This is a genomic window from Stappia sp. MMSF_3263, assembly GCF_030733745.1.
Classification (GTDB): domain Bacteria; phylum Pseudomonadota; class Alphaproteobacteria; order Rhizobiales; family Stappiaceae; genus Stappia.
In genome coordinates this window covers 1-57,065 of record NZ_JASHIK010000001.1, presented here as the reverse complement: position 1 = coordinate 57,065, position 57,065 = coordinate 1, and the positions used below count along the sequence as shown (strand labels likewise).

The window sequence follows — 57,065 nt, the reverse complement described above, 5'->3', positions numbered from 1 at the left end:
AGCCCTCGCCGGAAAGGGCCTCCGTGTCGATGGAACACGCCACATCTGGAACACGGCGCAAAGCGACGCTGTCGGCCGCAACCCGCTTTGCCAGCGGATCCGCGAACCGCAAGGCATCCACAACGCCGCGATAGCGGGTTGCGGCAAGGTCCGGGCGCACCGGGTGGAGGCGTCTGTCGAGAGAGGAAAAATCGGTACCGGCCATGTGTGACTGCCTGCAGATCCTTTTGCGTGTCAGCGTGGCATCTCGGCCGCCTTGGCGACGATCGTATCGGCAATGTGTTCCAGGTAGAGCGCCCCTGCAACCGTACGGGTGACGACGACATTGCGCCGATCCGCCTCATCGCGCCGCCGCGACAACAGTTTCATCGCACCGAGCGTGTCGAGCGCACGGGTGATCACCGGCTTGGTGACATCGAGGCGCGAGGCAAGCCCGCGAACCGTGTGTGGCGGCGGCTCGAGGTAGACGGTCATCAGGATGGCCATCTGCCTTGAGGTGAGATCCTTGTCGCCGTCGGTCACCAGCGACATCGTCACGTCGTGCCAGAGCCGCAAAGCCTGCGACGGCCGTATGTCGACACCCATCCCCTCACCTTCACCTGAACGCGCGGCCCGCTGGCCGCTTCCCCGTGCATCATGACCGGCAATTCATTTCGGTTCCGTTAGAAAAACGGCGAAACAATCCGGCAACGCAACGACATTCAGGGACCCGGGTAGCGTTTGGCGAGAAGATCGAACAAGGCGCGGGCACCCTGCGCCTCGCCGCCCTGGGGACGCGCCGGGCGATCGGCCGGGTTCCATCCATAGATGTCGAAATGCACCCATGTGGCCGCCTTCTCGACAAAGCGGGAGAGGAACAGCGCGGCGGTGATCGAGCCGGCGAAGCCCGCGCCGCTGGTGTTGATGTGGTTGATATCGGCAATCCGGCTGTCGAGATAGCTCTCGTAAGGCCGCCACAAGGGCATCCGCCAGAGAGGGTCGCGGGTCGCCGTCGCATGATGCGCAAGGTCCGCGGCAAAATCCTCGTCATCGGTGTAGTAGGGCGGCAGGTCCGGCCCCAGCGCGACGCGGGCAGCCCCCGTCAGCGTTGCCATGTCAACGATGAGGTCGGGAGCCTCCTCGTCGGCAAGCGCCAGCGCGTCGGCAAGGATGAGTCGCCCTTCTGCATCGGTGTTGCCGATCTCCACGCTGATACCCTTGCGGCTTGCCAGGATGTCGCCCGGCCGGAAGGCGGAACCGGAAATGGCGTTCTCCACTGCCGGGATGATCACCCTGAGGCGCACCGGCAGCCCGGCCGCCATGATCATGGAGGCAAGCGCCAAGACACTTGCCGCCCCGCCCATGTCCTTTTTCATCAAGGCCATTCCGCTCGACGGCTTGATGTCGAGCCCTCCGGTGTCGAAGACGACACCCTTGCCGACCAACGTCACCTTCGGATGACTCTCCTCACCCCAGAGCGCATCGACAAGCCGGGGAGCGCGATCGCTTGCCCGCCCGACGGCATGCACCATCGGAAAGCCCTCGTCGAGAAGCGCATCGCCCTCGATGACGCGCACCCGGCCGCCGTGACCGGCAAAGAGCTTCAGTGCCGCATCGGCCAGTTCCGCCGGACCGAGATCGCTCGCTGGCGTGTTGACGAGGTCGCGCGCAAGGCCAACGCCGTCGAGAACATGCCCGAGCCTTTCCAGATCGACGCCCTCGCCCACCATCAGGCGCGGGCGCGGCTTGTCGGAAGGCTTGCGGTAGCGCTCGAAACGGTAGGAGGAAAGCGCGAAGCCGAGTGCCGCATCGTGCTGCTCCTCGGGCGCGCAGACCAGCCGGTAGTCGCCGCCAGGCAGCTTGCGGGCGAGATCGCCGAGGGCGAGAGGCGAGGCATCCTTCGCCACGCCGAAAAGCGCCACGGCCGGCGCCCCTCCCGCATCCGGTACGAGCAGCAGTTGACCGGAAGTTCCCTCGAAGCCGCTCGCCTCGGCATAGACGCGCGCCGCCTCGCCGAACGAGGGCAGCAGGGCGGCCGCGCCCTCCTTGTCAACGGGATGGACGGGAACGGCCGTGGAAGCGGGATCGAAGGCAATCAGCGAGGAACGCATGGGCGGGCATCCTGACAAGGCGGGAAGGAACAAGGTGTTCCGTTTAAGCATGAAGGCGAGAGCGCGGCAATCGGCCGCCCACCCCGCGCGAGCGCTGTCATCCGTGCCCGCTTAACGAAGCATTAGGGTTAACGACGTATTGATGGGACAGCGCAATTTGCAAGTCCCGTTTCGCGTTGAGGAGCCCGGCACCATGCCCGCCACGCGCCAAAGTTCGCCACGTACCGTCGCTACCCGCCTGATGCTCGCGGTCTCTGTCGCCGCGCTTGTCGCCCTTACCGGCTGCGCCTCCTCGAAGCGCAATGTCGGCACACACTCAAGCGCCACCCAGGGATACGCCGCACCCGGCTCCAGCACCGCGACCCAGGCTGTCGGCTACTGGGGCCAGGCATATGAGCGGGCGCCGAAGGATCGCGAGAACATTCTCAACTACGCGGCCGCCTTACGCCGCAACGGCCAGGTCGACCAGGCCGAGGCGGTGCTGCGCAAGGCGGTGATCGCCCATCAGAACGACCGCGACATCGCTGCTGCATACGGCAAGGTGCTGGCCATGAATGGTCGCCTTCCCGAGGCGCTGCAGGTCATCAACGGCGCGCAGACCCCGACCCGGCCCGACTGGCGGCTGATGTCGGCGGCGGCTGCAATCCATGACCAGATGGGCGAGACCAAGACGGCGCGCGAGTTGTACAATCAGGCCCTGAAAATCGCTCCCGGCGAACCGAGCCTGCTCAACAACCTCGCCATGTCGCACCTGCTCGCGGGTGAGGTGAAGGAAGCGGAGAAGATCCTGAAGGCCGCCTCCACCAGCCCCAAGGCGGACAGCCGGATCCGGCAGAACCTCGCCCTCGCGATCGGCCTGCAGGGCCGCTTCCAGGAAGCGGAAGACGTGGCCCGTTCCGAGATCGACCCGCAGCAGGCCAACCAGAACATCGCCTATCTGAAGTCGATGCTGGCGCAGCGCAACTCATGGGCGGAAATCTCCGCCGCCGACAAGAAGAAGAAGCGCGGAGGCTGATCGGGCCGAAGCAAAGGGCCTGCCCGGCGGCGCGTCGAGGCAGGAAAGACGACACGAACGCAAGAGGCCGCCGGGAAAACCCGGCGGCCTCTTGCGTTCGGAACTTCATGCCAGGGCCTTGCTCACGGCCTGCCGGACATTCGCCCTGCCCCGCCGGTTTCAGAAGGTGGCAATCGCCTGGATGATCGCCGGACCGATGATGACGGCGAGCAGCACCGGCAGGAAGAAGACGATCATCGGCACTGTGAGCTTCGGCGGCAGTGCGGCGGCCTTCTTCTCGGCCGCCTGCATGCGCTGCATGCGGTTTTCATCGGCCATGACGCGCAGTGCGGTCGAGACAGGCGTGCCGTAGCGCTCGGCCTGGATCAGCGCAAGACTGACGTTCTTCACCCCTTCCAGGCCCGTACGGTTGGCGATATTCTCGAACGCCATGCGGCGGTCGCCAAGATAGGAGAGCTCGGCGTTGGTCAGCGTCAGTTCTTCAGCCAGCGGTATCGACTGGATGCCGATCTCCTCGGACACCTTGCGGAAGGCGACCTCGACCGACATGCCCGATTCCACGCAGATCAGCATCAGGTCGAGCGCATCCGGCCAGGCACGGTTGATCGACACCTGACGTTTCTGGATCTTGTTCTTCAAGAAGAGATCGGGCGCATAGAAACCGATGAAGGCCACCGCACAGGCAATGAAGATCTTGACCATCGCCGGCTGCTCGAGCTGCAGCACGGCGAACACGTAGAACAGCGAGAAAAAGAACATGATGACGGGCATCACCATGCGGGCGAAGAGGTAGGTGTAGAGCGGCTTCGTACCACGATAGCCGGCCATGACCAGGCGCTTCTTGGTGCCTTCGTCGGACAGGAGGTTCTTCAGGTTGAGCCGGTCGACGATGCTCTGCATCTGCTTCTTCGGCTTGTTGCGCAGGGACATGCGTGCATTGTTCTTGTCGTCGACCATGCGGGCGCGCTCGCGAGCGCGCATCTGGTCGCGCTCCAGCGCCACGGACTTCATCCGTCCCTTCAGCTTGTCGCCTTCAAACAGCGGCACGACGATCGAGTAGAGCGTGCCGGCGATCGCCACCGTGGTCAGGACGGCAATGATCATCTGCTGGGAGAGAAGATTGGAGAAGTCGAAACCCATGGTCGTGGTCCGTTCGGTTGACTGCCGCCCGCGCGATCAGAAATCGAAGTTGATCATCTTCTTCATGATGAACAGGCCGAGCATCATCCAGATCACGCTCGCGCCGACGATGATCTTGCCGGCCGGGTCGGTGAATAGAACCATCATGTAGGACGGGCTCAATACCGACAGTGCTCCGATCACGAGGAAGGGCAAGGACCCGATGATGGCGGCGGAGGACTTGGCCTCCTGGCTCATCGCCACGATCTTTCCCTTCATCGCCTTGCGCTCGCGCAGCACTTTCGACAGGTTGCCCAGCGCCTCGGACAGCGAGCCGCCCGATTGCGACTGGATCATGATGACGATGGCGAAGAAATTCGCCTCGGCAACCGGCATGCGGGCCGGCAGCTTGGACACCGCCTCAGCCAGCGTGATGCCCATGGTCTGCGCCTCGACGATGCGCTTGAACTCCGTGCGGATCGGCTCGCGCGCCTCGGCCGAGACAATCTGGATGCACTCGCCCAGCGGCAGACCCGCCTTGGTGCCACGCACGACGACGTCGACGGCGTTCGGCAACTCGTTGAGAAAGGCGTTGACGCGCTTCTTGCGGCGGCGCGAGAGATAGAAGCGCGGCACGCCGAGCGCCCCGACGAAACCGAGCCCGGCCGTCAGGTACAGGGACCCGGTGGCGAACACGCCGACCAGCATCAGGACAACCGCACAGATACCGGAAAACACGAAAAACGTCGTCCTTGACCAGCTCAGGCCGGCCTGGTCGATGCGTTCCTCGAGACTGAGGCGCGCTGCTTTCTGCGCCTTCTTCTTCTCGCGGCTCTCGAATTCCTTGAGCTGGTCCTGCACCGACTTACGCCGGCGGTCGCCATCCTTGGCGCGGCGGGCCGCATCAATGGTGGCGCTGCGCGAGGAGACGGACTGCATCCGCTTTTCGCGCGCCTTGCGACCGCTCAGGGTCGGTTCGAAGATCGCGTAGATGATGCCGCCGATGGAAAAGGCGGCCAGCAGCGCCACGGCGATGGTGGTGACCTGGGGGGTGAGGAAGGCCTGGAGGTCAGCCACGATGGTCGTTCTCCACGACTTCGGCCGCGTCGAGGGCTGCGGCCAGGCGCTGCTCCTCGCCGAAATAGCGGGCCTTTTCCCAGAATTTCGGCCGGCCGATGCCGGTCGAACGATGGCGGCCGATCAGCTTGCCGTTGGCATCCTCGCCGAGAATGTCATAGAGGAACACGTCCTGCGTGATGATGACGTCGCCTTCCATGCCCATCACCTCGGACACGTGGGTGATGCGGCGGGAACCGTCGCGCAGGCGCTGCGCCTGGACGATGACGTCGATCGAGGAGACGATCATCTCGCGCAAGGTCTTGGAAGGCAGCGTGAAGCCACCCATTGTGATCATCGATTCCAGACGCGAGAGCGCCTCGCGCGGGCTGTTGGCGTGCAGTGTGCCCATCGAACCGTCGTGGCCGGTGTTCATCGCCTGCAGCAGATCGAAGGCCTCGGGTCCGCGGACCTCGCCGACGATGATGCGTTCAGGACGCATACGAAGGCAGTTCTTGACCAGATCGCGCATGGTCACCTCGCCCTCGCCCTCAAGGTTGGGCGGGCGGGTTTCCAGGCGCACCACATGCGGCTGCTGCAGCTGCAGTTCGGCCGCGTCCTCACAGGTGATGATGCGCTCGGTGGAGTCGATATAGGCCGTCAGGCAATTGAGCAACGTCGTCTTGCCCGAACCGGTGCCGCCCGAGATCAGCACGTTGCATCGACTGCGGCCGATGATCTCCAGAACGGTCGCCCCTTCGGGAGAAATCGAACTGTACTGGACAAGCTGCTTGAGCGTGAGCTTGTCCTTCTTGAATTTACGAATGGTGAGGGTCGGGCCATCGATCGCCAGCGGCGGGGCGATGACGTTGACACGCGAACCGTCGGCGAGGCGGGCATCGCAAATCGGGCTCGATTCGTCGACGCGGCGGCCGACCTGGCTGACGATCCGCTGGCAGATGTTCATCAGCTGCTTGTTGTCGCGGAACCGGACACCGGTCTGCTGCATCTTGCCCTGGGTCTCGATATAGACCGTGCTGGCGCCGTTCACCATGATGTCGGCGATGTCGTCGCGGGCCAGAAGCGGCTCCAGCGGACCATAGCCGAGCACGTCGTTGCAGATATCTTCCAGCAGGTCTTCCTGCTCGGAGATCGACATCACCACGTTCTTCAGCGCAATGATGTCGTTGACGACGTCGCGGATTTCCTCGCGTGCGTCCTCCGCCGACAGCCTCGTCAGCATCGACAAGTCGATCGCCTCGACCAGCGCGTTGAAGATCGAGGCTTTGGTCGCGTAGTAGCCTTCCGAGCGGTTCGGTGCCTTGGGCTCGGGCGGCGGCGGGGGCGGCGGCGCGGCCTTTTTCACCGCCACCGCGGGTGCTGCAGGAGCCGGTTCGTCGCGCATCACAGGCGGCGCCGACGAGACGGCGGGTGCCGGCTCGGACACGGGGGGCGGAGGCGCGGGCGAAAGCGGCGCGGTCCCCGGCGCCGGCGCCCTGGGCTGGGAAATCGGTGTTCCTGTTGTTGCGCCACGTCGACCGAACATAATCACCTGCTCTCAACTGCGTCTCGAAGACCGGATAGGGGGCGGATCTAGCCGCCCGCATTGCCCTTCTTCAGGAAACGGTTCATCAGCTTGCCAAGCGCAAGCCCCTTGGGCTTGGTCACCTCGCCCTTGCCGGTCACGACCTGCGAAATCTGGCCGAAGACGTCGGACGTGGGATGTTTCTCGTCCTGCTCGCCAATCATCTGGCCGTTGTTCGCGGCTGTTCCGAACAGAAGCGGGTCGAACGGAATCGCGGCAACCGCGACCAGCTCCAGCGCATCGGCGAACTCCGTCGCCTTGATCTCCGGGCGCTTGGGAACATTCACCCGGTTGAGCACGAGGCGCGGCGCGGCGTCGTTCGGACGCAGCTGGCGCAGGGTGTCGATCATGTTCTTGGCGTTGCGCAGGTTGGCCAGATCCGGCTCGGCGACAATCACCACCTCGTCGACCGAGGAAAGCACGCGCCGAACCCAGCCCGACCATACATGCGGCAGGTCGAGGATCACCGCCGGCGCGCCCTGGCGCATCACGTCCAGCAACCCGTCGAAACTGGTTTCCCCATGATCGTATGTGCGCTCCAGAGACGCCGGCGCCGCCAGCAGGCTGAGCCGTTCGGCGCATTTCGAGAGCAACCGGTCGAGCATGGTCTCGTCCAGACGCTCCGGTGAGGACACCGCCTCGAAGACGCCTTGCAGCGGGTCCTGGTTGAAGTCGAGACCGGCCGTACCGAAGGCAAGGTCGAGGTCCGCGAGAACGACGTCGCTCTCATAAACCCGCGCGATCGACCAGGCGACATTGTGGGCGATCGTCGACGAGCCGACGCCGCCCTTGGCACCGACAAATGCGATGGTGCGGCCAAGCGGCTCGGCGTCCGGGTTCACGTAGAGCTCGCCGATGGTGCTGATCACCTGGAACAGGTTGATCGGTGCGACGAGATAGTCGCTGATGCCGCGATGTATCAGGTCACGATAGAGCTTCACGTCGTTGACGTGACCGATGATCATAACCTTGGTGCCGGCATCGCAGACCTCGGCGAGGCGGTCGAGCCCCTCTACCAGCCGCGACTGCTCCATCCGGCTTTCCAGGATGATCAGGTTCGGCGTCGGCGCCGAACCGTAGAAGTCGACCGCGGCGCCAAGGCCACCCTTATGAACTTTGACATGAGCCTTCGCCATGCGCCGGTCCTGGGCGGCGGCCTCGATGGCGCGCGCCACATCATCGCTTTCGCAGAATGCCTGGATCGCGATGCGCGGTACCGACTTCAGATCGAGCGTGTCGACCGGCACATCCGTGGGGAAGCTGCCTGCCTCCACGTGATCCGATGCCTCGACATCGTCGAGCGGGCTGTCATAGGCGAGCGTGTTCATCCGTCCAGCTCCTATCGGGTATCAGTTGCCGGCTGCGTCGGAGACCCGCGCACCGTCGCCTTCTTTGATGTTGGCCGAGGTCTGCTCGCCGGCGCGATACTTTTCGTAGACCGTTCCGCGGCGCATCTGGTCGGCCGGCGCGGAGGCGCGCGGATACAGAAGGTCGGACGGGTTTTCGACGATCGCTGCGAGGTTCGCCTGGCTGGCGCAACCGAAGTTGTGATACTGCGTGTTGTTCAGCTGCGGATTGTGCCGCATGCCGTTTCCACCGCCGGTGATGTTGTCCGGCCACTGCCCGCAGGGACCGACCTTGGCCTGGATCCCGGAATAGGCAAGGCGCACGGGCGCTGCCGCCGAAGGGTCCTGGACAGGATATCCACGCGTTGCAATGCGCTTGGGGGAAACACCGCCGGAAACCAGCGCCTTGCGGATCTGCGGCAGCACCGCATGCACCGCAGCCTCGTTGCGGGAGCCAGACGGGACGATGACCTCCATCGCACCGCCGCCGCGCGAGCGCGCCTCGGCCGCAAAGCTGGAAACCACCGCGGAAAGCTGCGGCGACAGGCGACGCATGTCACTGCCGACCGGCAGATCGAGCGTCTTCACACCCTCTCCGACAATGATCGGGTGACGCAGGCGATAATCGTTGGTCGCCAGGACGTCGGAGGTGGGCTGCTGCGTCTGGCAGCCGGCGGCGACCAGGGCGGCGAGAATGGCAAGAGCGGGCACAACGGTCCTGCCCTTCATGGCGGAAGCGACGCGACGCTTGTCGGGTGCACGATGCATGGGACCGGTCCTCATTCGTAGATATAGCCGACCTGGCCGTGATAGGCGCCTTCGGCGGGATCGCCGGAGACCCTGTAGACCCGGTTCAGGCGGTTCAGGAAAATGGTGCCGCCGTCAGTTGCCGGCGCGAAATTCTTGGTCGGCTCCACCAGCTCCGAGCGGGCCACCGGACGCACAGTGTAGGGCGTGACGAAGACGGCGAGCTCGGTCTCCTGGCGCAGGAAGTCGCGGCTCTTGAACAACGCGCCGAGGATCGGCACCTGCATCAGGCCGGGGACGCCGTTCAGGTCCTGCTTGTAGGATTCCTTCAACAGGCCCGCCATCACCAGCGTTCCGCCCGAGGGAAGCTCGATGGTCGATTCGGCCCGGCGCACCTTCAGCGCCGGGATGGTCAGCGAGCCGATGGTGACCGCGCCTTCCTGGGTGATCTCGCTGACCTCGGTCTTGATGCGCAGCGAGATGCGGCCACCGCTCAGCACGACCGGCGTGAAATCGAGACCGACACCGAACTTCTTGAACTGCACGGTGAGCTTGCTGTTGTCTTCCGCGATCGGGATCGGGAACTCGCCGCCGGCCAGGAAACTTGCATTCTCGCCGGAGATCGCCGTCAGCGTCGGCTCGGCCAGCGTCCGGATCACGCCGTCGCGCTGCAAGGCCTGCAGGTCCGCGTTGATGTTGGTGCTGCCGGCGAGCAGGCCGGCCGTGCCCGAACCGCGTCCCACAATGTTGGAGTTGACCGAGTAGGCCGGGCTGTTGTTGAAGCCGAAATTGTAGTTGCCGATGCCGATCGTGCCGGACAGGTTGAGCCCGAGCTGCTTGATGATCGAGCGCTCGACCTCCGCCACGGTGACCTTCAGGTGAACCTGATCCTTGCCGGTGACGGAAATCATGTTGAGCACCGGCAGCGCCTCCCCCTCGACCTTGGCGAAGCGGGCCGCAAGGTCGGCGGCGCGCTGCGCATCCGCGGTGCTGGAGGCCGTGCCGCTCACGACGATGTTGCCGTTGACGGATTCGGCGGTGATATCGGCGTTGGGAATTGAGCGGCGGATCATCGTGTTGAGATCCGTCGTGTCATTCTCCACCGCGAGGTCGAAACTGGCGATCTGGTTGCCGGCCCGGCCGAAGAGGAAGAGGCTTGCCTGCCCCGCCTTGTTGCCGAGAATGAACACACGGCGCGACGAGCGCACGACCGCGTCCGCCACCTCGGGATTTGAGACGATCACATCGCTCACTTCCTCGCCGAGGTTGATCACCACCGAGCGTCCAAGGCCAACCTTGAGCAGCCGTCCGGCGACGCGCTCGCCGGCGCTGATCGTCAGCGACTTGGGATAGCCGTCCGCACGCGCCGCATCCGTTTCGGCAAGCCCGCAAAGGACAAGGCCGACCGCCATGCCGATCCGGAAGAAACGTTGAGCCAACATCCGAGTTCTCCTTGCCGTCATTGCCGCGCCGCTTCCACGCTCAACGCTGCGTCTGTATCTGGCTGGCAACGCCGAATTTCACGAAGTTCACGCCACCGCCGATGATGGCGGGTTCGGCATCGTCGGCCGAATCCTGGGCGGAACGCAGGACCAGTGCGATGGTGCCGAGCTGCGAGGCCTGGGCCACGACCTCGGCCTGGGTCGGCTCGAGTTCCAGCGTCGCCGTCTGGCCGGGGGGAAGCGCCTTCTCGTCCTGCTCGCCGGCGGTCGTGGTGTCGATCGCCAGGACGCGGACATTCTGAAGGATGGTCTCGCTGGTGAAGGTATTGCCGGACCGCGCCGCGGTCTGCCGGGTCAGGATCACGTCGACCTTGTCGCCCGGCAGGATGAAGCCGCCGGCCGCCGTCAACGCCTCGACGGAGACCGCGATCGCGCGCTTGCCCTTGGGCAGGATGGTGGACATGAACCCGCGGTCGCTGTTGATCAGGCGTTCTTCGCGCAGCGGCTCGCCCTGGTAGAGAGGAGCCTTGGCGATGCGGCCGGCCATCTCGGCCATTGCATCAGGGCGCTGCGAACGCAGGATCGCGGTCGCGGGGGCGAGGTCACGCGGCCAGCTTGTCCAGGAAAGATCGTCCGGATTGACAACCTGGCCGAGGCCGATGTCCTGCGACGCGGTCAGGACCTCGTCCTTTTCCACCGTCTCCGTCACCATCACCGGTTCTGCGACCGGCTCGGGAGCGGGGCTCATCACCATCCGCGCCACCAGGAGGCCGGCACCGAGGGAAACGCCCAGAATTGCGAAACGCGCGATCTTCATAACTGTTACCCGCATCGATCGGACTGGACCGGACGCGGATGCGCCAGCGGTCATCGTGCGATTACTGTTGCGGGTAAATGGTCAAGACATGGTTAATCAGGTGTGAGCAATGTTGATGAACAGGCCTTAAACTTTTCGCAAATTCAAATCGAAGCTTCGACTTCGTTTATCGTTCGTTAATTTCTTGATCCCTGACGGCAACGAGTCGGGATGCCACACGCGCCGAGAGCCCGTCTATCGCCTTACAGCAGGGCGCGGAACCAGATCGAATGGGGATAGACGTGAAGGGCGGCCACGGCGATGGCAATGCCATAGGGGATGCCGTTCCGCCCGTCATGCAGTCGGGCAATCCATTCGGCCCTGTAGACGAAGGCCGGAAGCAGGACGATGGACCGGAAGTAAAGAACGGCAAGGGTCAGCACGGCGCCGTAGACACTGGCAATCAGCAGGAAATCGCCGAGCGCCGGCGTCAGGCCGAACCAGAGGGCGATTGCCGTCATCATCTTGGCGTCACCGCCGCCCATCCAGCCGAGAGCGAAGAATGTGATGCCCACGGCAAGGGCGATGCCGGCCGCGGCGACATGAAACCCGACTGCCGCGGGAGCAAGGCCGACGGCAGGCGCCAGTACGGCGAAGCCGGCAACAAGAAGAAGCGATACCCGGTTGGGAATGGTCATGGTGAACAGGTCGGACGCGCCGGCAAAGGCCACCAGGCACGGAAACACAACCAGAAGCGCGGCCTCGATCATGTATCACCCTTCCCATTTTCGCCATTGCCGATCGTCAGGCTGGAGGATCGGCCATCTCTGCCCTTGTAGGCCCAACCCCTTAAGGGCCGGTTGACGCCCGCGCCCCCGGAACGGCACCCAAACGGAAACGGGCGGCTCCCGCCGCCCGCATCAGGCGCTTTCACGCGTCCCGGCATTGCTGCCGGGACACCCGGTGAAAGCGGTACAGCCGACCTTACTGGGAGGCGGCGGTGTTCAGCTCGGTAGCAACGCGGGTGAACATCGCGGTGATCGAACCACCAGCAGCCGTGATCGCGGCAATGATGGCGACGCCGATCAGACCTGCAATCAGGCCATACTCGATGGCGGTCGCACCAGATTCGTCGTTCGCGAAACGAGCAAAGAGATTCTTCATGGGTTGGCTCCTAACTTTCACTTGTTTTGTCTGCACCATCTCGCCGACCTGTTTTTATTCGGTCGTTCGAAGATGAAGTCACTATAGGCAGCACACCTTGCCACAAAGTTAAATTCCATGACCCACGCCAACAACCTCCCATCGAGAAGAAGTATAGTTAATACATAGGAAATACATTTCCAAAGATCTTAACCATGATCCCCGCCGAGGGTTCCACTGGCCGACCCGATCTCTCTCGCCAATCCGGTGAGCGGTTGTCGCACCTCTGCAACCGGGCCGGCGCCAAACCGGCCAGGGACCTGCGCCGGTCATGTTAACGATGCTCGCAAAACGCCCCCGGCAGCAGAGCGTGTTAGGTCTTCCTTCACCAATATCCTTCACGCTCGGGTAGGAATTTCTCCGAGGAGCACAGATCGATGCCGCATATTCGCGATCTTCTTCGCGCCCCGATGCTGGCGGTTCTCATGACCGCCCTGGCCGGCGCCGCCATTGCCGAGGAAACCGGCGTTCACGTCATGACCGACCGCGCCAAGGTGTTCCGCATCGATGCGCCTGCCGACACCGTCATCGTCGGCAATCCGGCAATCGCCGACGTCACCATGTATGACCGCCAGACGGTGGTGGTGACGGGCAAGCTCTATGGCACGACAAACCTCGTCATCCTCGACAAGGACGGCGAGCCGATCATCGACGAGGTGATCACCGTCGGCGCCGTGACCGGCGATGTCATCACCGTGCAGCGCAAGTTGGCGCGTTCGACCTATTCCTGCTCACCTTCCTGCGAGCCCGTACTCCGGGTCGGCGACAGCGAGGCCGGCTACGAATTGCTGACCAAGCAGTCGACCCAGCGTAACGACATGTCGGAAAAGGCCGCCGGCGCGACGAACTGATGCCGGCGCGGTCGCCGCGCCCGCAACCCTCCGAACCGCTTTGTTGAACCCCGCATGCCCTGTCACAAGCGAGTGCCCAACTGATGCTGAAGCAGCAAAAAACCCGTCGTTTCGCGCGGTTGCGCCCGATCCGCGCGGTTCTGCGCAACAAGGAAGGAACGACGGCGATCGAATTCGGGTTCGTCGCCATTCCCTTCCTCATGCTTCTGTTCGGGACGATCGAGATCGGTCTTGCCTTCTTCGCGGACCAGGTTCTCAGCAACGCGGTGCTCGACGCCGCCCGCACGATCCGCACGGGCCAGGCGCACGCACAAGGATTTGATGCAGGCAAGTTCAAGGAATCGATGCTTGAGCGCCTTTCGGGCTTTCCGATCACTTCGGATCGCCTGACCATCGATGTCGAACGCATCAACAATTTCTCGGGTTACTCGTCCAAGCCGCTGATCAAGGATGGCGATGTCACCTCCGATATCGGCTACAACCACGGCGAAGCGGGCGAGATCATCATCGTGCGGGCCCTGTATCGCTGGCCGATGTTCACCTCGATGATGAAGACCAATTACGGCGATCTGTCCTCGGGCGACCGCCTCCTGGTCGCGACAACGGTGTTCCGCAACGAGCCCTTCCCCTGGTCCACGCAGCAGGCGAGCAACTGACGATGTATCAGGCCAATCCGAAAGACACGCGCGGCGTGCCGAGCCGTATCCTGCGGCGCGCGGCAACCCGCCTGACACTGGCGCTGGCGCGTGACCGAAAGGGCGTTGCCGCGGTGGAGTTCGCCCTCGTTCTGCCCTTCATGCTGGTGCTCTTCCTCGGCATGAACGAGTTGAATTCCGCCCTCACGCTCGATCGCAAGGTCAGCCAGGCTGCAAGTTCGGTCGCCGACCTTGTCGCGCAGGCTGACAAACTGAAAACCTCCGAGGTCAACGACCTGATGAAACTGTCCAGGGCAGTGCTCGATCCGTATCCGGAGGGCGAGTTGAAGCTGGTGGTGGCCAGTGTCTGGATCAAGGAGAAGGACCAGCCGCGCGTGGTCTGGAGCCGGGCGATGAACACCAGCCAGTGGGGCTCCAACACCGCTCCCCCGATCGAAATACCGGCGGAACTGGCGAAGCAGAAGGACAGCTATCTGATCGTCACCCATGCAGAGTACAATCACAGGCCGGCCTTCGCAAATGTTCTCAAGGATGTCTTCAACACCACGACGATCGGGCTGAGCGATACCTATTTCATGCGGCCGCGCGTGAGCACCAGCGTCGAGTGCTGCAACTAGGGTCGGTCCTACATCCGCGCTGAAACAGGCCTTCACGCGCTACCTGGGCGGGGAGAGCGGGCGCAGCCTCCCGGCCGGAGCACCGTCCTGCCCGTCGAATGTCGCCAGCACCGGCGCATAATCCTGCGCCTCGACTGGCACAAAGCCGAAGGGCGAAATGGCGCGCGCCGCCTCGAAGCCCCCCTCCCCCTCCGCCGTTTCCGACAAGAGCTCCACGATCGCCGCACGGATCGGCTCCGGCAGCGTATCGCGCGCCGCATGCGCGGCGTTGGGAATGGGCGGCGACGCCCACAGGATCCGCAGCGATGCGGCCGCGCCGTCACGCTCGAAAATATCCCGGAGCGTGCCGCGCGAGTATCCCTCTGCCACATCGCCCCGCAGGGATGACCAGCCAAAGGAAACGTCGGCATCGCCGCGCCGCACGGCGTCGGCCGCCGCCAGCGGATCGGCATGGGCCACGAGTGCGGCAAGATCGCGTTCGGCGTCCAGCCCTTCCGCCGCAAGCGCTGCCAGCGGAACCCGCCGCGCACCGGTCGATTGCAGCGGCCCTGTCGCGACACGGGCCCCAGCCAGATCGGCAAGCCGCTGCAGCGGGCTGTCCCGGGCAACCAGCGCCACCGCATGCCACCCGGCCGACCCGTCCCCGGCGCGCGGCGAGAGCAGCGGCACCAGACAGCCGCACATGCGCTGCGCCTGGGCATAGGCGGATGCCGACAGCGGCGCGTAGTCGACCTCGCCGGCAACGAGTGCGCGCTGCAGCCGCGACAGGTCGCGATAGGCGACCAGCAGTACGGGCAGCCGCAACCCGCGCTCCAGCGCCTCGCGGAACGGCGCCGCGCGGTCGAAGTCGCCAGCCGCAGGATCGAGCACCAGCCCGACGCGCAATTGCGGCAAGAGCGCAAGACGAGCCGGATCGAAAGGCGTACCGGCGAGCGACGACGTTCCCTCATCCGGTGTTGCAACTTCGCCGGTCCAGGGAACGTGCGCGGCCGGCTCATCTCCTCCACCAAAGTCTCCAGCCTCGGCGTCCGGTGCCTGGGCACGCGCACCGCCTGCAACTCCCGCTGCCAGCATGAACAGCACAATCAGCGCCAGCGACAGCGCCAACAACCGGACACCCGCCGTCACAATCACGCCATGAGCTGGCGGGAAAACGGATTGAAAGTCTCGCCACATCGCACTTGCCGCTTGCCCGGCGCGGTTTCCTCGCGCCAGTTTCTCCATCATGCCCTCGTTACGGGGCCCTCGTCTTCGGGTCGGTTCGACTCATCCCTTCAGGAGCCATCATGCCACGCAGCCCCGACACGGTCGTCTTCGATATCGGAAACGTGCTGATCCAATGGGATCCGCGCCTTCTTTATCGCGAGTTCTTCGGCAACGAGGAGCATGCAGACCGGTTTCTGGCAGAGGTCCTGCCGCCTGAATGGAACCTGGAGCAGGACCGGGGTCGCAGTTTCTCCGAGGCCATTGCCGAGGCGATCGCGCGCCACCCCGACCAGGAAGAGCCGATCCGTGCCTGGGATACCCGCTGGCATGAAATGGTGCCCGGCGAAGTTCCGGGCAGTGTCGCCATTCTCAAGGCACTGAAGGCAGCAGGCGTGCCGCTCTATGCAATCACCAACTTCTCACGCGAGAAATTCGCCGAATGTCGCGAGCGGTTTCCCTTCCTCGCCGAGGACTTCATCGACGTGGTGGTCTCCGCCCATGAGGGCCTGATCAAGCCGGACCGGCGCATCTACGAGGTGCTGTTCGCGCGCAACGACCTCGACCCAGGGCAGACCGTGTTCATCGACGACAGCCCGGCCAATGTCGAGGCGGCACGCGACATCGGGATGCATGCAATCCACTTCACCGGCGCCGAACCTCTCGAGCGCGCGCTGCGCGACCTCGGTTTCGTCTTCTGAGGCTTCAGCTGCCCGCCTCGAAACCGGCCAGCACATTGACGCAATTGACGCCAAGCGCCTCGACGGCATAGCCCCCTTCCATGACGAAGACGGTGGGCAGGCCGGCGGCCGCGAGACGTGCACCCATGCGGGTGAAGTCGTCACTTGTGAGGCGGAAGCGCGAGATCGGATCCTGCTCATAGGGATCCAGGCCGAGCGAGACGACCAGCGTGTCCGGGTTGTACTGCGCAACGCGCGCAAGGCTTGCCTCGAGCGCCCGGGACCATGCGTCCCAGTCGGCCCCCAGTTCCAGCGGATAGTTGGCGGTGAAACCGGCTCCCTCGCCCGTGCCGGTTTCGGCGGCATGGCCGAGGAAGTAGGGATATTCCTCGCGCGGGTCGGCGTGGACGGACAGGAACAGGACGTCCGAACGCTCGTAGAAGATCGCCTGCGTGCCATTTCCGTGGTGGTAGTCGACGTCAAGCAGCGCGACGCGCTCGGCGCCGGCATCGCGCAACCATTGTGCCGCGATCGCCGCATTGTTGAGGAAGCAGTAGCCGCCGTAATAATCGGCCGCGGCGTGGTGTCCGGGCGGACGGCAAAGCGCAAAGGCGGCGCGCTCGCCGCCGGCAACCAGGCGCGCTGCGGTCAGTGCGGAATTGGCACTCGCGCGCGCGGCCGCGAATGTGTGTTCCCCCATCGGGGTCCCGGCATCGAAGGAATAGCGCCCGAGCAACCCGTCGATGTGATCGGGAACGGGATCGATGTTCAGCCCGCGCACGGGCCAGACGAAGGGAAACGCCTCGCCGGAGCGGCCGGCATTGGTCCAACGGGTCCAGAAGCTCTCCAGGAAAGCGAGATAATCGGCATCATGGACGCGCGCCAACGGCTCCATGCCGAAATCCTCCGGTTCGAGGATTTCGCCAAGGCCGCGCGCCAGCACCGCGTCGCGGACCATTTCGGCGCGGGCCGGAATCTCCACGGCCGGTTTCAGGGTGCCATCGGAAATCTCGTGCCTGGGATCGTGGGCAAGTTGGCCGGCGGAAAAAACAGTCTTCATGACGGGCGGATCTCTTGTCCTGGCAGGGTGGAGAAGCGGTATTCGGTGATCTGGCGATAGCGCTCGCCGGGCCGCAAGACGGCATCGGCGAAACCGGCATGGTTCGGGCTGTCCGGCCATCGCTGCGGCTCCAGGCAAAGCCCGGCGCGCGCGCCATAGTGACGGCCCGACAGGCCGGGGCATGGTACCGCAAGCTTGTAGCCATCGTAGAATTGCAGTCCTGGCTCGGTGGTCAAGAGCTCCATGACAAGGCCCGACAAAGGCCCGGTCAGCCGGGCAACCGGGCGAGGATCTTCCACCGCTGCCCGTGCCAGGCAGAAATTGTGGTCATAGGCCGTGGTGACCTCGTCGCCGGCAGCGCCGATGGCGCGTGGCACTCGGAAATCGAAAGGCGTTCCCGCAACGGGGCGGATCTCGCCGGTCGGGATCGCATCGTCGGTGACGGGGAGATAGGCCTCGGCTTCCATCGCCAGGTGGTGGCCGAGAATGTCCGGGGTGCCGTCGAGATTGAAATAGCTGTGCGCGGCCAGGTTCACAAGCGTCGCCTTGTCCGTCTCGGCGCTCAAGGTGATGCGAAAGCAGGCATCCGTGTCGATCTCGTAGCGGCAACGCACCTCGACCCGGCCCGGATAGCCGGCATCGCCGTCCGGCGACACCAGCATCAGCTCTACATGGGTGGCGCCATGGTCGGCTAGCGACCAGAGGCGTTTGCCGAACCCCGCCATCCCGCCATGCAGGTGATGACGACCGGCTTCGTTGAGGTCGAGTACATGCTCCTTGCCCTCGAGATGGAAGCGCCCGCCGCCAATCCGGTTGGCGTTGCGGCCGGCAACGGCGCCGAAATAGGGGGAATGTGCGAGATAGTCGTCAAAACTGTCGAAACCGAGCACGACGCCGCGCCCGGCGAACCGGAGATCGCGGATTGCCGCGCCATAGGTGAGGATTTCCGCCGAGAGATCACCGCGGGCAATCCCGATACAGCGGACCGGCGCGCCGTCAGAAAGCGCGCCGAAGAGCCTTTCGCCCATGAAATGACGTGTCCCGTAGCAACGCAGGCGATGAACACCGCCTCGTCCGGAACCTTACAACGGGACCTCGCCCGAAATCACCTGTCGTGATTACTGTATCAACCGCATCGTGCCGGAACGAATGTCCACCTTGGCAAGGCGCCCGAGCACCGACATGCCGATCAGCGGGATTTCCAGCGCGCCGTCGGGCATCACCAGCGCCTCGACATTGGCAAGCCGGATGCTGCCGAGACGCAGCTCACGCAGTTGCACCTGCGCTGCCATGACGACGCCATTGGCGGTACTGACGCGAACCTTGTAGGCGGAGGCCGGCGGCGCCAGACCCGACAGTCGCGCCACCTCGGCGGGAATGGCAAGCGCCGATGCGCCGGTATCGATGAGAGAGTTCACGGGTCGGCCGTTGATATGGGCGCTGACTTCGTAATGCCCGCCGCGTCCGGCCTTGAGCACCAGCGTGCGCGGGCCGGATGACCTTTCCGGTTTCTCGGGCGTTTCGCGCGCCGCGGCCACGACCGTGCTGGTGGCGAGATATTGCCGCGCGAGATCGGGTACGAAGGCCGCAGCGACGATGGCGGCAACGGCAATGATGATGTAGCGCGCCATGGTTCCTGTTCCCGGCTGCCTGTTGCGACCGGGCAAGCATGCCTCAGCAGGCCCTAGCAAGGGGTGAACTGTCCGGGAAAGCTTCAAAAAGGGTTTCCGGAAGGTTGCCAGGCAGGCAAAAAAGCGGCCCACCGCCCTCGGCCGGCGCCATGTTTCGCTTCAACCCGCGATACTCTCGCATTCGAGCGTGTCGGCAAGAGTCGCAATTGCCCGGTCATCGGGTGAAGAGGATTGCGCTCCGCTCGCCTTGCAAGCAAGCGCACCGGCCGCGGTGCCCTCGCACAGCGCCCGCTCGATATCCGCTCCGCGGTCAAGGGCGGCGGCCAGCGCTCCGACAAAGGCATCGCCCGCGCCGGTCGTATCCACCACCTCGACAGAGGGCGCGGCAACCCGCCAGCGCTGCTCGCCTTGCTGCGCAACGAGACCACGTGCGCCCAGCGTGATGACGGCAAGACGGCGCCCCCCGGCAAGTGCCGCGCAATGGGCTTCGGGCACAACGGATTCCGAGCCCTCAAGCGCCGCCGCGAGTTCGGCCGCCTCACCCGCGTTGGCGACGAGAACATCGACATCGCCCACCAGACCGGCAAGCTCTCCCGCCCCGGACGGTGCCGCGTTGAGCAGGATCCGCGCTCCGCACAGGCGCGCGCGGCCGATGGCTTCCGCGATCGGACCGGCGCTCAGCTCCCGTTGCAGGACAAGCAGGTCTCCGCGCGCCAGCCGCCCGTCGAGCCACTCGGCGACCACGCGTGCGTTGACGCCGCTCGCGCACATGATCAGGTTTTCGCCCCTGCCATCGACGCCGATCATGGCGATGCCGGTTGTGCCATCGAGATGGCGCACACCGGAAAGGTCGACACCGGCGCGCTCGAGATTGACGAGCGCGGCTTCGGCGTGGGCGTCCTGCCCGACTGCGCCGATCATCCGCACGCTGGCCCCGGCCCGCGCCGCGGCGAGCGCCTGATTGGCGCCCTTGCCGCCCGGAAACGACTGGTGATCCGGCCCGACAACGGTCTCGCCGGGCGCCGGCAGGCGCGGCAGGGAAACGACAAGGTCGAGATTGATGGAACCGAAAACGGTGATCACGAAAGGCCTCCGGTCGTGCGGGCTTTCAGTCTTTCACAGGAACACCGGAAAAGCACTCGCGGGTCCTGCCACTCAGACCCAGCCACCATCCACGATATAGGTCTGGTTGGTGCAGGCCGACGCCTCTGCGGATGCAAAAAACAGGACCACACGGGCGACGTCGGCCGGCACCAGTTTCCGTTTCAGGCACTGGCGCTGCATGATCTCGCGCTCGCCCTCCTCGTCGAGCCAGAGCTCGATTTGGCGATCGGTCATTATCCAGCCCGGCGCGATGCAGTTGGCGCGAATGTTGTCCGGCCCGAGATCACGGGCGAGCGAGCGGGTCAGCCCGACAATCGCCGACTTGGCCGCCGTGTAGCCGGCCATGCCGCCCTGCCCGATCATCCAGGAGATCGAGCCCATGTTGATGATGGTGCCGCCGCCAAGCGCGCGCATGTCCCCCGCCACGGCCTGGGCGCAGAAGAACTGATGCTTCAGATTGACAGCCATGCGGCTGTCCCAGTACTCCGGCGTCACCTCCTCCAGACGATGGCGTTCGTCATGAGCGGCGTTGTTGACGAGGATCGAGATCGGGCCCAGCGCCTCGCGGATCGCGCCAATGGCAGCGCGTGTCGCCTCGATGTCGGAGAGATCAGCCGTTGCGAAGCGGACGCTGGCACCCTCGGCGGAAAGCTCGGCAACAAGACGTTCCGAGTTCTGTGTGTCGATGTCGAGAAACCCGACCCGCGAGCCCTGGCGCGCGAAGTGGCGGACGATCTCGGCGCCGATCCCTCCCCCACCGCCGGTGACCAGCACGGTCCGCTCGCGCAGGTCCGGATAGGTCGCTCCACTCCCGAGCCCCAGTTCTCCGCCTGAGCCCATGTTTCAACCTCCCGCGATGGCGTTTCCCGGCTGGTTGCCAGAGAAGTCAGTCTTTTTAATTCGGATACCAAAAAAATAAAAGGCCACCGCGCCTTCCCTTCCGCATCCGCCGACCCGTCATCTGCTCACTTGGTGCCATACATCCGGTCGCCAGCGTCTCCAAGGCCCGGAATGATATAGCCCTTCTCGTTCAGCCGCTCATCAACCGCAGCGGTGAAAATCGGCACGTCGGGATGGGCGCTGTTGAACTTGGCGATGCCTTCAGGCGCGGCGAGAAGGCACAGAAAGCGGAGCTCGTTGGCGCCGCGCTCCTTCAGCCTTTGGACGGCGGCAATGGCGGAATTGGCCGTGGCCAGCATCGGGTCGACGACGACGACGAGACGCTCGGCAAGGTCCTCCGGCGCCTTGAAATAATACTCGACCGGCTCCAGCGTCTTGGGATCCCGGTACAGCCCGATATGGGCGACGCGGGCCGCCGGCACGAGTTCAAGCATGCCTTCCAGCAGACCGTTGCCGGCGCGCAGAACGGAGGCGAAGACCAGCTTCTTGCCCTCGATGACCGGGGCCGCCATCGGCTGCAGCGGCGTCTCGATCTGCATCGTGGTGATCGGCAGGTCGCGCGTCACCTCGTAGGTGAGCAGCACGGAGATCTCGCGCAGCAGGCGGCGAAACCCTTGCGTCGACGTTTCCTTCATCCGCATGTGGGTGAGCTTGTGCTGCACCAGCGGGTGATCGATCACGGTTGCTCCGCTCATTGTCTCGCGCCTTTCATCCTTGCCGTCGCCGAACCTTTCCGCCCGACCTTTTCAGTCTCATAGATCAAGCCGGGCCAAAGCGGAACCGCCGGGAGGCCGGAAGCCATGCCTGGTCCACCGTCACGCCACGCTCAACTTTCGTTCCTGGCCGCAACATGCGCCTCGAGCCGCCCGGCAAGGCGCCCGCGCGTCTCCCCGTCGCAAAAGGCGGCAGCGATGGCATCTCGGGTCATGGCAAGTTGCACGTCCTCGCTCCAGCCGAAGGTTGCCGCGCAGCTTCGGTATTCGTGGCCGAGCGTCGTGCCGAAAAAAGGAGGATCATCTGAGTTGAGCGTGATCCGGCAACCAGCCCGGCGCAACAGATTGACCGGATGGAAGCGCAGCGTCGAATAAAGGCCAAGCGCCAGGTTCGAACCGGGACAGACCTCGAGCACGATGCCATCCTCCGCGATGCGCTCCACCACTGCCCTGTCCTCGATGGCGCGCACGCCGTGGCCGATACGCGTGACGCGCAGGAAGTCGAGGGCAGCGGTGACGCTCTCGGGACCGGCGAACTCTCCGGCATGGGCTGTCAGACCAAGCCCTGCCTCGCCCGCCATGCGGAAGGCGCGTGCGAAATTCGCCGGATGGCCCTCGCGCTCGTCACCCGCCAGACCAAAACCCGTGACCAGCGGATGCGGATGCGCGATCACCTGCGCCGCGACCTGCTCGACCGCACGCGCGCCGAAATGGCGAACCCCGACAGCGATCATGCGCGCCTCGATACCGCTTTCCACTTGCGCGCGCCCGATACCTTCCGCAAGCCCCGCAACGTAATCGGGATAGGAAAGCCCGGCGGCGGCGGCATGATCGGGCGAGATGGTCAGTTCCGCGTAGATCGTCCCTTCGGCGGCCAGAGAACGCAGATAGGTTTCCGACAGGAGTGCAAAGTCCTGTGGCGTGCGGAAGACGCTGCTGGCCCGGTCATAGGCGGATAGAAATCCGGCGAAATCGTCCCACTCGTAGGACCCGTCCTCGCCGAACAGGTCCTCAAGGTCGATGCGGTGCCGCTTGGCGAGCCGGCGGACGAGGTCGCCGGACGCCGCGCCTTCCACATGGACATGCAGTTCCGCCTTGGGAACAACGGACCTTGCGGGTGAGGTGTTCGCCATAGGTCCTCAAAAACCCCGCATCGGATTTTCAGGGGCCCGCAGGAGCCAATTGTCGGGCGACCAGCGCGCGGCCCCATCGACCAGGTGCAGGGCATAGGCATGGCGGGAGCGCGGCGAACGGTTGGGGGCGGATCGGTGCGGCACCAGCCCGTGCAGGACCACGAGCGTCCCTTTCGGCGCCACCAGCGGCACGTCTCCGGCAAGGGGCGTCTCGTCGAGGCGGTCCATCACCAGCGCCTCGCCGTCATAATGAAAACGCTGGCGCAGTGGCCCCTTGTGACCGCCTGGCCCGCCGAGCAGGCCGCCATTGGTCTCGTCGGCATCCTCCAGCGCGAACCAAAAGCCGGTACAGGACAGCGGCTCCGTGTGCAGGAAGGTCGAATCCTGGTGGCAATTGACCTCGCCGCCGATTTCCGGCGGCTTGAAGATATACATGGACTGGGCCAAGCGCGGCTCGGCGATGCCCAGATCGCGGGCAGTGCGCGACAGCCTTGGATCGCGGGAAAACCGCTCGAAGACGGGATCGAGATCGTGCAGCGCATGGCCGACCTTGTTCAGCGCCGCGTGTTTCGGCCGGGTCAGCCGTCCGTTGCCGTCGAAGGCCTCCTCCTCGAAGAAGAAACGGATCTTGTCGCCGCTTTCGCGAAAATACCTGTCGCGGGCGTGACTTTGCGCGCCGGTCTCGAAAACGGATGCGTTCTGGCTAGGGTCGAAGGCCCCGATCAACTCGTCCATCCGGGCGCGCAAAGCATCGCATTCGGCGGCGCGTTTGTAGCCGGTGAGGACGAGGAACCCATCCTCCTCATAGGCACGCGTCATCTCGGCGGTGAGGGCGCCATCGGCGGGGGCGGGAAAGGACCGTGCGGTCATGCGCGTCTCCAGTTCGGGACATCTGCCGAGCGAGTCGTTGGCGATCACTCTAGCGGGATGACGGAGCGCGCTCCAGTTCGACGCTACCCTCCGCACCCCAAGGATCAGAGGAAGGACGTGCCATGTCGTCCAGGGGCAAGACCGAGATGGGCGGCCACGCTCTCGCCGATGTCCGCGAAACTGGTGCGTACGCCAATGTCGAGCGGCGAGCCACCCTTGAGGAGACCGATCACCGGCACCCGCTCACGGGTGTGGTCCGTTCCCTTCCAGGTCGGGTCGCAACCGTGGTCGGCGGTGAGCACCAGCAGATCCCCATCGCGCAGGTGCGCAAGCAGTTCCGGCAGGCGCCGGTCGAGCGCCTCGAGCGCCGCCGCATAACCGGCAACGTCGCGGCGATGGCCGTAAAGACTGTCGAAGTCGATGTAATTGGCGAAGACGAGATCGCCGTCGCCCGCATCTTCCATCGCCTCCAGCGTGCGGTCGAAAAGCGCATTGTTTCCGGCTGCCTTCAGCACCTTCGAAATGCCCTGGTGAGCGAAAATGTCCGAGATTTTGCCGACCGTCAGGGTCTTGCCCCCGTTCGCCACGACACGGTCGAGCAGCGTCGGTTCCGGCGGCAGCACAGAGTAGTCGCGCCGGTTGGGAGTGCGTTCGAAGCTTGCCGCATCCTTCCCGGCAAAGGGACGGGCGATGACACGGCCGATATTGTAGGGATCGACCAGGTCGCGCACGATCTCGCAGAGGCTATAAAGCCGCTCCAGTCCGAAATGCTCCTCATGCGCGGCAATCTGGAACACGGAATCGCCGCTTGTGTAGCAGATCGGCTTGCCGGTGCGCAGATGCTCCTCGCCGAGTTCGGCGATGATCACCGTGCCCGAGGCGTGACAGTCGCCCAGAATACCCGGCACTCCCCCTTCACGCATGATCGCCTGGGTCAGTTCGCTCGGAAAGCTGGGCACCGTGTCCGGAAAATACCCCCACTCGAAGGAAACCGGCACACCGGCGATTTCCCAGTGGCCTGACGGCGTGTCCTTGCCGCGCGAGGTTTCGCTTGCGGCGCCGTGAATGCCGATCGGCTCGATGGACGCATCCATGCCGGCCGGCACTGCGCCGGCGGCGAGTTTGGCCGCGCGAGCAAGGCCGAGCGCGGTCATGTTGGGCAGGGTAAGCGGACCGGCGCGCAGGCCCTCCCGGTCGCCTTGCCCGCGCATGCAGGCGCTCGCGATGTGGCCGAGCGTGTTCGAGCCTTCGTCGCCGAAGCGCGCGGCATCCGGCGCCCCGCCGATACCGAAACTGTCCAAGACGCACAGGATCGCGCGTGCCATGAGGTTTCCCCGTTTGTCGTTGCCGGGCGGTTGTCTCCCGCCCCGTTGCAGTCCCGAAAACCCGGTTCCCGATCCGGGCCGCCGTCAGGCAGACGGCGCGATACGCTCCACGACGACGGGCCGATCCTCTACGTCGCGCGGCGAGCCGAGCCGATAGGCGGCGCGCACCGCTTCGCTTGCCCTTCGCGCCGACGCCTCGTCCGCGGCGTGGACGATGGCAAGCGGAGCGTCGCTGTCGACGGAGTGGCCTATGCCGGCAAGATGCACCAGCCCTACCGCCGGATCGATCACGTCGCTGGCCCGGCGGCGCCCGCCGCCAAGCTCGACGACGGCAACACCGATGGCGCGCGCGTCGACGCCGACGACAGTGCCGGGCTCCTGCGGATAGACCGGCAGTTCCACCGGCGCGGCAGCGAGATAGCCTTCCGCCTTTTCAACGAAGTCCGCCGGACCGCCGAGGGCCGAAACCATCTTGGCGAACCGCTCGGCCGCCGCGCCGCTGGAGAAGGCCTCGCGCATTTTCTCCGCCCCCTCCTCGGCATGAGCGCAAATCCCGCCAAGAACGAGTGCTTCGGCGCCGAGCGCCACCGTGACATCGAACAGACGGTTGTCGATCGCACGTCCGGTCAGGAAGTCGACGGCATTGCGCATCTCGACCGCATTGCCGGCGGCGGAGGCGAGCGGCTCGTTCATGTCGGTGAGCAACGCGCTCGTGCGGCAGCCGGCGCCATTGGCGACCGTCACCAGGCTTTCTGCCAGTGCCCTTGCCTGTTCCAGCGTCGCCATGAACGCGCCCGTACCCCACTTCACATCGAGAACGAGACCCTGCAGGCCCGCGGCGAGCTTCTTCGACAGGATCGAGGCGGTGATAAGGTCGAGACTTTCGACGGTGCCCGTCACATCGCGAATGCCGTAGAAACGCTTGTCGGCCGGCGCGAGATCAGGTGTCTGGCCGATCACGGCGCAGCCAACCTCGCGCACCACCTTGCGGAACAGCGCATTGTCGGGCTGCGTCCTGTAACCGGGGATTGCGTCGAACTTGTCGAGCGTGCCGCCGGTATGGCCAAGGCCGCGGCCGGAAATCATCGGCACGGCCGCACCACAGGCGGCCAGCGCCGGCGCCAGCATCAGGGAGACATTGTCGCCGACACCGCCGGTCGAGTGCTTGTCGAGGACCGGCGCGTCGATGTCGGACCAGTCGAGCACGGCGCCGCTATCGCGCATTGCCAGCGTCAGCGCGACACGCTCATCCAGCGACAGCCCGCGGAAGAACACGGCCATGGCAAGCGCCGCCACCTGCCCTTCGGAGACGCTGTCGTCGGTCAGCCCCTTGACGAAGAAGGCGATCTCTTCGGCGCTCAGCGTGCCGCCGTCGCGCTTCCTGCGAATGAGTTCCTGTGCAAGCATCACATCAGTATCCTTTGGCGGTCGTCTGCTCGCGCCCGTCGAGCGCGGCAAGCAGGGCATCGAGCAAGCCGCTCGCGCCAAAGCGGAAATGCGCCGCCGAGACCCAGTTGGCGCCCAACAGCCGGTCGGCGAGCATCAGATAGGCCGCCGCGTCGTCGAGCGTGCGGATGCCACCGGCAGGCTTGAAACCCACCTCGCGCCCTCCTTCCCGGCGCAGTTCCTCGATGATCGTCAGCATGATCTCGGCCGCCTCCAGCGTGGCGTTGACCTTGACCTTGCCGGTCGAGGTCTTGATGAAATCGGCACCGGCGGCGATCGCGACGTTCGAGGCGGCGTGGATCAGAAGCGGGTCGCCGATCTCCCCCGTTTCCAGGATCACCTTGAGCAGCGCCTCGCCGCACACGGCCCTGACCCGGCGGATCTGCTCCTCGGCAAATCCCCTGCGCCCGGCAACGAAGGCGCGGTAGGGCATGACCAGATCGATCTCGTCGGCACCGTCGGCGATTGCCACCTTCGTCTCGGCGACGACGGCGAGCGTGTCATCGCCGCCTTGCGGAAAATTGACGACGGTTGCGACGTTCACGCCGGTTCCGGCCAGCAGGCTCGCCGCCTGCACCACGTGCCGCGGCCAGATGCAAACGGCGGCAACGCTTCCATGCGGCGTCACCGCCCGGGCGCACAGCGCGTCGATGTCGGCCGTGGTGCAGGCATCGTCGAGATTGGTGAGATCGACCAGCGGCAGGGCGCGCCGGGCGACCTCTGCAGGTGCCATGTCAGTCATTTGCAAGGTCCTTGACGAAGCGGCGGATCAACCGCTTCAGCGCGTCGACCGCCTTCAGCGCGGTCGACTTGGTTTCATCGTGGGACAGGCCGTGTGCCTGCATGCCGGCACCGTAGTTGGTGATGGTCGAGATCGCGGCAACCCGCAAACCCAGGTAGCGGGCGAGGATCACCTCCGGCACCGTCGACATGCCGACCGCGTCTGCGCCGAGCGCCTTGGCCATGCGGATTTCGGCCGGCGTCTCGAAAGAGGGACCGGAAAACCACATGTAGACACCCTCGCCAAGCGGGATCTTCTCCTCCTCGGCCAGGGCGCGCAACCGCGCTCTCAGGTCCGGGTCGTAGGCCGCGCTCATGTCGAGAAAACGCTTGTCGCTTTCCTCTCCGATCAGCGGATTGAGTCCCGACCAGTTGATGTGGTCGCAGATCAGCATCGGCGTTCCGGGCGCGAAGTCCTCACGCAAGGACCCGGCCGCGTTGGTCAGGAGAACCGTGTCGCAGCCCAGCGCCTTCAGCGTCTCGACCGGCGTGCGCATCACGTCCGCACCGCCGCCCTCATAGTAGTGAGCCCGTCCCGACAGCACGACAACCGGAACCCCGGCAAGCGTGCCGGCGACCAGTTCGCTGCCATGGGACGAGACGGATGAAACGGGAAAGCCGGACAGCTTGGAGTAGGGTACCCACACCGCATCCTCGATCTCGTCGGCCAACTGGCCGAGCCCGGAGCCGAGCACCATGCCGAGACGATAGTTCCCCGGGCGCGCCGCACGCACCAGTTCCGCACATTCAGGTCCGTAGCCGCTCATCGGTTTCTATCCTCGTCCTTCAAAACAAACCGTGCCGGCAGAAGTTCCGCCAATGTCAGGGTTTGACGCAGTCCCTTGGTGTCGCAGACATGAACAGGCGTCTCATCGCTTGCGAATTCGGCGAGCCGCTGGCGGCATCCCCCGCAGGGCGTGCAAAGCACCGCATCCGCGGTCACCACCACCTCGACGACATCGCCCGGCCGCCCTCCGGCAGAGACCATCGCGCCAAGTGCGCTTGTCTCTGCGCACCAACCTTCCGGGAAGCTTGCGTTCTCTACGTTGCAGCCGGCAAAGATGTTGCCGTCTCGGGTCAGGATGGCCGCCCCGACGGCAAAACCGGAATAGCAGGCATGGGCATTGGCCCGGGCCGCGCCGGCGGCGGCGAAGAGGTCATCGAAGCGGGACATGGGATCCTCGGTTTGCAGCGAGCGGGCGGCCGGTGGGTCCGGTCAGCCGCGTTCCTTCACATAGGCGACACCGCCGGCCCTGGGCGGCACCGCCTTGCCGATGAAGCCAGCAAGCAGGATGACGGTGAGAATATAGGGCAACGCCTGGATCGCCTGGACCGGCACTTCCCCGATGCCCGGCACTTGCTGGCCCTGCAGGCGGATGGCGACGGCGTCAAGAAAGCCGAACAGCAGGCAGGCGAACATCACCGGCACCGGTTTCCACTTGGCGAAGATCAGCGCGGCAAGGGCGATGAAACCCTTTCCGGCGGTCATGTTGGAGATGAAACCGGCCGACTGGGCGATGGCGAGATAGGAGCCGGCCAGACCGCACAGGATACCGGTGCAGATCACCGCGCGGTAACGCAGCCAGGCAACGGAGATACCGGCGGTGTCGACGGCGGCAGGGTTCTCGCCAACGGCGCGCAGGCGCAGCCCGAAACGCGTGCGGAACAGCACCCACCAGGAAAACGGCACGGCCAGGAAGGCCGCGTAGACCAGAATGTTGTGCCCCGACAGGAGCTCGGAATAAAGGCCGCCCAGCACGGGCACATCCCGCAGGCTTTCGGCAAAGGGCCAGACGAGATTGGCGAAGCGAGCGTCGCCCGAGACCGGCGGGGTGCGGCCGCCCTGGCTGAACCAGGCCTGCCCGAGCAGGGCGGTCAGCCCCATGGCGAGGAAGTTGATGGCAACGCCGGAGACGATCTGGTTGCCGCGATGGGTGATGCAGGCAAACCCGTGCACCAGGGCAAGCGCGACGGACAGGAGAATGCCGGCGGCAAGGCCGAGCCAGGCGGATCCGGTCACGGCGGCGGCGGCACCGGCGGCAAAAGCCGCGCCAAGCATCTTGCCCTCAAGACCGATGTCGAAGACGCCCGAGCGTTCCGAATAAAGGCCCGCGAGAGCCGCGAGAAGCAACGGCGTGGACAGCCGCACGGTGCTGTCGAGGATGAGGATCAACGTGTCGAACATGCGCGCGCTCCCACTCAGGCCGGGGTGCCGGCAGGGGCTGACAGCACCCCGAAGACGCGCAAAAGCGCCGGACGGAACATGTGCTCGAGCGCACCGGCGAACAGGATCACCAGTCCCTGGATGACGACGATCATGTCGCGGGTGATGGCGGGCATCTCGAAGGCGAGTTCGGCGCCACCCTGATAGAGCATGCCAAACAGGATCGCGGCGAAAACGATGCCGACAGGATGGGCGCGTCCCATCAGCGCCACCGCGATACCGACGAAACCATATCCCGAGACGAATTCGATCAGCAGCCGGTGCTGCGAGCCCATGATCTCGTTGATTGCCATCATGCCCGCAAGACCGCCGGAGATGAGCATGGTGACAACGGTGATGCGCACCGGCGAAATGCCGGCATAGACGGCCGCCGTCTGATTGGCGCCGAAGGTGCGGATCTCGTAGCCGAGCCGCGTGCGCCAGACGAGCACCCAGACAAAGAGGCAGGCGGCGAGCGCCAGCAGGAAGGAGAAGTTGACCGGGGCCGAGCCGAAGTCGGTGAAGGGCAGGACGTCCTGCAGCAGCGGCAGGCGGCCGCCGTCCTCGAATGTGCGGGTCTCCGGCTGCATCGAGCCGGGTTTCGACATCACGTTGACCAGCAGGTAGACCATGAGTGAGGCGGCGATGAAGTTGAACATGATCGTGGTGATGACCACGTGGCTGCCGCGCTTCGCCTGCAGAACCGCCGGGATGAAGGCCCAGGCGGCGCCAAAGGCCGCCGCGCCCGCGACGGCGAAAGGCAGCGTCACCCACCAGGGCACGTAGCGATCAAGGGCCAGGCAGGCGAGCGCCACACCGAGCCCTCCTAGATAGGCCTGCCCTTCTCCGCCGATATTGAACAGCCCCGCATGGAAGGCGATGGCGACCGCAAGGCCGGTAAAGATGAAGTTGGTGGCGTAGAACAGGGTGAAGCCGATGCCCTCGTTCCAGCCGAGCGAGCCCCAGACCAGCACCTTGACCGCCTCGATCGGGTTCTCCCCGATCAGCAGCACGACAAGACCGGAGACGATGAAGGCCGCCGCCACATTGATGGCCGGCATCAGGATGTAGTCGGCCCAGCGCGGAAGTTGTCCTGCCGTCATTCCGCCGCCTCCTGTCCGGCCGCGCCGGCCATCAGCAGGCCGAGTTCGCTGTCCTCGGTCTCCGGCGCCCGTTCGCCGACCACCCGGCCGTCGAACATCACCAGGACCCGGTCGGCAAGCGCCCGGATCTCGTCCAGTTCGACGGACACGAGCAGCACGCCCTTGCCTGCATCGCGAAGGGCCACCAGCCGCTTGTGAATGAACTCGATCGCACCGATATCGACACCGCGCGTCGGCTGGCCGACGAGCAGGATCACCGGATCACGCTCGATCTCGCGGGCCAGCACAATCTTCTGCTGGTTGCCGCCGGAGAAGTTGGCGGTCTTGAGCATGCATTGAGGCGGGCGAATGTCGTATTTTTCGATCTTCTCGCGCGCCGCCGTGCGGATCGCGTCATAGTCAAGGAAGGCTCCCCGCCCGTAGGCCGGGTCGTGGTGATAGCCAAGGATGGCGTTCTCGCATTCGGGGAAGCGCGTCACCAGCCCCATGCGATGGCGGTCTTCCGGCACATGGGCAAGGCCAAGCCGGCGCATGCGCGCCGCGTCCACCTCCGTGGCGGCCAGATCAATACGGGTGCCGTCGACGGTAACGGATCCGGAGCGCACCTTGCGGATGCCGGCGATCGCCTCAAGCAATTGCGACTGGCCGTTGCCGGAAACGCCGGCGATGCCGACGATTTCCCCGGCACGCACCTCGAGCGAGACGTCGCGCACGACGTCGACACCCCGCCCGTCGCGCACCGTCAGCCCCTCCACCTGCAGCACCGGCCGCCCCGGCGTCGCCGGCCCCTTGGCCACTTCGAGCAGCACGCGCCGCCCCACCATCAGTTCCGCCAGTTCGCCCATCGACGTCTTCTGCGTCTTTCGCGTTGCGACGATCTCGCCGCGGCGCATCACCGACACATGGTCGGTCGCCGCCATGATCTCGCGCAGCTTGTGGGTGATGAGCAGGACGGTCTTGCCTTCGTCACGCAGCACCCGAAGGATGCGGAAGAGATGATCCGCTTCCGCCGGGGTCAGCACTCCGGTGGGTTCGTCGAGGATCAGGATGTCGGCTCCGCGGAACAGTGCCTTGAGGATCTCCACCCGTTGCTGCAGGCCGACGGGCAGGTCGCCGATCACCGCATCGGGGTCGACCTTCAGGTCGTAATCGGCGGCCAGACGCTTGAGTTCGGCCCGCGCACGTGACACGCCGCCGGCCAGGACCGGACCGCCTTCCGCGCCCAGAATGACGTTTTCAAGCACCGTGAAATTCTCCACCAGCATGAAATGCTGATGGACCATGCCGATGCCGAGCGCGATGGCGGCCTGGCTGCCGGCGATCGAGACCGCCTTGCCGTCGACACGTATCTCGCCGCCGTCCGCGTGATAGAAGCCGTAGAGGATCGACATCAGCGTCGACTTGCCGGCGCCGTTCTCGCCGACGATGCCGTGGATCGACCCTTTGCGGACCTTCAGGTCAATGTTCTTGTTTGCATGGACCGGGCCGAAACGCTTGTCGATGCCGACAAGCTCGATCGCGAGTTCTTCACTCATAGCGGGCACTCCCCATCGCTCGCCGCATCGTGAACCTGGATCCGCCCTTCCGAGATCGCCGTTTCGGCGGCACGGGCAGCCGCCTCCATGGCCGGCGTCACGAGCTTCCGGTTGTCAGCATCGATGACCCAGTCCATGCCACCCTCGGCAAGGCCGAGCACCTGGACGTCGGCAGACCACTTGCCGTCTCGGGCATCGGAGAAATTGCGGTGAACGGCGACGTCGACGCGCTTGCGAATGGAGGTAAGAACCTTCCCCGGGTGCAGGCCGTTCTGGTTGCTGTCGGTTCCGATGCCGAGCTTGCCGGCATCGGCGACCGCTTGCAGCACACCGATGCCCGTGCCCCCGGCCGCCTGGATCACCACGTCGGCGCCCCTGGCAATCTGCGAGCGTGCGAGTTCCGCACCGCGCGCGGGATCTGCAAACGCCGCAGGCGTGTCCCCGGCCATGTTGAAAAGGACGCGCGTGTCCGCAGAGATGGAAGCCGCGCCCTGCCGGTAGCCGCAAAGGAAACGGCGGATGATGGGAATGTCCATGCCGCCGACGAAACCGATGGTGCCGGTTTGCGAGGCCATCGCCGCCAGAAGACCGGCGATATAGGCGCCTTCATGCTCGCGGAAAACGACGGAGCGCACGTTCGGCGCCTCGACCACCATGTCGACGATGGAGAAACTGGTCTGCGGGTAGTCTTTCGCCGCGGCATCGACGGCCGAGGCCTGGTTGAAACCAATGGCAACAACGGGCGAAAGGCCACGGGCAGCGAAGCTTCTCAGCGCCTGCAGACTGTCGGCGTCGCGGGCAATCTCGAAGTCGCGATAGCTCTCGCCGGTCTCCTTGGCGAAGCGCTCGGCGCCGCGCCAGGCCGCCTCGTTGAAGGAACCGTCGAAACGGCCGCCGACAGAATAGACCAGGGCCGGCTCGGCCACCGCCGCCGACGACAGGATAGCGGCAAGGACAAGGCCTGCAAGGAGACAAGGAGAACGCGTCATCGCCGGCATCCCAAGGTGCGCGTCGAAAGAGGCCGGAGCCGCGGCTTGCCGCTGCGGCTCCGGCCGGTTGGCCCGATCAGTAGGGGCAGTCTTCCGTGGCCATGTAGTCATGCACGGCGATCTTGCCGGAGACGATGTCGGCCCTGGCCTGATCGACCGCCGCCTTCATCTCGTCGGAGATCAGCGGCTTGTTGTGCTCGTCGAGCGCCCAGTCGACACCGCCCTCGGCAAGGCCGAGCGTGTAGAAGCCGGATGTCCAGTTGCCGTCCTTGGCGTCCTTGAAGGCCGTCTCGACGGCAACATCGACCCGCTTCAGCATCGAGGTCAGCACCTTGCCGGGATGAACGCCGTTCTGGTTGCTGTCCACGCCGATGCCGAGCGCACCGGAATCGGCCGCAGTCTGCAGCACGCCGAGGCCGGTTCCGCCGGCGGCGTGGTAGATCACGTCGGCACCCTTGTCGATCTGCGACTTGGCCAGTTCGCCGCCCTTGACGGGATCGTTCCAGGCCGCGCCAGTCGAGCCGGTCATGTTCTCGAAGATCTCGGCGTCGGAATTGGTTTCCTTGACGCCCTGCTTGTAGCCGCAGGCGAACTTGCGGATCAGCGGGATGTCCATGCCGCCGACAAACCCGACCTTGCCAGTCTTCGATGCCATCGCGGCGAGCTTGCCGACGATGTAGGAGCCTTCATGTTCCTTGAACAGGATCGAGCGGACGTTCGGCAGGTCGACGACCATGTCGACAATGGCGAACTTGGTATCCGGGAACTCCTTGGCGACCTTCTCCAGCGCATTCGCGTGGGAAAAGCCGATCGCGACCACCGGATTGGCACCGCGGCGCGCGAAGTTGCGCAGCGCCTGCTCGCGCTGGCTGTCATTCTGGATCTCGAAATCGCGATACTCGATACCAGTGTCGGCCTTGAACTTCTCCGCGCCGGTATAGGCCGCCTCGTTGAACGACTTGTCGAACTTGCCGCCGAGATCATAGACGACCGCCGGCTGGAATTCCTGCGCCAGCGCCGTGCCGGACAGGAAAGCCGCCGCGGCGACGCCAAGAATGAAACGCTTCATCACCACACTCACCTCCACCTGTTGTCGCCCGCCGGCTTCATGCCGATCGGGCCTGTCTTGTCCCCTCCGCCGAGGCCAGGGCGCGGCCCAGGCTTTCATCGACGATCAGGTCCGTGATCAGCCCCGCGCGCAGGGCCGCGCGCGTTGCCTCAAGCTTGCCTGAGCCTCCCGCCAGCGCGACCACGCGCGCGCCGCGCACCGCCTCGAACGGCAGGCCGACGGCCTTCTCGCCGAGCTTGGCGGCGACGAGCCGGCCGTCCCGGCCGATGAAGCGCCCCATCAGGTCGCAGACCGCGCCGGTCGCGATCAGGTCGCGCTGCTCCTCGCGCGAGATCAGGTCGCGACGTATCAGATGACCGTCGTCCTCGACCGACCCGATGCCGATGACGAAGAGATCGGACGCGCGGGCGCGCTCCAGCAGGGCCTGAACGCTGCGCTGACCAAGAAACATGTCGCGCTCGGCGGCATCCTCGGCCAGATAGGGCACGGGCAGATAGTACCCCTCGCCGCCCGTGCGTTCGGCCAGTTGCTGGACCACATCGAACGGATTGGCGGAGAGTTTGCGCGTCAGCGATCCCGAGATCGAGACGATGCCGAGATCCGGTCGCTGGATGCGCGGCATCAGGTCGATGGCCGCCTTGAGCGTGCGCCCCATTCCCACACCAAGCTGGGACACCGCGGGATTGGCGAGAAGGTTGGCCAGATGCGGTCCGGCCACCTCGGCGATCGCGCGAATCTCGATATCCGGGTCCTGGCCGCCGATGTCAGGCGCTATCAGGCATGACGCGAGACCGTATTCCCCGGCGAGCGTCGCCTCGATCTCCAGGCAGTCCGAAGGCCGGCCGGCGATCTGGAAGCGAACAAGGCCGGTCTTCTGCGCATGGGCGATCAACCGATGGACCTTGGCCGTGGAAATGCCCAGGCGGGTGGCGATCTCACCCTGCGTGGCGCCGCCCACAAACGACATCCACGCCGCGCGAATGGCCATATCCGTGGTCCAGTCACCCTGCTGCATGATGGCGGCGCATCTCCCGTCCGACGGTCACGACGCAAGAGCGCGCGTCGGTCGCGCGCGCCTCGTCATGACCTGCCCCTCGCCTCCGGCTGAAAATTTCTTCAGCTCTTGGGATTTCTTTCAAGCGAGACTGCATGAGCCTACGCGCAAGGTCAAGCATGTTGGCGCAAGATGGCTGTGCGCGAAAGGCAAGGATGGACGACAGCCCGGCAGAAACTTCCGCAGAGACAGGCAATTTCTGCCGGGTGTTTTTGCAAGTCCGCGGCATTTGCCAAATAAAAGGGCAGTTTGCCGAAAGGAAACGCCCATCCCCCATCCGGAAAAGGTCGCAAGACGACCCGTTTAACCGGCTGATGAAAATCGGCAATCGGGAGGCGCACGAATTGCGGCTCGGCGTTTGTGCCCCGCAGGACCGACCGGGAATGCTGGCAACGGAAGGTTACGCAGCGTCTGGCACGGCTCTTGCTCGTTATTCCGTATCGCCAGAGCGCCGGAAGGGGCCGTGGAAACGCGGTCGGGATCGAGGGAACGGACGCAAGATAAGGCATATCGCGAGGAACGTTGAACAAGGCGGGAGCCCTTCACCGGTTGAAGGAGGTTTCGACCATGCGCGTGCCAGTTCCCCATCCCCGGGCAGGGCGCTTCCTGCCGACCTTCACGAAGGCGGCAGGCGTCGCCCTCACCCTCGCCACCCTGACGGCCGCGTCGGCCGCCCTCTCCGCACCTGCCGGGGCACCCGTCCTGGGATACGGCTATGACCCGGACCGCGAGGTCGATGTCGAGCTCGTGCTTGCCGTCGACATTTCCCAGTCGATGGACCGGGACGAGCAGGAAGTGCAGCGAGCCGGCTACATCGCCGCGATCACCTCGCCCGAGGTTCTCGACGCGATCCGCTACGGCCCGACCGGGCGCATAGCCATTTCCTATCTGGAATGGGGCAGTGCCGGCGAGCAATTCATTGTCGCCGACTGGTCGGTGGTCAGCGATGCGGCGACCGCCGCCGCCTTCGCGGCCAAGATCGCCGAGGCGCCGTTGCGCCACAGCCAGCGCACGTCTATTTCGGCGGCACTGACCCAGGCGGCGACCATGGTCTCGTCCAACGAGTATGAAGGCCTGCGCAAGGTCATCGACATGTCCGGCGACGGGCCCAACAACCAGGGCGGCAAGGTGACCCAGTTCCGCGACAAGGTGATCGCCGCCGGAATCACCATCAACGGATTGCCCCTGATGATGAAATCCGAACGCGACGCGTGGCAGACGATGATGAACCTCGACCACTACTACGAAGATTGCGTCATCGGCGGCCCCGGTCATTTCTCCATCCCCGTGCGCTCCAAGACGCAGTTCGGCGATGCCATTCGCATGAAGCTGGTCCTGGAGATCGCGGGGTTGGCTCCCGGTCGGGCAGGCGTCATGAAGGCTGACGCGCGCAAGCCGATCAATTGCAGCCTTTACGACTGAAGCCGGTTCCGGCCGGGGGCCGGACTGCCGGCGCGAGCGGGGCGGCCGGCAAACTGCGGCTTTCAACCCGCAACGGAAGCGGGTACATCCTGTCCAGGGGATCGTCGCCACGGTGATCCTCGCCCGACCGCATGCAGCAAGCAGGATCGACCCTTGACCGAACCGCGCCGCAACGCATCCGCCGCAAGGCCCTCGCTCGCCCTTGTCGCCCATGACGCGCGCAAGGACGAGATGGTTGCCTTCGCCCGCGCGCATGAGGAAAAACTTCGCTCGTACGACCTTGTGGCAACCGGAACGACCGGCGGGCGCATTCTCGAGGCCTGCCCGTCCCTGAAGATCGAGCGCCTCAAGAGCGGCCCGCTCGGCGGCGACCAGCAGATCGGCGCGATGATCGCGGAAGGCCGGCTGCAGGGGCTGATCTTCCTGGTCGACCCGCTCTCGCCGATGCCGCATGATGTCGACGTCAAGGCCCTGATGCGGCTCGCGCTTGTCTACAACATCCCCATGGCGCTCAACCGTGCGACGGCGGAAATCCTGCTGCGCTCGGCCCGGCTTGCCGGCCTCGCCACCACGTCGACCACCCCGGAAATCATACCCCTGGCCTGATGACAGCGACCCTTACCGGCTTCCGCAATTTCCGTTTTCCCGTGCTCGTCGCCGATATCGGCGGCACCAATGCCCGCTTCGCCGTGGTCAGCGATGCGCATGCGGAAACGCACGTCTTCGGTTCGGTGGCAACCGGGGCCTATACAGACCTTGCCGCCGCCGTGGTCGACAAGGTGCTCGACCACACGTCCCTGATGCCGCGCACGGCGGTGCTGGCCGTGGCCGGACCGGTCACCGGCGACCGCATTGCGATGACCAATGCCGACTGGGTGATCGAGCCCCGCGCCTTGATCGGGCAGCTCGGCCTGGAAAGCGTCGTCGTGCTCAACGACTTCGAAGCCCAGGCCCTGGCGCTTCCGGGGCTTGAAGGAGACGATATCCGGCAGATCGGTGGAGGCACGGCGCTGCCGCACCGGGCCAAGGTCGTGCTGGGCCCCGGCACGGGCCTTGGCGCGGCCGCCATGGTGCATGCCGCGGGCACCTGGGTGCCGATACCCGGCGAAGGCGGGCATGTCGAACTCGGTCCCGTCTCCGAAGACGACTACCGCGTCTGGCCCCATATCGAGCGACTCGAGGGGCGAATCGGCGCCGAACGGATCATCAGCGGCGCGGGCCTCCTGAGGCTAGCGCGCGCGGTAGCAAGGCAGGCCGGAACCGAACGGCGCTTTGCCGTACCGCGCGACGTGACCGAGGCCGCCGATGCGGGCGACGAGATCGGCCTGCGGACGATGGACATGTTCGTGCGGGCGCTTGGCCGGGTTGCCGGCGATCATGCGCTCACCTTCCTTGCCCGTGGCGGTGTCTTTCTCGGTGGCGGCATTCCCGGCCGGATCGACACCTATCTGGCGCATCCTGCCTTCCGCGCCGCCTTCGAGGCCAAGGCCCCGCATGCAGCGCTGCTCGCCAGCATCCCGACTTTCCTGATCCGTCACGAGAACCCTGCCCTCGAGGGGCTTGCCTCATTCGCGCGAACACCGACGCTCTTTGCCGTCGAGCTCGCCGGACGACACTGGATGCGGGACGGCGTGCCGGCCGCCGGATGAGCGGGCCGCGCAAGGGACAGCCCGCCCTGCCGATCGAGGCTGTCCTTCCCGATCTGTTGAAGACGCTGGCAGCCAGCAATGCCTGCGTCCTCGTTGCCGAACCCGGAGCCGGCAAGACGACGCGCGTCCCGCTGGCGCTGCTCGATGCCCCCTGGCGCGGCGATGGCCGCATCATCGTCCTGGAACCGCGCCGTCTTGCCGCCCGTGCAGCCGCCGCTCGGATGGCCTCGATGCTGGATGAGGAAGTCGGCGGCACGGTCGGCCTGCGCGTCCGGCTGGAAACCCGCGTCTCGGCCAGAACCCGCATCGAGGTGGTCACCGAAGGCGTCTTCACCCGGATGATCCTCGAGGACCCGGAGCTCTCCGGCATCGCCTGTGTCCTGTTCGACGAGTTCCACGAACGCTCTCTCGACGGCGATCTCGGCCTGACCCTTGCCCTCGACACGCAGGGCGCGCTGCGCGAGGACCTGCGCATCGTGCCCATGTCCGCGACGATCGACGCGGCGCGTATCGCCGCCCACCTGGGAGGCGCGCCGGTCATTCATTGCGAGGGGCGCAGCTTTCCTGTCGAGACCCGCTATCTCGGCCGTGATGCGACGCGGCCGCCGGCAGACCAGGTCGCGGATGCCATACGTCGTGCCCTCGCCGAGGAAAGCGGCTCGATCCTCGCCTTTCTGCCCGGACAGGGCGAGATCCGCCGCGCAGCCGACCTGCTTGCCGGTACGCTTCCCGCCGACGCCGACCTCGCCCCGCTCTATGGCGCCTTGTCCGGCGCCGAACAGGGCGCTGCCATCCGGCCTCCTGCGGCCGGCCGGCGCAAGGTGGTACTTGCCACATCCATCGCCCAGACCTCGCTCACCATCGAGGGGGTGCGCGTCGTCATCGACAGCGGGCTCGCCCGCGTGCCGGCCTTCGAGCCCGACACCGGTCTCACCCGGCTGGAGACGGTGCGTGTGTCGCGCGCCGCCGCCGACCAGCGCCGCGGCCGTGCGGGACGCATGGAACCGGGCATCTGCTACCGGCTCTGGGACGAGGCACAGACAGCCTCCCTTGTCCGCGACGACCGCCCGGAGATCCTGGAAGCCGACCTTTCCGGCCTCGCCCTCGATCTTGCCGCCTGGGGCGTCACCGAGCCGGCCGCCCTGCGCTTTCCCGACCCTCCGCCGGACCCTGCCTGGAACGAGGCGGTGACGCTTCTCAAACGCCTCGACGCGCTCGATGCGCAAGGCCGCCTCACCGGAACCGGCCGGCGGATGCGCGAGCTGCCCGTCGCGCCGCGCCTTGCCCACATGCTGGTGCTGACGGGCAAGTCGGGCGAGGCCACGCTGGCCGCCAGCATCGCGGCGCTTCTGTCGGAACAGGGGCTGGGCGGACGCTCGGTCGATCTTCGTCACCGGCTCGATGTCTTCCTCCGGGCCCGCGATTCGCGCAGCCGCGCCGCGCAGGGCCTTGCGGACCGTTGGCGCCGGCTTGCCGGCGGCGGGCGCGAAGACGTGAGCGCGACGCAGGACGCCGGGCGCATCCTCGCACTCGCCTATCCCGACCGTGTCGCGCAGGCGCAGGACGGCAAGGGCGGCTTTCGCATGGCCAACGGCCGCGGCGCCCGGATCGAGGAAACAGAAGCGCTGGCGCGCGAGGCCTTTCTGGTTGTCGCCGAGGTTCAGGGGAGCGCCGCGCGTGGCCGCATCCTTCTCGCCGCCCCGCTTGCGAGAGAAGAGATCGAGGAGCTGTTCGCCGCCCAGATCACCCAAGAGACGCAAGTCACCTGCGACGGATCGGGCACCGTGCGGGCACGCCGCCTCAGGCGCTACCGCAAGCTCGTGCTGCGTGAGGATATCGAGCCTTCACCCGATCCGGATGCCGTGGCCGATGCTCTTGCCGGTTTCATTAAGGCGCGCGGCGTCGATGTTCTTTCCTGGTCGAAACTGCAGGCCGTCCTGAGATCACGCGTCACGACACTGCGCAAGCTGCTGCCAGCGGACGAGGCCGAGACCTGGCCGGATGTCACGGATGCCGCGCTCACGGAGCGTCTCGACGACTGGCTCAGGCCCTATCTGGCGGGAAAGCGCAGTCTCGGAGAGATCGGCGCCGAAACGCTCGGCAACGCGCTGGCGGCGCTGCTGCCGCAACACAGGCTTGGCGAACTCGACCGGCTTCTGCCCGGTCACTTCACGGCCCCCTCCGGCTCGCATGTTCCGATCGACTACGGCCGCGACGAAGGTCCGGTCCTGCCCGTGCGCGTGCAGGAACTGTTCGGTCTCGACCGGCATCCGGCGATTGCCGGCGGACGGGTGCCGCTCATCCTGGAACTGCTGTCGCCGGCGCACCGACCGATCCAGATCACCCGGGACCTGCCGGGTTTCTGGCGCGGCTCCTGGAACCAGGTGAAGGCGGAGATGAAAGGCCGCTATCCCAAGCACCCCTGGCCGGACGATCCCCTTTCAGCCTCCGCAACCAACCGGGCCAAGCCGCGCAAGTAGCACAGGCCTGGCCCGGCAGGTGTGCGCCGTTCAGTCTTCCTCGGCCATGGCGATGAGGCTCGCGTTGCCGCCGGCGGCAGCCGTGTTGATGGACACCACCTGCTCCAGCGCGAAGCGGCCGAGATAGGCAGGGCCGCCCGCCTTGGGGCCCGTTCCGGACAGGCCGGAACCGCCGAAGGGCTGGGTGCCGACCACCGCCCCGATCGTGTTCCGGTTGACATAGACATTGCCGACCGAAAGGCGATCGACGACGGCCGCGACCGTCGCGTCGATGCGGCTGTGCACGCCGAGCGTCAGGCCGTAGCCGGTGGCGGCGATCGTCTCCAGCATCTTGGGCAGGTTCGACGCCTTGTAGCGCACCACATGCAGGATCGGGCCGAAAGTCTCCCGGGTGAGCGCGTCGGGACTGTCGAGCTCGACGATATGCGGCGCCACCCAGGTGCCGCCGGCAAACGCGCCACCCGGGGCCTTGCAGGAGAGCAGCACCTTTTGCGAGCGCTCCATTTCCTCCAGATGGGCGACCAGCCGGTCGCGGGCGTCGGCATCGATCACCGGGCCGATATCGGTTGCCGGATCGGCCGGATCGCCGAGCGACAATTCGCGCGCGGCTCCCTTCAGCATCTCGATCTGCTTGTCGGCGACATCCTCCTGCAGGTAGAGCAGGCGGAGCGCGGAGCAGCGCTGGCCGGCGGAGCGGAAGGCCGACATCATCACGTCGTCGCAGACCTGCTCGGGCAGGGCCGTGGCATCGACCAGCATGGCGTTGATGCCGCCGGTCTCGGCGATCAGCGGCACGATCGGGCCGCGCTTTTCGGCAAGCGTGCGGTTGATCGCCCAGGCGGTTTCCGTCGAGCCGGTAAAGGCGACGCCGGCGACGCGCGGCTCGGCGACGAGTGCCGCGCCGAGATCACGGCCACCGGGGGCCAGCAGGAAGACGTCTTGCGGCACACCTGCGGCGTGGATCAGCTTTGCCGTCTCATAGGCGATCAGCGGGGTCTGCTCAGCCGGCTTGGCAATAACCGTGTTGCCGGCAAGCAGCGCCGCAGTGATCTGGCCAAGGAAGATCGCCATCGGAAAGTTCCACGGCGAAACGCAGACGAAGACGCCGCGGCCGCGCAGCCGGTAGCGATTCTCCTCGCCCGTCGGGCCCGGCATCAAAGTGCCCTCACCGAAGAGCTTGCCCGCCTCGGCCGCATAGTAGCGGCAGAAATCGACGGCCTCGCGCACTTCCGCCAGCCCGTCGGGCAGGGTCTTGCCGGCCTCCCGCGCCAGGATCGCCATCAGCCGGGGGGCGTCATCCTCCAGCATGTCGCCAAGCCGCCCGATCGCGGCAGCACGCTGATCGACCGGCGTGCGCGACCAACGGACAAAGCCCTTCGAGGCCGCTTCGAACATTGCCGGAACCTCGGCCACCGTCGCCTCGCGCACCCGGCCGGCGCGCGTGGTGCCGTCGACAGGGGACAGAATATCGCGCGTCGGACCTTCAGAGGGCGCTCCCGGATACAGCGGATGCGCCTTGTCGACGGTCACTTGTGCGCCGGCCATTGCCTCGTGCAAGCGGGCACGGTCGCGGGCGACGCCAAATTCCAGGCCCTTCGAATTGTTGCGGCTCTCGCCATAGAGGGCCACCGGCAACGGGATCTTCGGGTTGCGCGCGCGGGTGCCGCCGGCAAGCAGGTCCTGCGGGCGGGCGAGCAGGCGCGAGATCGGCACGGAGGCGTCGCCCACGGCGGAGACGAAGGAGGAATTGGCGCCGTTTTCCAGAAGGCGACGAACAAGATAGGCGAGCAGATCACGATGACCGCCAACCGGCGCATAGATCCGGCAGGGATGGCCGTCGCGTTCGGCCACCGCCTTGAACAGGCTCTCGCCCATGCCGTGCAGGCGCTGGAACTCGTAGCCTCCGTCATTGCCGGCAAGCGCCACGATCTGCGCCACCGACAGCGCGTTGTGCGTCGCGAACTGCGGATAGATGCGCGGGCGCGCTGCAAGCAAGGCCCTGGCGCAGGCGAGATAGGACAGGTCCGTCGCCGCCTTGCGGGTGAAGACCGGGAAATCTGTCAGGCCGCGCTCCTGCGCGCGCTTGATCTCCGTATCCCAGTAGGCGCCCTTGACGAGGCGCACCATGAACTTGCGATCGAGAGCCTCGGCAAGGCCGATCATCCAGTTGACCACCTCGAGCGCTCGCTTCTGATACGCCTGGATGGCGAGACCGAACCCGTCCCATCCCGCCAGAGAAGGATCGGCCGCAACCGCTGCGATCACGTCGAGAGAAATCTCCAGACGGTCCGCCTCCTCCGCGTCGACGGTGAAATTCAGATTGTGGCGCTTTGCCGCCTGGGCAAGCTTCAAAAGCTGCGGCACGAGTTCATCGCGCGCACGCACGCCCTTGACCGCCTCGTAACGCGGATGCAGCGCCGAGAGCTTGACCGATATACCGGGACGGTTCGGCAGTTCGCCGCTGCCGGCCGCCTTGCCGATCGCCTCGATGGCATCCGCATAGGAACGGAAATAACGTTCCGCGTCCTCGGCCGTACGGGCTCCCTCGCCGAGCATGTCGTAGGAATACCGGTAGCCCTTGGCCTCCTGACCCTTCGCCCGGGACAGTGCGCCCTTGATGCTTTCGCCGAGGACGAACTGATGGCCGAGAACACGCATCGCCTGCCGGGTGGCGGCACGTACCGCCGGCATGCCCATGCGCTTGACCAGCGATGCGAGGATCGTGTTTGGCGCCTCGCCCGGATGGATCAGCCGCGAGGTGATGCCAAGCGCCCAGGACGATGCGGACACCAGCCAGGTGTCGGACGGGCCGCCCTCGGACTCATCGAACCGCGCGGCCGCGAGCTTGTCCTCGATCAGCTTGTCGGCGGTCGCCGCATCCGGCACGCGCAGGAGTGCCTCGGCCAGCACCATCAGCGCCAGCCCCTCGCGCGTCGAAAGACCGTATTCGCGCAGGAAATCCTCGACCCCGCCCAGTCCGCCAATGGCCGAGCGGATCGCCTGGATATAGCCGGAGGCCAGCTCGTCCACCCGTGCCTCGGTCGCCTCGTCAAGCGCCCCCTTGCCGATGAGCGCGCGGACGGCAGCCTCATCGGACGGAGCGAAAGGGGCGCGGAAGGGCGAAAGATCTTTATGCGACCGCGCGACAGGCGCGCGTTCCGATGCGAGGCTCATGACAGCTCCTGAACACAACGAGTGCCGCGCGGCGGATTTCCCGACGGGTCCACGCCCGAGCCGTCCGCCTAGCGAATTCCCCTATCATAACCGCAATTCTTCCGTTATTTTCTTCGAAAATAACCTGAAAAACGGAGTTTTATTCTGTGAAATCCGAAAATACCGCTGAAACCCCGGCGCTCGATCGGATTGACCGTCGCATTCTGGCGGTCCTCCAAGTGGATGGCCGGATCACCACAACGGACCTCGCGGCCAAGGTGAACCTCTCGTCGACGGCAACGGCGGAGCGGATGAAGCGCCTGATGCGGGACGGCTACATCCTGCGTTTCTCCGCCGAGCTCGACCCGCTCCGCCTCGGCCTGGGGCTGCTGGTCTTTCTGCAGGTCAAGCTTGATCGTACCACACCCGATGTCTTCGACGCCTTTGCACAGGCCGTGAAGCGGGTGCCCCAGGTGCTGGAGTGCCACATGGTGGCCGGCGGGTTCGACTATCTGGTCAAGGCGCGCGTCTCGGACATGGCCGCCTATCGCAAGCTGCTTGCCGATGCCGTGCTCGACCTCCCGGGTGTGCGGGAAACCCACACCTACGCCGTAATGGAAGAGGTCAAGGACACCCACGTCCTGCCACTTTAGGTCAAGGCCACGGCACCATAACGAAGCCGTGTGTTGACCGTCATTGCCGCCTCTTGCAGGAAAGGACAAAAGGGAAGGACCTGCCTCCATGTTCCATAGCCGCCACTGTTCGCGCCCAATTGCCGGCGCAGCGCTCGCCGCCAGCCTGCTTCTTGCCGCGCCTTTCACCGGAGCACAGGCAGCGGACGCCCCCGACCCCGCCGACTGGCCCGCCGTGCTGGACGCAGCGCAGGGGCAGACAGTCTATTTCCATGCCTGGGGCGGGGAGCCGCGCATCAACAGCTACATTGCCTGGGCAGGAGAACGGCTGAAGGAACTGCACGGTGTCAGCGTCGAGCAGGTGAAGGTCGACGACACCGCCAATGTCGTTGCCCGGGTTGTCGCCGAGAAGGCGGCCGGACAGGACACCGGCGGCGCGGTCGATCTGGTCTGGATCAATGGCGAGAACTTCGTTTCCCTGAAGAAGGCCGGTCTGCTGATGACACCCGGCTGGGCGACGAAACTCCCCAACTGGGATCTAGTCGACACGACGGACAAGCCGGCGGTGTTGACGGACTTTACCGAGCCGACAGACGGGCTTGAAAGCCCCTGGGGCATGGCCAAGCTCGTCTTCATGCATGACACGGCGACACTCACGCACGCGCCGACGACCCTGGCCGCGCTGGCTGAATACCTGAAGGCCCATCCCGGGCGCTTCACCTATCCGCAACCGCCCAATTTCCACGGCTCGACCTTTCTCAAGCAGGTGCTGGCGACAACCATCGCCGACAAAACCAAGCTGACGAAGCCGGTCGATCCGGCGAGCTTCGAGAGCGATGTCGCGCCGCTGTTTGCCTGGCTCGACGCGTTGCACCCGACCATGTGGCGGCAGGGGCGTGCCTTCCCGCAGAACCAGCCGGCCATGCGCCAGCTCCTCGCCGACGGCGAGATCGATATTGCCTTCACCTTCAACCCCGCCGGCGCGTCGGCCGCGATCGCGGCCGGCGAGTTGCCCGACACGGTGCGCACCTTCGTCCTCGACGGAGGCACCATCGGCAATGCCCATTTCCTTGCGATCCCGTACAATGCCAATGCCAAGGCGGGGGCGCTGGTTCTGGCCAACTTCCTGTTGAGCGCGGAAGCGCAGGCGCGCAAGCAGGACCCGACGATCTGGGGCGATCCGACCGTGCTCGCCATCGATGCCTTGAGCGATGCCGACAAGGCCCGCTTCGCCGCGCTTGACCTTGGCATCGCAACGCTGGCCCCGCAGCAGCTCGGCCCGGTCATCGACGAGCCGCATGCAAGCTGGATGACGGCGCTGGAACGCGCCTGGACCGCCCGCTACGCCTCCCAATGACGACACGGACCGGGCAGGCCGCGCGACGATGATCAGACTGGCGCCGGCGGCAACACTGGTCCTGATGCTGGCTCCGGTTGCCGCGGGTCTTGCGGGCACGCTGCTGCCGGCCTTCGGCCTCGTGCCCGCGCTCGGCGGCGAGACGCTGTCGCTTGAGGCGTTCCGCCGGCTCGCCGCGCAGCCGGGGCTGGGCACTTCCGTCCTTCTTTCCATGGGCACAGGCCTTGCGGCAACGCTCGGCGCCTTCATGCTGACGATCCTGTTCACCGCCGCCTTCGAAGGCACGTACATCTTCCGCGCCTTGCGCGCCCTGCTCTCGCCACTGATGTCAGTGCCGCACGCAGCGGCAGCCTTCGGCCTTGCCTTCCTGATCATGCCGTCCGGCTTCGCCATGCGGCTCCTGTCGCCCTGGGCGAGCGGCGCGACGCGTCCGCCCGACGTGCTCATCGTCGGCGATCCGGCGGGCATCGCCATGACGTTCGGCCTTATGGCGAAGGAGATCCCCTTCCTCTTTCTGATGGTCCTCGCCGCCTTGCCGCAGGCCGACCCGGCCCGCGCACGGCGCGTCGCGGCAAGCTTCGGCTATGCACCGGTCGCCGGGTGGCTGAAGACCGTTCTGCCGCGCGTCTATCCGCAGATCCGCCTACCGGTCTTCGCCGTCATCGCCTACGCCACCTCTGTGGTCGACGTCGCCCTCATCCTTGGCCCGACGACACCGCCGCCGCTTGCCGTGCGCCTGACTGGCTGGATGAACGATGCTGACCTGTCGCTGCGCTTCATGGCCTCGGCCGGAGCGCTGCTGCAGCTTGGCGTGAGCCTTGCCGCCATCGCCCTTTGGATCGTGGGAGAGAGGGTTCTCGCGTGGCTCGGCCTGCGCTGGATCGCGAGTGGCGGGCGGCGGGCCGCCGATCGTTCCCTGGCCGCGCTTTCCGGCGTGCTGATGAGTGTGCTGACCGGCGCCTTGCTGCTCGGCCTGCTCGTGCTCGCGCTCTGGTCGCTGGCCGGACCCTGGCGGTTTCCGGACGCCCTTCCGGCAAGCTTCACGCTGGCAACATGGCAACATCACCTGGCGGCGGCCGGAGCGACGATCGGCACGACGCTGGTGATCGGGCTGCCGGTCGTGGCGATCGCCGTCACGCTGGCGCTTGCCTGTCTGGAAAACGAGACCCGGCGATCCCGCGTCCTGCGGCACCGGTCGTTGCCGCTGGTCTACCTGCCGCTGATCGTGCCGCAGATCGCCTTTCTGTTCGGCCTGCAGATCCTGTTCCTGATGGCGGGACTGCACGACACTCTCGTCGCTGTCGCGCTCGCCCACATGGTCTTCGTCATCCCCTATGTGCTGCTGGCGCTTTCCGACCCCTGGCGCGCCATCGACCCGCGCTACGGCCATGTTGCGAGCGCACTGGGCGCATCTCCCGGCAGAACCTTCTGGCGGGTCCGCCTGCCGCTTGCACGGCGCGCCGTCGCCACCGCCGCGGCGCTCGGTTTCGCCGTATCGGTCGCGCAATACCTGCCGACGCTCTTGATCGGCGGCGGACGCACGGCAACCGTGACCACCGAGGCCGTGGCGCTGGCATCGGGCGGCAATCGCCGCCTCGTCGGCCTCTATGCGCTGCTGCAGATGGCCCTGCCCTTTGCCGCGTTCGCACTGGCCGCGGTCATTCCCGCGGTGACCTTCCGCCACCGCCGAGAACAGGAGCCCGGCGCATGAGCGAGCCGCTGACCTTCGAGAAGGTGGAAATCTCCCTCGCCGGGCAGCCGCTGATCGGCCTCGACAGGACCATCGGCCCCGGCGAAGTGCTGACCGTGATGGGCCCCTCGGGCGTCGGCAAGTCGAGCCTTCTGGCCCATGCCGCCGGCTTTCTCGCCCCCGCCTTTCGAGCGCGCGGGCGGGTGCTGTCCGGCAGCATCGAGGTCACGGGACTGCCGGCGCACAAGCGCCAGCTTGGCCTGCTGTTCCAGGATCCCTTGCTCTTCCCGCATCTGAGCGTCGGCGCCAATCTCGCCTTCGCGCTGGCGCCCGACCTGAAAGGCCGCGCCGCCCGTGAGGCAGCGGTTGCCGCAGCGCTTGCCGATGTCGATCTTTCGGAGTTCGCGGGCCGCGATCCCGCCACGCTTTCGGGCGGCCAGAAGGCGCGGGTCGCCCTGATGCGGGTCTTGCTGTCGCGTCCGCGCGCGCTGCTGCTTGACGAGCCGTTCTCCAAGCTCGACGCCGCGCTGCGTGGCCAGATCCGCAAGCTGGTCTTCGGCAAGGCCCGCGCCCGCGGACTGCCCGTGCTGCTCGTCACCCACGACCATGCCGACGCGGAGGCCGCCGGAGGCTCGATCGTCGACCTGACCCTGTCCGCCTGACCGGTGGCCAGGCCGCAAACACCCGGGCAGGGGCGCTCAGCCAGCCGCGTCGGCGGCGGAGGACTGCAGCAGTGCATAGCGCTCGATGCCGATCTGCTCGATCAGGCTGAGCTGCGTTTCCAGATAGTCGATATGGTCTTCCTCATCGCCCATCAGGTCCTCGAAGAGGCGCATGGTGACGTAGTCGCCGACGGCGAGCGTCACCTCCCGCGCTTCCTTGTAGAGCGCACGGGCGGAGTATTCTCCGGCAAGGTCGGCCTCGATCACGTCCTTTAGAGACTGCCCGATCCGCAAGGGGTCGAGCGTCTGCATGTTGGGAAATCCTTCGAGAAAGAGGATCCGTTCGACGATGCGGTCCGCATGCTGCATCTCCTCGAGCGATTCCTCGCGCTCCTTTTGCGCCAGCTTGCCGTATCCCCAGTCGTCGAGCACACGATAGTGCAGCCAGTACTGGTTGACCGCGGTCAGCTCGTGGCGCAGCGCCTTGTTGAGGTAGTCGATGACTTTCGCGTCACCCTTCATCGCCCGTCGTCTCCCCCTTTGCCGGCGGCGTGCCCGTTTCCGCCGGTGCTTCCTCATGGATTATCGGAATAATCGTGCTGAAGCATCCCCCACAACGCGGTCGCTTGCCAAGCGCGCGAAAGACCGCACCCGGCGTCACGACAACGCGGTCGGGACCGGACTGGAGCTCCCGCGCGGCGCGGCGCAACTCCTTGTCGGTCAACACATTGCAGGAACATACGATCACGTCGAATGCAGGCCGGCGGCATGCCGCGCAACCTTCCCTTCGAAAAGTTGAACTTTGGACACTACATATGGGACGAACCGGGCCGATGCAAACCGATTGCGTCGGTATACGCCAGGACGCGCGGCGCGGCATGCGGAAAAAGCTTGCGCGACGACGCGACTCATCTTCTGCTTGAAAGATTATCGGGTTTCCGCGCGGCCTTCCTGTTAGCACCTCCCGCCTGTGCGAGGTTTCGCCCTGCAGGCATGGCGGCAAAGTCCCGACCAGTAAAACATCTCGTTGCCGGTGACGAAAATCACCGGAACCTCCTCCTTAACTCCCTTTCCAGAAAACAGAAAAGCGGATTTCAGCTCATACTTCTGCTGAAATAGGCAAATTTACGAATGATTAGCCGATCTATCCTATTCATGACGTGAAGACACGTAGCGGAAGGTCCGTCTCCGGTTCATGCGAACCGGTTTTGACGCCAACAGTCGGCTGCGTGCCTTATCGGGCGACAGGTGCCGGGTACCTGTCTGAAGGAGCGTTTCATGAACTGGAAAATCGGTCACCGCCTCTGGGCACTTGTCCTTCTTTTCGCAGCCGGCATCGCCGCCCTGCTCGCCATCCAGATCAGCGGCTACCACAGCCGTCTGGTGGAAGATCGCAAGTCGGAACTGCTCCATATCTCCGAAGTCGCCTATTCGGCAGTCGAGCGGGAATACAAGCTCGCGCAGGAAGGCAAGAAGAGCGATGCGCAGGCCCGCGCGGACGCGGCCGACACGTTGCGCAACATCCGCTATGCGGGCACCGAGTATTTCTGGGTCAACGATCTCGACCACATGATGGTGATGCATCCGATCTCGGCCAAGCTCGAGGGGCAGAACCTTGAAGCCATGGAAGACAAGACCGGCAAGCGCTTTTTCGCCGAATTCGTCAAGCTGGTGAAGGCCGAGGGCGAAGGGCTGGTCGAATACCACTGGCCGAAGCCGGGTTCCGACGAACCGGTGCGCAAGTTTTCCTACATCAAGGGCTTCATGCCGTGGGGCTGGGTCATCGGCACCGGCGTCTATGTGGACGACATCGATACCCTGTTCTACGGCGAATTGCTGCGGCAATCGCTGATCGTCTTTGCGATCCTGGCGCTCGGCGGCGGCATCTGCGTGCTGCTGGTGCGTTCCATCACCCGGCCGCTGCATGAGCTTGTCGGCCGCATGCGATCCCTGCGCGAGGGCGACACGCAGACCCCTGTTCCCGGCGCCGGGCGTGGGGACGAGATCGGCGAGATGGCGGTTGCGGTCGATGCATTCCGTGAGGCCGCGATCGAACGCGAGACGATGGCGAGCGAGCAGCAACGCGAGGAAGCCGCGAAGATCCGGCGCCAGCAGCGCATCGAGCAGTTGATCGCCCGCTTCCGCGACGTGATCGCGCAGCTTCTGGAGCAGGCGGAGGCAACCAACGCGACGTTCGGACGGGCCGCCGAAACGCTGTCGCACAATGCGGCCTCGACATCCGACCGCACCACCACCGCCTCCAATGCGTCCCAGGAAGCCTCGGAGAATGTCCAGTCGGTCGCGAGTGCGGCGGAAGAGCTCGCCGCATCGATTGCCGAGATCTCCCGCCAGGTCGGCCAGACCACCCAGGTCGTGACGGACGCGACGACCAGCGCCCAGGATGCCAACCTCAAGGTCTCCGGACTGGCTGCCGCCGCCCACAAGATCGGCGAGGTCGTGGTTCTCATACAGGCGATCGCCGAACAGACCAACCTTCTGGCACTCAACGCCACCATCGAGGCGGCGCGGGCCGGCGAGGCGGGACGCGGCTTTGCCGTCGTCGCCGCCGAAGTCAAGGAACTGGCGACCCAGACCTCCAAGGCAACCGAGGAGATCGGCGCCCAGATCACCGCGATACAGAACGAGACAGGCGAGGCGGTCGAGGTGATCGGGGTCATCGCCCGCACCATGCAGGACGTGAACGGCTACACATCCGCGATCGCGGCCGCGGTCGAGGAACAGGGCGCCGCGACGGGCGAGATCTCGCGCAATGTCCAGCATGCCGCGCATGGCACCAAGACTGTCGCCGACAACCTTGCCCGGCTTCTCGACACGGCGGAGCAGTCGACAGCCAGCTCCAGCGAGGTTCTCGACGCGTCCCGCAGCGTGACCACCACCTCGCAGCGTCTGAAGTCGGAGTTCGAGACCTTCCTGCAGGAAGTCAGCGCCGCTTAACTAACTGAAAAATCGCGCGCTTTCCCCTCCTTGACGAAAGGGAATGCGCGCGATTTCTCTTTTCCACCCGGTTAACCCGAGTTCATTTTCAGGATAACGACAATTTTACGTTTCTGCTTCAGTCTTTCTGCCAACGCAAAGTCAAGTAGCCAACAAACAACTGAGGGAACAACCGGTCATGGGCCTGCTTTCACGCTTAAACCTGGTCTCGATCGTCTCGATGGCCGCTGCTCTTATGATCGTGCTGGCTCTCGGCACTGTCGGAACAGTCATCTACATGGTCCTTTCCGATCGCATCCAGGCGGATGCGGTCACGCGCCAGGATGCCAGCCTTCGCGTTGCCGCGACCATCGTCGAGCGCGACATGCCCGGAACCACCATCACCTGGGGCGAGGACGGCAATGTCCGCCGCGTCGTGATGGAGAGCATTCCCGAAGAGGTCAGCGACCACACCATGATCGACACGATCGGCCGGATGACGGGCGAGACGGTCACGGTCTTCAAGTGGAACCCGGAAAACAAGGATTTCTGGCGCAAGACCACCAACATCATCAAGCCGGACGGCTCGCGGGCGGTGGGCACACCGCTTGGTCAGAACGGGGCAGTCTATCCCGTGCTGACGAAGGGCAACACCTTCCGCGGCGAGGCCGTCATCCTCGGCACCCCCTACTACACCATCTATGAGCCGATCTACTCGCCGGCCGACGAGATCACCGGCATTCTGTATGCCGGCGTGCGCAAGTCGGCGATCACGGCACTGATGGACAATGTCACCAGCAAGCTGATGATCGCCTTCGTGCCGATCCTGCTCGTCTCCGTCGCAGCCATGGCCCTTCTGGCGCGCCGCCTGCTGAAGCCGATCCCGCGCATCGCCGAAGTCGCGCACGACATCGCCGACGACAATCTCGAGGCGGAAGTGCCCTATACCGACCGCAAGGACGAGATCGGCCAGCTCGCTCTCGCCGTCGACGTGCTGAAGGAGCGCGCTCTGGAGCGCCGCCGCCTCGCCGCAGATCGCGAGGCAGCGACCAGCGAAAGCCGCAACCGCCAGGGCGAGATCGACGGGCTGATCGCCGAGTTCCGGACCACCGTCCAGACCCTGATCGGCACGGTCAGCCAGACCGCTTCGGGTCTCGACGAGACGGCGCGCGAACTCTCTGCTTCCGCCCATGAAAGCGCGGAACGGGCCGGCGAGACCTCGCAGGCAAGCTCGACCGCAACCGACAATGTCCAGTCCGTCGCCAGCGCAGCCGAGGAACTCTCCGCCTCCATCGCCGAGATCTCGCGCCAGGTCGGCCAGACCACCCAGGTCGTCGACCAGGCCACCCAGGGCACCCACTCGACCAACGAGAAGGTCGCCGGCCTTGCCGCCGCCGCCAACAAGATCGGCGAGGTCGTCTCGCTGATCCAGGCGATTGCCGAGCAGACCAACCTTCTGGCGCTGAACGCCACCATCGAGGCGGCACGGGCCGGCGAGGCCGGGCGCGGCTTTGCCGTCGTCGCCGCCGAAGTCAAGGAACTGGCGACCCAGACCTCCAAGGCGACCGAGGAGATCGGCGCCCAGGTCGCGGCGATCCAGGGCTCGACCGGCGAGGCCGTCTCGGCCATCGGCGAGATCGCCCAGATCATGCAGGAAGTGAACGGCTACACCGCCTCGATCGCCTCCGCGGTCGAGCAGCAGGGCGCGGCGACGAGCGACATCTCGCGCTCGGTGCAGCAGGCGGCGGAAGGCACCGGTGCGGTCACCCGCAACATGGAGCTGCTCGCCTCGACAGTGGAAAGCACCTCGGCGGCGGCCGGCAACGTGCTCGATGCCTCCGGCGCCATGAGCCGCAACACCGACGCCCTGCGCGAGGAGATCGACCGCTTCCTCAACCGTGTCGCCGCCGCCTGAGGCCGTCTTTTGACGAGAGTGGATTTGACACAGGCGGCGCGGCATCCAATGCCGCGCCGTTTTCTGTCAAACCTCTGGAATCGCAGAAGTTGTCGGCGTGAAAGAAATTCACCGCACTTTACCTAAGATTCACGGACGGCGGCCTATTGTCGCTCAGCTAATGCGTGTGGAGGATAATTGATGTCCCGGATTCTTGGCCTGGTTGGCAATCTCGGGTTTGCCGCGAAGATCGGCGGCGGGTTCGCCGTCGTGCTGCTGCTTGCTGCCGTTGTCGGCGGCGTCGGCACAATGGCGATCGGCGGTCTGACCAATCAAATGGAAACGTCGAAGATTGCCACGGGGGTCATGGCGCGGCTGCAGGATGTGTCCGCACTGCGGGAGACCTTCCTGCAAAGCCGTGACGCTGCCGACGCGGAGGCAACGCGGGGTGCTGTCACCGACCTGGAGAACGAGCTCCAGGCGCTGAAGGCATCCGTCGCCGGCGATATGGCCGCCTCCGAAGCGGTGTCCTCCGCGGTGAGTTCCGTGGCCGTGATGCGCGGGGACTTCGCCAAGGTCGGCGAGGAGATTTCCCGCCAGCAGCAGCTTTCAAGCGACCTTGCCGGCGCCATCGGCAAGCTGGGCGATCTCGCCAATCAGATCAATGGCGACATGCAGATCGTGCGCCGCGACGCCAAGCGCGAAAGCTTGCGCGCCGCCGCCACCCGCCGCAAGGCCGACGACATCATCCGCTTCGTCGTCTCGCTTCAGGAAGAAGCCCTCAGGGCCCAGTTCCTGTTCCTGCGCTCGACCACCTCGACGGCCGCCGGCCTGCTCGACGAGGCCGTGCTGGAGGCCAACAAGCTCGCGGACAATGCCCGCGCCCTCACCAATGCGCGCGTCGAAGGCGTCGACCAGGCAAGCGTCGAGGCGCTGGCGACCCGCTCCGGCGAGCTGCAGGGGTACTTCACCAAGCTGCAGGACACTTCCTCCTTCGCCGAGGTGCACAAGCTGCGCCGCGAGATCAACGTCGCCCTGGAGGAGATCGTCGGGGCCGCGAAGGCGGTACAGACTTCCGCCTACACGGCCATCGATCTGGTCCAGAAGGAGGTCCAGGCCCGTGACATCGACCTGATCAAGGTCGACCTGGTCTCGACCAATGCCGGCGACCTGTCGAAGCAGGCACTGGTGGTCAAGGCGACGACGCTGGAGTTCCTGACCGGCCTTGGCACCGTCGTTCCGGACAATGTCGCCCGCGAGATCGCGGAACTGAGCCGCGTTGCCGGCACGCTCGCCGCCTCCGCCACCCAGTTCCCGAAGGTCGCCGAGACGGTCAAGCTCGCCCAGCAGGAGATCGAATCCTATCGCGGCGCGTTCGACAACATGACGGCCAGCATCGACGCCGTGCGCCTGTCCTCCTCGGAGCTCGGCAAGGTCGCTTCGGAGATGCGGGGCAAGATCACCTCGCTTGCCAGCGAACAGGCAGACAAGGCCGCGACCTCGGGTGCCGCCAGCTTCTGGACCATCGCCGTCACGCTGTTGATCGTCGTCGGCCTCGGCATTGCCGTCGCCTTCGTGCTGTCGCTCGCCATCACCCGCCCGACCCGTCGCCTGACGGATGTCATGGGCCGGCTGGCCGAGGGCGACACCGATGTCGAGATCGCCGGCACCGAGCGCGGCGACGAGATCGGCGCGATGAGCCGCACGGTCGAGGTCTTCCGCGACAATGCCCGCGAGCGCGCCCGCATGCGGGAAGAGCAGGAGCATGAGCAGAAGGCGGCCGCGGCACGCCAGGCACGCGTCGACGAGTTGATCGGTTCCTTCCGGGCCCAGGTGCAGGAGTTGCTGTCCTCGGTCGGCGACACCGCCGCCGGGATGGAGGCAACCGCCCGCGACCTGACCCGGATTGCCAGCGAGAGCGCCGGCAAGGCCGAGGAGACGACCCATGCAAGCGGCGCCGCCACCAGCAACGTGGAAAGCGTCGCGACGGCAGCGGAAGAGCTTGCCGCCTCGATCAGCGAGATCGCCCGCCAGGTCGGCCAGACCACGGAAGTGGTCAACCAGGCCTCGCACGGCACCCGCCAGACCAACGAGAAGGTTGCGGGTCTTGCCGCCGCCGCCAACAAGATCGGCGAAGTCGTCACCCTGATCCAGGCGATCGCCGAACAAACCAACCTTCTGGCTCTCAACGCAACGATCGAGGCCGCCCGCGCCGGCGAGGCCGGCAAGGGCTTCGCCGTCGTTGCCGCCGAAGTCAAGGAGTTGGCCAACCAGACGTCCAAGGCGACCGAGGAGATCGGCGCGCAGATCGCGGCGATCCAGGGCTCGACCAAGGAAGCCGTCGAGGCCATCGGGGCAATCACCCAGACCATGCAGGAAGTCGACAGCTACACCTCGGCGATTGCCGCGGCTGTCGAACAGCAGGGCGCGGCGACCAACGAGATCTCGCGCAACGTCCAGCATGCCGCCGAAGGCACGACATCGGTGACGGCCAATATGGGGCAGCTCTCCAGCGCGGTCGCCGAAACCAATGCCTCGGCCGACATGGTGCTGGTTGCCTCCGGCGACGTCGGCGACAAGACCCGCGAGTTGCGCACGCAGATCGACCGCTTCCTGGCAGACGTGGCGGCGGCCTGAACAACCCGCTTACCCACGAAGAAACACCGAAACGGCCCGGGGATTTTGTTCCCCGGGCCGTTTTGTTCTGGAGCCCGGGTTCTGGAGCCGGGTTCGGGTGTTCTGGCGCGTCCGGTTTGGGTGCCTGGTCTGCGCGTGGGGTTAGGATGCGAGTTTGGCTGCTGCGCGTTTTGCCATGACGGCGATGAGGTTTGCGCGGTATTCGGCCGATCCGTGGATGTCGGAGATGAGGGTGCCGGGATCGGTTGCGACGCCGGCCGCGGCCTGCGGGGTGAGGCTTTCGGCGAGCGCGGCCTCCAGGCCTTCATGGCGGAAGACGCCGCTGGCGCCGGCGCCGGTGACGGCGGCGCGGATGCCCGCACCGGTCCTGGCCAGGAACACCCCGGCCATGGCATAGCGCGAGGCGGGGTTGGGGTATTTGGCATAGGCGCAGGCCGCGCAGGCGGGGAAGATGACCGCGGTGACGATCTCGCCCTCTTCCAGCGCCGTCTCGAACAGGCCGGTGAAGAAGTCGGCGGCGGCGATCTCGCGCCGGTCGGTGACGATGGTGGCGCCAAGCGCCAGGGCGGCGGCCGGATAGTCGGCGGCCGGGTCGTTGTTGGCCAGCGAGCCGCCGATCGTGCCGCGATGGCGCACATGCGGGTCGCCGATATGACCGGCCAGATCGGCAAGCCCCGGCGCCAGGCGGCGCACGATGTCGGACCCGGCCACTTCGGCATGGGTCGTCGCCGCGCCGATGCGCAAGGCGCCGCCGGTCTCGGCAATGCCCTTCATCTGCGCCACATGGGCGACATCGACCAGATCGGACGGGGCGGCAAGGCGCTGCTTCATCGTCGGCAGCAGGGTCTGCCCGCCCGACAGGATCTTCGCCTCCTCGGCGCCTGCAAGCTTCGAAGCCGCGTCCGCCACGCTCGTTGCCCGGTGATAGGTGGTCTCGTACATGTCCCTCTCCCTCGTTGCGCTGCCGGCTTGCGGCCCGCGCCCATCTGTCCTGGCCAGCCTGAGCCGGCCCGATCTTCCGGCCCTGTCGTTCGGCCCTGTCGTTCGGCCGCATCGTCAGGTCCGGCGGCCCATCCCGTCAGGCCCCGGCCTGTTCTGTCCCGTTGCGTGGCGCGGAACACCGCGCTGCTTGTTGCCCCTCTCCGGTCGCTGGCCGGCGGCCTATTCGGCCGCCTGCGCCGGCTGCACGGTCTTCAGCGCCCGCCACACCGCCTGCGGCGTTGCCGGCATCTCC

At 65.8% G+C, this 57,065-nt stretch carries 51 protein-coding genes (1 of these 51 running past the window's edge); 16 read left to right on the top strand and 35 right to left on the bottom strand.

Annotated elements, in window-relative coordinates:
- From RBB46_RS00260 to RBB46_RS00250, 3 genes are all read right to left on the bottom strand, one after another.
- Nucleotides 1-205, bottom strand: partial view of a C40 family peptidase gene (locus tag RBB46_RS00260; RefSeq protein ID WP_306026827.1) — the start only. Its footprint begins 695 nt before the window's first position; only the first 205 of its 900 coding nucleotides appear in the window; it begins with the start codon at nt 203-205; the stop codon falls past the left edge of the window.
- A gap of 29 nt (nt 206-234) precedes the next feature.
- A complete protein-coding gene (locus RBB46_RS00255) occupies nt 235-585 on the bottom strand; it encodes a MarR family transcriptional regulator (RefSeq protein ID WP_306026826.1) in 351 nt (116 codons plus the stop codon).
- Between the two features lie 116 nt (nt 586-701).
- The gene (locus tag RBB46_RS00250) at nt 702-2,090 is read right to left on the bottom strand and encodes a M17 family metallopeptidase (protein WP_306026825.1); all 1,389 of its coding nucleotides are present in this window, start codon (nt 2,088-2,090) and stop codon (nt 702-704) included.
- 193 nt (nt 2,091-2,283) lie between these two features.
- On the opposite strand from RBB46_RS00250, the gene RBB46_RS00245 reads away from it, so the two are divergent.
- Nucleotides 2,284-3,105: a lipopolysaccharide assembly protein LapB gene (locus RBB46_RS00245; protein WP_306026824.1), complete on the top strand. Its 822-nt coding sequence runs from the start codon at nt 2,284-2,286 to the stop codon at nt 3,103-3,105.
- Between the two features lie 159 nt (nt 3,106-3,264).
- On the opposite strand, the gene RBB46_RS00240 is transcribed toward RBB46_RS00245, so the two are convergent.
- The 9 genes from RBB46_RS00240 to RBB46_RS00200 form a co-directional block, all read right to left on the bottom strand.
- Entirely contained in the window at nt 3,265-4,245 is a 981-nt protein-coding gene (locus RBB46_RS00240) for a type II secretion system F family protein (protein WP_306026823.1), read from the bottom strand.
- Between the two features lie 36 nt (nt 4,246-4,281).
- Nucleotides 4,282-5,301, bottom strand: coding sequence for a type II secretion system F family protein (locus tag RBB46_RS00235; RefSeq protein ID WP_306026822.1), 1,020 nt, complete (start codon nt 5,299-5,301; stop codon nt 4,282-4,284).
- Nucleotides 5,294-6,826 carry a CpaF family protein gene (locus RBB46_RS00230; RefSeq protein ID WP_306026821.1) on the bottom strand — a complete coding sequence of 511 codons (1,533 nt, stop codon included), beginning with the start codon at nt 6,824-6,826 and terminating at the stop codon, nt 5,294-5,296. The genes RBB46_RS00235 and RBB46_RS00230 overlap by 8 nt, the downstream gene beginning before the upstream one ends.
- Before the next feature lie 47 nt (nt 6,827-6,873).
- Complete coding sequence (locus tag RBB46_RS00225) at nt 6,874-8,193, bottom strand: CpaE family protein (protein ID WP_306026820.1); 1,320 nt, start codon at nt 8,191-8,193, stop codon at nt 6,874-6,876.
- Between the two features lie 21 nt (nt 8,194-8,214).
- Nucleotides 8,215-8,979 carry a CpaD family pilus assembly protein gene (locus RBB46_RS00220; RefSeq protein ID WP_306026819.1) on the bottom strand — a complete coding sequence of 255 codons (765 nt, stop codon included), beginning with the start codon at nt 8,977-8,979 and terminating at the stop codon, nt 8,215-8,217.
- Nucleotides 8,980-8,990: 11 nt separating this feature from the next.
- Nucleotides 8,991-10,400, bottom strand: coding sequence for a type II and III secretion system protein family protein (locus RBB46_RS00215; protein WP_306026818.1), 1,410 nt, complete (start codon nt 10,398-10,400; stop codon nt 8,991-8,993).
- A gap of 40 nt (nt 10,401-10,440) precedes the next feature.
- Complete coding sequence (gene cpaB / locus RBB46_RS00210; RefSeq protein ID WP_306026817.1) at nt 10,441-11,217, bottom strand: Flp pilus assembly protein CpaB; 777 nt, start codon at nt 11,215-11,217, stop codon at nt 10,441-10,443.
- A 242-nt stretch (nt 11,218-11,459) separates the two neighbouring features.
- A complete protein-coding gene (locus tag RBB46_RS00205; RefSeq protein ID WP_306026816.1) occupies nt 11,460-11,966 on the bottom strand; it encodes a prepilin peptidase in 507 nt (168 codons plus the stop codon).
- A gap of 214 nt (nt 11,967-12,180) precedes the next feature.
- The gene (locus tag RBB46_RS00200) at nt 12,181-12,360 is read right to left on the bottom strand and encodes a Flp family type IVb pilin (protein ID WP_306026815.1); all 180 of its coding nucleotides are present in this window, start codon (nt 12,358-12,360) and stop codon (nt 12,181-12,183) included.
- A 416-nt stretch (nt 12,361-12,776) separates the two neighbouring features.
- Between RBB46_RS00200 and RBB46_RS00195 the strand changes: the two genes are divergently transcribed.
- The 3 genes from RBB46_RS00195 to RBB46_RS00185 all read left to right on the top strand — a co-directional run bounded on the left by RBB46_RS00195 (nt 12,777) and on the right by RBB46_RS00185 (nt 14,523).
- A complete protein-coding gene (locus RBB46_RS00195; RefSeq protein ID WP_306026814.1) occupies nt 12,777-13,250 on the top strand; it encodes a pilus assembly protein N-terminal domain-containing protein in 474 nt (157 codons plus the stop codon).
- 83 nt (nt 13,251-13,333) lie between these two features.
- Nucleotides 13,334-13,906 (top strand): TadE/TadG family type IV pilus assembly protein, encoded by a 573-nt coding sequence (locus RBB46_RS00190; RefSeq protein ID WP_306026813.1) that lies wholly within the window; start codon nt 13,334-13,336, stop codon nt 13,904-13,906.
- Between the two features lie 2 nt (nt 13,907-13,908).
- Nucleotides 13,909-14,523 (top strand): TadE/TadG family type IV pilus assembly protein, encoded by a 615-nt coding sequence (locus tag RBB46_RS00185; RefSeq protein WP_306026812.1) that lies wholly within the window; start codon nt 13,909-13,911, stop codon nt 14,521-14,523.
- A gap of 39 nt (nt 14,524-14,562) precedes the next feature.
- Here the strand turns inward: RBB46_RS00185 and RBB46_RS00180 are convergent, their stop codons facing one another.
- Nucleotides 14,563-15,651 carry a phosphate/phosphite/phosphonate ABC transporter substrate-binding protein gene (locus RBB46_RS00180; protein ID WP_306026811.1) on the bottom strand — a complete coding sequence of 363 codons (1,089 nt, stop codon included), beginning with the start codon at nt 15,649-15,651 and terminating at the stop codon, nt 14,563-14,565.
- A gap of 158 nt (nt 15,652-15,809) precedes the next feature.
- Between RBB46_RS00180 and RBB46_RS00175 the strand changes: the two genes are divergently transcribed.
- On the top strand, nt 15,810-16,427 hold the full coding sequence (locus RBB46_RS00175; protein WP_306026810.1) for an HAD family phosphatase: 618 nt from the start codon (nt 15,810-15,812) through the stop codon (nt 16,425-16,427).
- Nucleotides 16,428-16,431: 4 nt separating this feature from the next.
- On the opposite strand, the gene RBB46_RS00170 is transcribed toward RBB46_RS00175, so the two are convergent.
- The 19 genes from RBB46_RS00170 to RBB46_RS00080 all read right to left on the bottom strand — a co-directional run bounded on the left by RBB46_RS00170 (nt 16,432) and on the right by RBB46_RS00080 (nt 35,282).
- Nucleotides 16,432-17,466: a histone deacetylase family protein gene (locus RBB46_RS00170; protein ID WP_306026809.1), complete on the bottom strand. Its 1,035-nt coding sequence runs from the start codon at nt 17,464-17,466 to the stop codon at nt 16,432-16,434.
- On the bottom strand, nt 17,463-18,494 hold the full coding sequence (locus tag RBB46_RS00165; RefSeq protein WP_306026808.1) for an aldose epimerase family protein: 1,032 nt from the start codon (nt 18,492-18,494) through the stop codon (nt 17,463-17,465). Before RBB46_RS00165 ends, RBB46_RS00170 begins: the two co-directional genes overlap by 4 nt.
- Before the next feature lie 90 nt (nt 18,495-18,584).
- Nucleotides 18,585-19,097, bottom strand: a complete 513-nt coding sequence (locus RBB46_RS00160; RefSeq protein ID WP_306026807.1) for a TIGR02281 family clan AA aspartic protease — start codon at nt 19,095-19,097, stop codon at nt 18,585-18,587.
- 159 nt (nt 19,098-19,256) lie between these two features.
- A complete protein-coding gene (locus tag RBB46_RS00155) occupies nt 19,257-20,180 on the bottom strand; it encodes a ribokinase (protein ID WP_306026806.1) in 924 nt (307 codons plus the stop codon).
- Nucleotides 20,181-20,252: 72 nt separating this feature from the next.
- Entirely contained in the window at nt 20,253-21,041 is a 789-nt protein-coding gene (locus RBB46_RS00150) for an SDR family NAD(P)-dependent oxidoreductase (protein ID WP_306026805.1), read from the bottom strand.
- 125 nt (nt 21,042-21,166) lie between these two features.
- A complete protein-coding gene (gene upp, locus RBB46_RS00145) occupies nt 21,167-21,796 on the bottom strand; it encodes a uracil phosphoribosyltransferase (RefSeq protein ID WP_306026804.1) in 630 nt (209 codons plus the stop codon).
- A 131-nt stretch (nt 21,797-21,927) separates the two neighbouring features.
- Nucleotides 21,928-22,947: an adenosine deaminase gene (locus tag RBB46_RS00140; protein ID WP_306026803.1), complete on the bottom strand. Its 1,020-nt coding sequence runs from the start codon at nt 22,945-22,947 to the stop codon at nt 21,928-21,930.
- A 6-nt stretch (nt 22,948-22,953) separates the two neighbouring features.
- Entirely contained in the window at nt 22,954-23,817 is an 864-nt protein-coding gene (locus tag RBB46_RS00135; protein ID WP_306026802.1) for a phytanoyl-CoA dioxygenase family protein, read from the bottom strand.
- A 104-nt stretch (nt 23,818-23,921) separates the two neighbouring features.
- Nucleotides 23,922-25,142 carry a phosphopentomutase gene (locus RBB46_RS00130; protein ID WP_306026801.1) on the bottom strand — a complete coding sequence of 407 codons (1,221 nt, stop codon included), beginning with the start codon at nt 25,140-25,142 and terminating at the stop codon, nt 23,922-23,924.
- An 84-nt stretch (nt 25,143-25,226) separates the two neighbouring features.
- Nucleotides 25,227-26,549, bottom strand: a complete 1,323-nt coding sequence (gene deoA, locus RBB46_RS00125; RefSeq protein ID WP_306026800.1) for a thymidine phosphorylase — start codon at nt 26,547-26,549, stop codon at nt 25,227-25,229.
- A 4-nt stretch (nt 26,550-26,553) separates the two neighbouring features.
- Nucleotides 26,554-27,330 (bottom strand): deoxyribose-phosphate aldolase, encoded by a 777-nt coding sequence (gene deoC / locus RBB46_RS00120; RefSeq protein WP_306026799.1) that lies wholly within the window; start codon nt 27,328-27,330, stop codon nt 26,554-26,556.
- Entirely contained in the window at nt 27,323-28,135 is an 813-nt protein-coding gene (locus RBB46_RS00115) for a purine-nucleoside phosphorylase (protein WP_306026798.1), read from the bottom strand. Before RBB46_RS00115 ends, deoC begins: the two co-directional genes overlap by 8 nt.
- Nucleotides 28,132-28,542, bottom strand: coding sequence for a cytidine deaminase (gene cdd / locus RBB46_RS00110; protein WP_306026797.1), 411 nt, complete (start codon nt 28,540-28,542; stop codon nt 28,132-28,134). Before cdd ends, RBB46_RS00115 begins: the two co-directional genes overlap by 4 nt.
- 42 nt (nt 28,543-28,584) lie before the next feature.
- The gene (locus RBB46_RS00105) at nt 28,585-29,553 is read right to left on the bottom strand and encodes an ABC transporter permease (RefSeq protein ID WP_306026796.1); all 969 of its coding nucleotides are present in this window, start codon (nt 29,551-29,553) and stop codon (nt 28,585-28,587) included.
- A gap of 14 nt (nt 29,554-29,567) precedes the next feature.
- Complete coding sequence (locus RBB46_RS00100; protein ID WP_306026795.1) at nt 29,568-30,674, bottom strand: ABC transporter permease; 1,107 nt, start codon at nt 30,672-30,674, stop codon at nt 29,568-29,570.
- Entirely contained in the window at nt 30,671-32,209 is a 1,539-nt protein-coding gene (locus RBB46_RS00095) for an ABC transporter ATP-binding protein (RefSeq protein ID WP_306026794.1), read from the bottom strand. Before RBB46_RS00095 ends, RBB46_RS00100 begins: the two co-directional genes overlap by 4 nt.
- Entirely contained in the window at nt 32,206-33,198 is a 993-nt protein-coding gene (locus tag RBB46_RS00090; RefSeq protein ID WP_306026793.1) for a BMP family ABC transporter substrate-binding protein, read from the bottom strand. The genes RBB46_RS00095 and RBB46_RS00090 overlap by 4 nt, the downstream gene beginning before the upstream one ends.
- Nucleotides 33,199-33,274: 76 nt before the next feature.
- The gene (locus RBB46_RS00085; RefSeq protein ID WP_306026792.1) at nt 33,275-34,267 is read right to left on the bottom strand and encodes a BMP family protein; all 993 of its coding nucleotides are present in this window, start codon (nt 34,265-34,267) and stop codon (nt 33,275-33,277) included.
- Nucleotides 34,268-34,304: 37 nt separating this feature from the next.
- Nucleotides 34,305-35,282, bottom strand: coding sequence for a sugar-binding transcriptional regulator (locus RBB46_RS00080; protein ID WP_306026791.1), 978 nt, complete (start codon nt 35,280-35,282; stop codon nt 34,305-34,307).
- 606 nt (nt 35,283-35,888) lie between these two features.
- Here RBB46_RS00080 and RBB46_RS00075 point away from each other — a divergent pair.
- From RBB46_RS00075 to hrpB, 4 genes are all read left to right on the top strand, one after another.
- Entirely contained in the window at nt 35,889-36,743 is an 855-nt protein-coding gene (locus tag RBB46_RS00075; RefSeq protein ID WP_306026790.1) for a DUF1194 domain-containing protein, read from the top strand.
- Nucleotides 36,744-36,896: 153 nt separating this feature from the next.
- Entirely contained in the window at nt 36,897-37,349 is a 453-nt protein-coding gene (locus tag RBB46_RS00070; RefSeq protein ID WP_306026789.1) for a methylglyoxal synthase, read from the top strand.
- Nucleotides 37,349-38,392: a glucokinase gene (gene glk, locus RBB46_RS00065; protein WP_306026788.1), complete on the top strand. Its 1,044-nt coding sequence runs from the start codon at nt 37,349-37,351 to the stop codon at nt 38,390-38,392. Before RBB46_RS00070 ends, glk begins: the two co-directional genes overlap by 1 nt.
- Complete coding sequence (hrpB, locus tag RBB46_RS00060; RefSeq protein ID WP_306026787.1) at nt 38,389-40,872, top strand: ATP-dependent helicase HrpB; 2,484 nt, start codon at nt 38,389-38,391, stop codon at nt 40,870-40,872. Before glk ends, hrpB begins: the two co-directional genes overlap by 4 nt.
- A gap of 30 nt (nt 40,873-40,902) precedes the next feature.
- Here the strand turns inward: hrpB and putA are convergent, their stop codons facing one another.
- Nucleotides 40,903-44,046 carry a bifunctional proline dehydrogenase/L-glutamate gamma-semialdehyde dehydrogenase PutA gene (gene putA, locus RBB46_RS00055; RefSeq protein WP_306026786.1) on the bottom strand — a complete coding sequence of 1,048 codons (3,144 nt, stop codon included), beginning with the start codon at nt 44,044-44,046 and terminating at the stop codon, nt 40,903-40,905.
- Between the two features lie 146 nt (nt 44,047-44,192).
- Between putA and RBB46_RS00050 the strand changes: the two genes are divergently transcribed.
- The 4 genes from RBB46_RS00050 (at nt 44,193) to RBB46_RS00035 (ending at nt 48,366) form a co-directional block, all read left to right on the top strand.
- On the top strand, nt 44,193-44,678 hold the full coding sequence (locus RBB46_RS00050; RefSeq protein ID WP_306026785.1) for an Lrp/AsnC ligand binding domain-containing protein: 486 nt from the start codon (nt 44,193-44,195) through the stop codon (nt 44,676-44,678).
- A gap of 88 nt (nt 44,679-44,766) precedes the next feature.
- Nucleotides 44,767-46,014, top strand: coding sequence for an ABC transporter substrate-binding protein (locus RBB46_RS00045; protein ID WP_306026784.1), 1,248 nt, complete (start codon nt 44,767-44,769; stop codon nt 46,012-46,014).
- Nucleotides 46,015-46,042: 28 nt separating this feature from the next.
- Complete coding sequence (locus RBB46_RS00040; RefSeq protein WP_306026783.1) at nt 46,043-47,725, top strand: ABC transporter permease; 1,683 nt, start codon at nt 46,043-46,045, stop codon at nt 47,723-47,725.
- The gene (locus RBB46_RS00035) at nt 47,722-48,366 is read left to right on the top strand and encodes an ATP-binding cassette domain-containing protein (protein WP_306026782.1); all 645 of its coding nucleotides are present in this window, start codon (nt 47,722-47,724) and stop codon (nt 48,364-48,366) included. The genes RBB46_RS00040 and RBB46_RS00035 overlap by 4 nt, the downstream gene beginning before the upstream one ends.
- Before the next feature lie 36 nt (nt 48,367-48,402).
- Here RBB46_RS00035 and bfr read toward each other — a convergent pair whose 3' ends face one another.
- Entirely contained in the window at nt 48,403-48,888 is a 486-nt protein-coding gene (gene bfr, locus RBB46_RS00030) for a bacterioferritin (protein ID WP_306026781.1), read from the bottom strand.
- A 756-nt stretch (nt 48,889-49,644) separates the two neighbouring features.
- Here bfr and RBB46_RS00020 point away from each other — a divergent pair.
- The 3 genes from RBB46_RS00020 to RBB46_RS00010 all read left to right on the top strand — a co-directional run bounded on the left by RBB46_RS00020 (nt 49,645) and on the right by RBB46_RS00010 (nt 55,831).
- On the top strand, nt 49,645-51,321 hold the full coding sequence (locus RBB46_RS00020; protein WP_306026779.1) for a methyl-accepting chemotaxis protein: 1,677 nt from the start codon (nt 49,645-49,647) through the stop codon (nt 51,319-51,321).
- A 178-nt stretch (nt 51,322-51,499) separates the two neighbouring features.
- Nucleotides 51,500-53,215 (top strand): methyl-accepting chemotaxis protein, encoded by a 1,716-nt coding sequence (locus RBB46_RS00015; protein WP_306026778.1) that lies wholly within the window; start codon nt 51,500-51,502, stop codon nt 53,213-53,215.
- Nucleotides 53,216-53,395: 180 nt separating this feature from the next.
- Complete coding sequence (locus RBB46_RS00010; RefSeq protein ID WP_306026777.1) at nt 53,396-55,831, top strand: methyl-accepting chemotaxis protein; 2,436 nt, start codon at nt 53,396-53,398, stop codon at nt 55,829-55,831.
- Between the two features lie 141 nt (nt 55,832-55,972).
- On the opposite strand, the gene RBB46_RS00005 is transcribed toward RBB46_RS00010, so the two are convergent.
- Entirely contained in the window at nt 55,973-56,773 is an 801-nt protein-coding gene (locus RBB46_RS00005) for a xanthine dehydrogenase family protein subunit M (protein WP_306026776.1), read from the bottom strand.
- Between the last annotated feature and the right edge of the window lie 292 nt (nt 56,774-57,065).

Excerpts from the sequence above, each read along its gene's own strand:
- RBB46_RS00255 (WP_306026826.1), bottom strand. The coding sequence starts at position 585 with ATGGGTGTCGACATACGGCCGTCGCAGGCTTTGCGGCTCTGGCACGAC.
- RBB46_RS00250 (WP_306026825.1), bottom strand. The coding sequence starts at position 2,090 with ATGCGTTCCTCGCTGATTGCCTTCGATCCCGCTTCCACGGCCGTTCCC.
- RBB46_RS00245 (WP_306026824.1), top strand. The coding sequence starts at position 2,284 with ATGCCCGCCACGCGCCAAAGTTCGCCACGTACCGTCGCTACCCGCCTG.
- RBB46_RS00240 (WP_306026823.1), bottom strand. The coding sequence starts at position 4,245 with ATGGGTTTCGACTTCTCCAATCTTCTCTCCCAGCAGATGATCATTGCC.
- RBB46_RS00230 (WP_306026821.1), bottom strand. The coding sequence starts at position 6,826 with ATGTTCGGTCGACGTGGCGCAACAACAGGAACACCGATTTCCCAGCCC.
- RBB46_RS00225 (WP_306026820.1), bottom strand. The coding sequence starts at position 8,193 with ATGAACACGCTCGCCTATGACAGCCCGCTCGACGATGTCGAGGCATCG.
- RBB46_RS00220 (WP_306026819.1), bottom strand. The coding sequence starts at position 8,979 with ATGCATCGTGCACCCGACAAGCGTCGCGTCGCTTCCGCCATGAAGGGC.
- RBB46_RS00215 (WP_306026818.1), bottom strand. The coding sequence starts at position 10,400 with ATGTTGGCTCAACGTTTCTTCCGGATCGGCATGGCGGTCGGCCTTGTC.
- cpaB (WP_306026817.1), bottom strand. The coding sequence starts at position 11,217 with ATGAAGATCGCGCGTTTCGCAATTCTGGGCGTTTCCCTCGGTGCCGGC.
- RBB46_RS00205 (WP_306026816.1), bottom strand. The coding sequence starts at position 11,966 with ATGATCGAGGCCGCGCTTCTGGTTGTGTTTCCGTGCCTGGTGGCCTTT.
- RBB46_RS00200 (WP_306026815.1), bottom strand. The coding sequence starts at position 12,360 with ATGAAGAATCTCTTTGCTCGTTTCGCGAACGACGAATCTGGTGCGACC.
- RBB46_RS00195 (WP_306026814.1), top strand. The coding sequence starts at position 12,777 with ATGCCGCATATTCGCGATCTTCTTCGCGCCCCGATGCTGGCGGTTCTC.
- RBB46_RS00190 (WP_306026813.1), top strand. The coding sequence starts at position 13,334 with ATGCTGAAGCAGCAAAAAACCCGTCGTTTCGCGCGGTTGCGCCCGATC.
- RBB46_RS00185 (WP_306026812.1), top strand. The coding sequence starts at position 13,909 with ATGTATCAGGCCAATCCGAAAGACACGCGCGGCGTGCCGAGCCGTATC.
- RBB46_RS00175 (WP_306026810.1), top strand. The coding sequence starts at position 15,810 with ATGCCACGCAGCCCCGACACGGTCGTCTTCGATATCGGAAACGTGCTG.
- RBB46_RS00170 (WP_306026809.1), bottom strand. The coding sequence starts at position 17,466 with ATGAAGACTGTTTTTTCCGCCGGCCAACTTGCCCACGATCCCAGGCAC.
- RBB46_RS00165 (WP_306026808.1), bottom strand. The coding sequence starts at position 18,494 with ATGGGCGAAAGGCTCTTCGGCGCGCTTTCTGACGGCGCGCCGGTCCGC.
- RBB46_RS00160 (WP_306026807.1), bottom strand. The coding sequence starts at position 19,097 with ATGGCGCGCTACATCATCATTGCCGTTGCCGCCATCGTCGCTGCGGCC.
- RBB46_RS00150 (WP_306026805.1), bottom strand. The coding sequence starts at position 21,041 with ATGGGCTCAGGCGGAGAACTGGGGCTCGGGAGTGGAGCGACCTATCCG.
- upp (WP_306026804.1), bottom strand. The coding sequence starts at position 21,796 with ATGAGCGGAGCAACCGTGATCGATCACCCGCTGGTGCAGCACAAGCTC.
- RBB46_RS00140 (WP_306026803.1), bottom strand. The coding sequence starts at position 22,947 with ATGGCGAACACCTCACCCGCAAGGTCCGTTGTTCCCAAGGCGGAACTG.
- RBB46_RS00135 (WP_306026802.1), bottom strand. The coding sequence starts at position 23,817 with ATGACCGCACGGTCCTTTCCCGCCCCCGCCGATGGCGCCCTCACCGCC.
- RBB46_RS00130 (WP_306026801.1), bottom strand. The coding sequence starts at position 25,142 with ATGGCACGCGCGATCCTGTGCGTCTTGGACAGTTTCGGTATCGGCGGG.
- deoA (WP_306026800.1), bottom strand. The coding sequence starts at position 26,549 with ATGCTTGCACAGGAACTCATTCGCAGGAAGCGCGACGGCGGCACGCTG.
- deoC (WP_306026799.1), bottom strand. The coding sequence starts at position 27,330 with ATGACTGACATGGCACCTGCAGAGGTCGCCCGGCGCGCCCTGCCGCTG.
- RBB46_RS00115 (WP_306026798.1), bottom strand. The coding sequence starts at position 28,135 with ATGAGCGGCTACGGACCTGAATGTGCGGAACTGGTGCGTGCGGCGCGC.
- cdd (WP_306026797.1), bottom strand. The coding sequence starts at position 28,542 with ATGTCCCGCTTCGATGACCTCTTCGCCGCCGCCGGCGCGGCCCGGGCC.
- RBB46_RS00105 (WP_306026796.1), bottom strand. The coding sequence starts at position 29,553 with ATGTTCGACACGTTGATCCTCATCCTCGACAGCACCGTGCGGCTGTCC.
- RBB46_RS00100 (WP_306026795.1), bottom strand. The coding sequence starts at position 30,674 with ATGACGGCAGGACAACTTCCGCGCTGGGCCGACTACATCCTGATGCCG.
- RBB46_RS00095 (WP_306026794.1), bottom strand. The coding sequence starts at position 32,209 with ATGAGTGAAGAACTCGCGATCGAGCTTGTCGGCATCGACAAGCGTTTC.
- RBB46_RS00090 (WP_306026793.1), bottom strand. The coding sequence starts at position 33,198 with ATGACGCGTTCTCCTTGTCTCCTTGCAGGCCTTGTCCTTGCCGCTATC.
- RBB46_RS00085 (WP_306026792.1), bottom strand. The coding sequence starts at position 34,267 with ATGAAGCGTTTCATTCTTGGCGTCGCCGCGGCGGCTTTCCTGTCCGGC.
- RBB46_RS00080 (WP_306026791.1), bottom strand. The coding sequence starts at position 35,282 with ATGCAGCAGGGTGACTGGACCACGGATATGGCCATTCGCGCGGCGTGG.
- RBB46_RS00075 (WP_306026790.1), top strand. The coding sequence starts at position 35,889 with ATGCGCGTGCCAGTTCCCCATCCCCGGGCAGGGCGCTTCCTGCCGACC.
- glk (WP_306026788.1), top strand. The coding sequence starts at position 37,349 with ATGACAGCGACCCTTACCGGCTTCCGCAATTTCCGTTTTCCCGTGCTC.
- hrpB (WP_306026787.1), top strand. The coding sequence starts at position 38,389 with ATGAGCGGGCCGCGCAAGGGACAGCCCGCCCTGCCGATCGAGGCTGTC.
- putA (WP_306026786.1), bottom strand. The coding sequence starts at position 44,046 with ATGAGCCTCGCATCGGAACGCGCGCCTGTCGCGCGGTCGCATAAAGAT.
- RBB46_RS00045 (WP_306026784.1), top strand. The coding sequence starts at position 44,767 with ATGTTCCATAGCCGCCACTGTTCGCGCCCAATTGCCGGCGCAGCGCTC.
- RBB46_RS00040 (WP_306026783.1), top strand. The coding sequence starts at position 46,043 with ATGATCAGACTGGCGCCGGCGGCAACACTGGTCCTGATGCTGGCTCCG.
- RBB46_RS00035 (WP_306026782.1), top strand. The coding sequence starts at position 47,722 with ATGAGCGAGCCGCTGACCTTCGAGAAGGTGGAAATCTCCCTCGCCGGG.
- bfr (WP_306026781.1), bottom strand. The coding sequence starts at position 48,888 with ATGAAGGGTGACGCGAAAGTCATCGACTACCTCAACAAGGCGCTGCGC.
- RBB46_RS00020 (WP_306026779.1), top strand. The coding sequence starts at position 49,645 with ATGAACTGGAAAATCGGTCACCGCCTCTGGGCACTTGTCCTTCTTTTC.
- RBB46_RS00015 (WP_306026778.1), top strand. The coding sequence starts at position 51,500 with ATGGGCCTGCTTTCACGCTTAAACCTGGTCTCGATCGTCTCGATGGCC.
- RBB46_RS00010 (WP_306026777.1), top strand. The coding sequence starts at position 53,396 with ATGTCCCGGATTCTTGGCCTGGTTGGCAATCTCGGGTTTGCCGCGAAG.
- RBB46_RS00005 (WP_306026776.1), bottom strand. The coding sequence starts at position 56,773 with ATGTACGAGACCACCTATCACCGGGCAACGAGCGTGGCGGACGCGGCT.